At 42.6% G+C, this 57671-nt stretch carries 52 protein-coding genes and 1 tRNA gene (1 of these 53 cut by a window edge); 24 read left to right on the top strand and 29 right to left on the bottom strand.

Features of this window, described 5'->3' with window-relative positions:
- The first annotated feature begins 58 nt into the window (after window positions 1-58).
- Entirely contained in the window at window positions 59-379 is a 321-nt protein-coding gene (locus tag ACSBL2_RS14035) for a hypothetical protein (protein ID WP_442587158.1), read from the top strand.
- A gap of 84 nt (window positions 380-463) precedes the next feature.
- Here the strand turns inward: ACSBL2_RS14035 and ACSBL2_RS14040 are convergent, their stop codons facing one another.
- Entirely contained in the window at window positions 464-1321 is an 858-nt protein-coding gene (locus tag ACSBL2_RS14040; RefSeq protein ID WP_442587159.1) for a sigma-70 family RNA polymerase sigma factor, read from the bottom strand.
- Between the two features lie 291 nt (window positions 1322-1612).
- Here ACSBL2_RS14040 and ACSBL2_RS14045 point away from each other — a divergent pair, with 291 nt between their 5' ends.
- Complete coding sequence (locus ACSBL2_RS14045; protein WP_442587160.1) at window positions 1613-2074, top strand: Lrp/AsnC family transcriptional regulator; 462 nt, start codon at window positions 1613-1615, stop codon at window positions 2072-2074.
- A gap of 65 nt (window positions 2075-2139) precedes the next feature.
- On the opposite strand, the gene ACSBL2_RS14050 is transcribed toward ACSBL2_RS14045, so the two are convergent.
- Genes ACSBL2_RS14050 through ACSBL2_RS14070 form a run of 5 tightly spaced genes read right to left on the bottom strand, consistent with a single transcriptional unit; the run spans window position 2140 to window position 8332 of the window.
- Window positions 2140-3408 carry a glutamate-5-semialdehyde dehydrogenase gene (locus tag ACSBL2_RS14050; protein WP_442587161.1) on the bottom strand — a complete coding sequence of 423 codons (1269 nt, stop codon included), beginning with the start codon at window positions 3406-3408 and terminating at the stop codon, window positions 2140-2142.
- Window positions 3395-4474, bottom strand: a complete 1080-nt coding sequence (proB, locus tag ACSBL2_RS14055; protein ID WP_442587162.1) for a glutamate 5-kinase — start codon at window positions 4472-4474, stop codon at window positions 3395-3397. The genes ACSBL2_RS14050 and proB overlap by 14 nt, the downstream gene beginning before the upstream one ends.
- A gap of 36 nt (window positions 4475-4510) precedes the next feature.
- Window positions 4511-7135: an MGH1-like glycoside hydrolase domain-containing protein gene (locus ACSBL2_RS14060; protein WP_442587163.1), complete on the bottom strand. Its 2625-nt coding sequence runs from the start codon at window positions 7133-7135 to the stop codon at window positions 4511-4513.
- Window positions 7136-7162: 27 nt separating this feature from the next.
- Window positions 7163-7516, bottom strand: a complete 354-nt coding sequence (locus ACSBL2_RS14065) for a hypothetical protein (RefSeq protein ID WP_442587164.1) — start codon at window positions 7514-7516, stop codon at window positions 7163-7165.
- 33 nt (window positions 7517-7549) lie between these two features.
- The gene (locus ACSBL2_RS14070; protein ID WP_442587165.1) at window positions 7550-8332 is read right to left on the bottom strand and encodes a phosphatase PAP2 family protein; all 783 of its coding nucleotides are present in this window, start codon (window positions 8330-8332) and stop codon (window positions 7550-7552) included.
- Between the two features lie 568 nt (window positions 8333-8900).
- Between ACSBL2_RS14070 and ACSBL2_RS14075 the strand changes: the two genes are divergently transcribed.
- The 4 genes from ACSBL2_RS14075 to ACSBL2_RS14090 are packed head-to-tail and all read left to right on the top strand — an operon-like array spanning window position 8901 to window position 13052.
- On the top strand, window positions 8901-10079 hold the full coding sequence (locus ACSBL2_RS14075; protein ID WP_442587166.1) for a hypothetical protein: 1179 nt from the start codon (window positions 8901-8903) through the stop codon (window positions 10077-10079).
- 20 nt (window positions 10080-10099) lie between these two features.
- The gene (locus tag ACSBL2_RS14080; RefSeq protein ID WP_442587167.1) at window positions 10100-11338 is read left to right on the top strand and encodes a quaternary amine ABC transporter ATP-binding protein; all 1239 of its coding nucleotides are present in this window, start codon (window positions 10100-10102) and stop codon (window positions 11336-11338) included.
- Window positions 11338-12168: an ABC transporter permease gene (locus ACSBL2_RS14085; RefSeq protein ID WP_442587168.1), complete on the top strand. Its 831-nt coding sequence runs from the start codon at window positions 11338-11340 to the stop codon at window positions 12166-12168. Before ACSBL2_RS14080 ends, ACSBL2_RS14085 begins: the two co-directional genes overlap by 1 nt.
- 20 nt (window positions 12169-12188) lie before the next feature.
- On the top strand, window positions 12189-13052 hold the full coding sequence (locus ACSBL2_RS14090; protein ID WP_442587169.1) for a glycine betaine ABC transporter substrate-binding protein: 864 nt from the start codon (window positions 12189-12191) through the stop codon (window positions 13050-13052).
- Between the two features lie 195 nt (window positions 13053-13247).
- Here the strand turns inward: ACSBL2_RS14090 and ACSBL2_RS14095 are convergent, their stop codons facing one another.
- On the bottom strand, window positions 13248-15530 hold the full coding sequence (locus ACSBL2_RS14095; protein ID WP_442587170.1) for a GH92 family glycosyl hydrolase: 2283 nt from the start codon (window positions 15528-15530) through the stop codon (window positions 13248-13250).
- Window positions 15531-15714: 184 nt separating this feature from the next.
- Here ACSBL2_RS14095 and mnmA point away from each other — a divergent pair, with 184 nt between their 5' ends.
- Window positions 15715-16806: a tRNA 2-thiouridine(34) synthase MnmA gene (gene mnmA / locus ACSBL2_RS14100; protein ID WP_442587171.1), complete on the top strand. Its 1092-nt coding sequence runs from the start codon at window positions 15715-15717 to the stop codon at window positions 16804-16806.
- A gap of 333 nt (window positions 16807-17139) precedes the next feature.
- Here the strand turns inward: mnmA and ACSBL2_RS14105 are convergent, their stop codons facing one another.
- The 3 genes from ACSBL2_RS14105 to ACSBL2_RS14115 form a co-directional block, all read right to left on the bottom strand.
- Window positions 17140-18072, bottom strand: a complete 933-nt coding sequence (locus ACSBL2_RS14105) for a metallophosphoesterase (protein ID WP_442587172.1) — start codon at window positions 18070-18072, stop codon at window positions 17140-17142.
- Entirely contained in the window at window positions 18065-18823 is a 759-nt protein-coding gene (locus ACSBL2_RS14110) for a 5'-nucleotidase C-terminal domain-containing protein (RefSeq protein WP_442587173.1), read from the bottom strand. Before ACSBL2_RS14110 ends, ACSBL2_RS14105 begins: the two co-directional genes overlap by 8 nt.
- A gap of 128 nt (window positions 18824-18951) precedes the next feature.
- Window positions 18952-19461: a glutathione peroxidase gene (locus tag ACSBL2_RS14115; RefSeq protein WP_442587174.1), complete on the bottom strand. Its 510-nt coding sequence runs from the start codon at window positions 19459-19461 to the stop codon at window positions 18952-18954.
- A gap of 226 nt (window positions 19462-19687) precedes the next feature.
- Here ACSBL2_RS14115 and topA point away from each other — a divergent pair, with 226 nt between their 5' ends.
- The 4 genes from topA to pbpC all read left to right on the top strand — a co-directional run bounded on the left by topA (window position 19688) and on the right by pbpC (window position 30813).
- Window positions 19688-22273 (top strand): type I DNA topoisomerase, encoded by a 2586-nt coding sequence (topA, locus tag ACSBL2_RS14120; protein ID WP_442587175.1) that lies wholly within the window; start codon window positions 19688-19690, stop codon window positions 22271-22273.
- A gap of 94 nt (window positions 22274-22367) precedes the next feature.
- Window positions 22368-22772 (top strand): hypothetical protein, encoded by a 405-nt coding sequence (locus ACSBL2_RS14125; protein WP_442587176.1) that lies wholly within the window; start codon window positions 22368-22370, stop codon window positions 22770-22772.
- A 72-nt stretch (window positions 22773-22844) separates the two neighbouring features.
- The gene (locus tag ACSBL2_RS14130; protein WP_442587177.1) at window positions 22845-28421 is read left to right on the top strand and encodes an alpha-2-macroglobulin family protein; all 5577 of its coding nucleotides are present in this window, start codon (window positions 22845-22847) and stop codon (window positions 28419-28421) included.
- Window positions 28422-28446: 25 nt separating this feature from the next.
- Window positions 28447-30813, top strand: coding sequence for a penicillin-binding protein 1C (gene pbpC, locus ACSBL2_RS14135; protein WP_442587178.1), 2367 nt, complete (start codon window positions 28447-28449; stop codon window positions 30811-30813).
- 82 nt (window positions 30814-30895) lie between these two features.
- Here pbpC and ACSBL2_RS14140 read toward each other — a convergent pair whose 3' ends face one another.
- The 4 genes from ACSBL2_RS14140 to ACSBL2_RS14155 all read right to left on the bottom strand — a co-directional run bounded on the left by ACSBL2_RS14140 (window position 30896) and on the right by ACSBL2_RS14155 (window position 33176).
- Window positions 30896-31594 (bottom strand): lysoplasmalogenase, encoded by a 699-nt coding sequence (locus tag ACSBL2_RS14140; protein WP_442587179.1) that lies wholly within the window; start codon window positions 31592-31594, stop codon window positions 30896-30898.
- A 90-nt stretch (window positions 31595-31684) separates the two neighbouring features.
- Window positions 31685-31993 carry an RNA recognition motif domain-containing protein gene (locus ACSBL2_RS14145; protein ID WP_037439924.1) on the bottom strand — a complete coding sequence of 103 codons (309 nt, stop codon included), beginning with the start codon at window positions 31991-31993 and terminating at the stop codon, window positions 31685-31687.
- A 141-nt stretch (window positions 31994-32134) separates the two neighbouring features.
- Window positions 32135-32842 carry a DUF421 domain-containing protein gene (locus tag ACSBL2_RS14150; RefSeq protein WP_442587180.1) on the bottom strand — a complete coding sequence of 236 codons (708 nt, stop codon included), beginning with the start codon at window positions 32840-32842 and terminating at the stop codon, window positions 32135-32137.
- Between the two features lie 79 nt (window positions 32843-32921).
- Complete coding sequence (locus ACSBL2_RS14155) at window positions 32922-33176, bottom strand: hypothetical protein (protein ID WP_442587181.1); 255 nt, start codon at window positions 33174-33176, stop codon at window positions 32922-32924.
- A 292-nt stretch (window positions 33177-33468) separates the two neighbouring features.
- On the opposite strand from ACSBL2_RS14155, the gene ACSBL2_RS14160 reads away from it, so the two are divergent.
- Window positions 33469-33541, top strand: a tRNA-Lys gene (locus ACSBL2_RS14160).
- A gap of 484 nt (window positions 33542-34025) precedes the next feature.
- On the opposite strand, the gene ACSBL2_RS14165 is transcribed toward ACSBL2_RS14160, so the two are convergent.
- Window positions 34026-34364, bottom strand: a complete 339-nt coding sequence (locus ACSBL2_RS14165) for a hypothetical protein (RefSeq protein WP_442587182.1) — start codon at window positions 34362-34364, stop codon at window positions 34026-34028.
- A gap of 29 nt (window positions 34365-34393) precedes the next feature.
- On the bottom strand, window positions 34394-34639 hold the full coding sequence (locus ACSBL2_RS14170; RefSeq protein ID WP_442587183.1) for a hypothetical protein: 246 nt from the start codon (window positions 34637-34639) through the stop codon (window positions 34394-34396).
- 809 nt (window positions 34640-35448) lie between these two features.
- Between ACSBL2_RS14170 and ACSBL2_RS14175 the strand changes: the two genes are divergently transcribed.
- Window positions 35449-37041, top strand: a complete 1593-nt coding sequence (locus ACSBL2_RS14175; protein WP_442587184.1) for a DUF6119 family protein — start codon at window positions 35449-35451, stop codon at window positions 37039-37041.
- A gap of 393 nt (window positions 37042-37434) precedes the next feature.
- Here ACSBL2_RS14175 and ACSBL2_RS14180 read toward each other — a convergent pair whose 3' ends face one another.
- The 3 genes from ACSBL2_RS14180 to ACSBL2_RS14190 form a co-directional block, all read right to left on the bottom strand.
- Window positions 37435-38022, bottom strand: a complete 588-nt coding sequence (locus tag ACSBL2_RS14180; protein ID WP_442587185.1) for a hypothetical protein — start codon at window positions 38020-38022, stop codon at window positions 37435-37437.
- A gap of 197 nt (window positions 38023-38219) precedes the next feature.
- Entirely contained in the window at window positions 38220-38663 is a 444-nt protein-coding gene (locus ACSBL2_RS14185; RefSeq protein ID WP_442587186.1) for a hypothetical protein, read from the bottom strand.
- Window positions 38664-38793: 130 nt separating this feature from the next.
- A complete protein-coding gene (locus tag ACSBL2_RS14190; RefSeq protein ID WP_442587187.1) occupies window positions 38794-39090 on the bottom strand; it encodes a hypothetical protein in 297 nt (98 codons plus the stop codon).
- Between the two features lie 264 nt (window positions 39091-39354).
- On the opposite strand from ACSBL2_RS14190, the gene ACSBL2_RS14195 reads away from it, so the two are divergent.
- From ACSBL2_RS14195 to ACSBL2_RS14210, 4 genes are read left to right on the top strand one after another with little or no spacing between them, the layout of a single operon-like run.
- A complete protein-coding gene (locus ACSBL2_RS14195; protein ID WP_442587188.1) occupies window positions 39355-40029 on the top strand; it encodes a response regulator transcription factor in 675 nt (224 codons plus the stop codon).
- Window positions 40026-41306 (top strand): sensor histidine kinase, encoded by a 1281-nt coding sequence (locus ACSBL2_RS14200; RefSeq protein WP_442587189.1) that lies wholly within the window; start codon window positions 40026-40028, stop codon window positions 41304-41306. Before ACSBL2_RS14195 ends, ACSBL2_RS14200 begins: the two co-directional genes overlap by 4 nt.
- 54 nt (window positions 41307-41360) lie before the next feature.
- Window positions 41361-42734, top strand: a complete 1374-nt coding sequence (locus tag ACSBL2_RS14205; protein WP_442587190.1) for a TonB-dependent receptor — start codon at window positions 41361-41363, stop codon at window positions 42732-42734.
- Window positions 42735-42785: 51 nt separating this feature from the next.
- The gene (locus ACSBL2_RS14210; RefSeq protein WP_442587191.1) at window positions 42786-43787 is read left to right on the top strand and encodes an outer membrane beta-barrel family protein; all 1002 of its coding nucleotides are present in this window, start codon (window positions 42786-42788) and stop codon (window positions 43785-43787) included.
- A 603-nt stretch (window positions 43788-44390) separates the two neighbouring features.
- Here ACSBL2_RS14210 and ACSBL2_RS14215 read toward each other — a convergent pair.
- Window positions 44391-44999 (bottom strand): HD domain-containing protein, encoded by a 609-nt coding sequence (locus tag ACSBL2_RS14215; RefSeq protein WP_442587192.1) that lies wholly within the window; start codon window positions 44997-44999, stop codon window positions 44391-44393.
- Between the two features lie 283 nt (window positions 45000-45282).
- On the opposite strand from ACSBL2_RS14215, the gene ACSBL2_RS14220 reads away from it, so the two are divergent.
- A complete protein-coding gene (locus tag ACSBL2_RS14220) occupies window positions 45283-45861 on the top strand; it encodes a Crp/Fnr family transcriptional regulator (protein WP_442587193.1) in 579 nt (192 codons plus the stop codon).
- Here the strand turns inward: ACSBL2_RS14220 and ACSBL2_RS14225 are convergent.
- Entirely contained in the window at window positions 45848-46960 is a 1113-nt protein-coding gene (locus tag ACSBL2_RS14225) for a hypothetical protein (RefSeq protein ID WP_442587194.1), read from the bottom strand. The two genes, ACSBL2_RS14220 and ACSBL2_RS14225, sit on opposite strands and share 14 nt — an antisense overlap.
- 380 nt (window positions 46961-47340) lie before the next feature.
- Entirely contained in the window at window positions 47341-48000 is a 660-nt protein-coding gene (locus ACSBL2_RS14230; RefSeq protein WP_442587195.1) for a hypothetical protein, read from the bottom strand.
- Between the two features lie 426 nt (window positions 48001-48426).
- Here ACSBL2_RS14230 and ACSBL2_RS14235 point away from each other — a divergent pair, with 426 nt between their 5' ends.
- On the top strand, window positions 48427-49125 hold the full coding sequence (locus tag ACSBL2_RS14235; RefSeq protein WP_442587196.1) for a DUF1826 domain-containing protein: 699 nt from the start codon (window positions 48427-48429) through the stop codon (window positions 49123-49125).
- Here the strand turns inward: ACSBL2_RS14235 and ACSBL2_RS14240 are convergent.
- On the bottom strand, window positions 49122-50393 hold the full coding sequence (locus ACSBL2_RS14240) for an ATP-binding protein (protein ID WP_442587197.1): 1272 nt from the start codon (window positions 50391-50393) through the stop codon (window positions 49122-49124). The genes ACSBL2_RS14235 and ACSBL2_RS14240 overlap by 4 nt on opposite strands.
- A gap of 375 nt (window positions 50394-50768) precedes the next feature.
- Here ACSBL2_RS14240 and ACSBL2_RS14245 point away from each other — a divergent pair, with 375 nt between their 5' ends.
- On the top strand, window positions 50769-51323 hold the full coding sequence (locus ACSBL2_RS14245; RefSeq protein WP_442587198.1) for a DUF7010 family protein: 555 nt from the start codon (window positions 50769-50771) through the stop codon (window positions 51321-51323).
- On the opposite strand, the gene ACSBL2_RS14250 is transcribed toward ACSBL2_RS14245, so the two are convergent.
- The 3 genes from ACSBL2_RS14250 to ACSBL2_RS14260 form a co-directional block, all read right to left on the bottom strand.
- On the bottom strand, window positions 51320-51826 hold the full coding sequence (locus ACSBL2_RS14250) for a GNAT family N-acetyltransferase (protein WP_442587199.1): 507 nt from the start codon (window positions 51824-51826) through the stop codon (window positions 51320-51322). The two genes, ACSBL2_RS14245 and ACSBL2_RS14250, sit on opposite strands and share 4 nt — an antisense overlap.
- Window positions 51827-51900: 74 nt before the next feature.
- Entirely contained in the window at window positions 51901-52545 is a 645-nt protein-coding gene (locus tag ACSBL2_RS14255) for an SDR family NAD(P)-dependent oxidoreductase (protein WP_442587200.1), read from the bottom strand.
- A 23-nt stretch (window positions 52546-52568) separates the two neighbouring features.
- Window positions 52569-52964 carry a VOC family protein gene (locus ACSBL2_RS14260; protein WP_442587201.1) on the bottom strand — a complete coding sequence of 132 codons (396 nt, stop codon included), beginning with the start codon at window positions 52962-52964 and terminating at the stop codon, window positions 52569-52571.
- A gap of 189 nt (window positions 52965-53153) precedes the next feature.
- On the opposite strand from ACSBL2_RS14260, the gene ACSBL2_RS14265 reads away from it, so the two are divergent.
- The 4 genes from ACSBL2_RS14265 (at window position 53154) to ACSBL2_RS14280 (ending at window position 55747) form a co-directional block, all read left to right on the top strand.
- On the top strand, window positions 53154-53744 hold the full coding sequence (locus ACSBL2_RS14265) for a Crp/Fnr family transcriptional regulator (RefSeq protein ID WP_442587202.1): 591 nt from the start codon (window positions 53154-53156) through the stop codon (window positions 53742-53744).
- A 52-nt stretch (window positions 53745-53796) separates the two neighbouring features.
- Window positions 53797-54153 carry a DUF4406 domain-containing protein gene (locus ACSBL2_RS14270; protein WP_442587203.1) on the top strand — a complete coding sequence of 119 codons (357 nt, stop codon included), beginning with the start codon at window positions 53797-53799 and terminating at the stop codon, window positions 54151-54153.
- Window positions 54143-54727: a GDP-mannose pyrophosphatase NudK gene (nudK, locus tag ACSBL2_RS14275; protein WP_442587204.1), complete on the top strand. Its 585-nt coding sequence runs from the start codon at window positions 54143-54145 to the stop codon at window positions 54725-54727. The genes ACSBL2_RS14270 and nudK overlap by 11 nt, the downstream gene beginning before the upstream one ends.
- Window positions 54728-54886: 159 nt before the next feature.
- Window positions 54887-55747: an alpha/beta hydrolase family protein gene (locus ACSBL2_RS14280; protein WP_442587205.1), complete on the top strand. Its 861-nt coding sequence runs from the start codon at window positions 54887-54889 to the stop codon at window positions 55745-55747.
- A 25-nt stretch (window positions 55748-55772) separates the two neighbouring features.
- Here ACSBL2_RS14280 and ACSBL2_RS14285 read toward each other — a convergent pair whose 3' ends face one another.
- From ACSBL2_RS14285 to ACSBL2_RS14295, 3 genes are all read right to left on the bottom strand, one after another.
- The gene (locus ACSBL2_RS14285; RefSeq protein WP_442587206.1) at window positions 55773-56324 is read right to left on the bottom strand and encodes a TerD family protein; all 552 of its coding nucleotides are present in this window, start codon (window positions 56322-56324) and stop codon (window positions 55773-55775) included.
- A 179-nt stretch (window positions 56325-56503) separates the two neighbouring features.
- Window positions 56504-56974: a hypothetical protein gene (locus ACSBL2_RS14290; protein WP_442587207.1), complete on the bottom strand. Its 471-nt coding sequence runs from the start codon at window positions 56972-56974 to the stop codon at window positions 56504-56506.
- 116 nt (window positions 56975-57090) lie between these two features.
- Window positions 57091-57671: the final stretch of an MFS transporter gene (locus ACSBL2_RS14295; RefSeq protein ID WP_442587208.1), read on the bottom strand. The gene runs 727 nt beyond the window's last position; the window shows 581 of its 1308 coding nt (coding positions 728-1308); its start codon lies off the right edge, out of view — the gene reads right to left on this strand; it ends in the stop codon at window positions 57091-57093.

A 57671-nucleotide genomic window follows, 5' to 3' on the forward strand; every position in this document is an offset into this window, starting at 1 on the left:
TCCCTGAAAACAAATTTTGAGGGCAAACGTTGAAGTAATAGATCTAAAAGAATAATCTATGTTTGGAAAAATCACACGAAATATAACAATTCTGGCTGCTAAGAAATTGCTGAGCGATAATAGTGAGGGTATACAGAGTACAGGAAAAAGATTATTAACTGTAGTCGCCGGAGCTTACCTGTTTCAAAGTGGTCTGAAAAATTTAACTAAACATCCGTTCATTGCAGTCCAGGAAGCTACCCTTGGCGCCTACCTGCTGTATGATGCTGCAAAAAGCATCTCAGATGGATATGATAGAAAACCCAAAGAAATTTACCAGATGCGTAAAAACCAGATTCAGGGGAATGATCCTGACAGTCCGGTTCCTGCATTTGTATAAATGCTGGTTAAATACAGAAAGGAACCAGGTTTCTTTCTGTATTTAAATTCCGGATCACGCTGGATCGGCATTTTGTGTTATCACCTATCCCGGTAACCTGTCCCTTCCAATTTTCAATTGTATCCTAATTTTATTGATCCCCTTGTCTTTCATCTGCCTAATCCTTTCCCTGCTTAAATTAAACAGGATTCCAATCTCTTCCAGGCTGAGACAGGGCTTGTTATTCAGTCCGTAATGTAAGATCAGTACCCGGCATTCCTTTTTAGACAGGGTCTTAAAGAGTTTGCGGTAATCTTCAATGCTCCTGCCATCCGTTACCAGATGGTCGGTTGCCGGATCCGTACTGCGCAGCAGGTCATGCAGGCTCAGCTGGATATCTGCGGAATATATGGCATCCATAGAATAAGTTCGCTGCCGTTTCTCCGTAAAAAACCTGATCCCTTCTTCCGCAATACCAATTTCTTCTGCAAGTTCCCGCATGGTAGGCAGGCGCTCATGCTGCTGTTCAAACTTCATTTCCGCTTTCTGCATCTTATTCATCGCAGATACGGCATTCAACGGGATTTTAATGTTTCGTGTCTGTTCAGCAATGGCGAGCATAATCGTTTGCCTGATCCACCATACGGCAAAGGATATAAACTTAAATCCTTTCGTTTCATCAAATCGATTGGCCGCCTTGATCAGTCCCCGGTTTCCTTCGCAGACCAGGTCCATCAATGTCAACCCCTTGTTCTGGTAAGTCTTCGCGATGGTCACCACAAACCTCAGGTTGGCTTTGATGAGGATCTCCATCGCCTGGGTATCATTTTCTCTCGCCAGCCTGGCATACCTTGTCTCTTCTTCTATGCTCAATAATGGAATCCGGTGAATTTCCCTCAAATACCTTTCCAATGAACTCTTCTCTGCACTTATGACCAACTGATCATCACTAAGTTTCCTCATGCACTGCATATGTAATTAATAATCAATTACAAATTCCTATTATTATAATTCCGGCGGTAAATATGAATCAGATTTATACTATAAGCAACAGTGAAAATAAAATCTAAGAATTTCTTAGTTTTTTAGCCAAAAAACTAAATATTATTCAGCGAATTAATTATTACAAGAGATCCGCATGAAGAATTAGTTTTATTATCTTTTAAAAAATTTAAATATACATTATGTAAATTAATAATACATTTGAAGAACTTTATAAGAGAATAAAGTGCCATAGAAATAACTTACTTAATTATGATAGAAGAATTAGATGCTATTGATCTTGAAATTTTAAGACTGTTGCAGATCGACGAATCCATGACCAACCAGCAGATTGGAGATGTGGTATTCCGCTCCGCTGCGACAGTGTATGCAAGAATTGTGCGAATGACAAAGATGGGGGTAATTGTGGGGAGGGTTATCGTACTGGATGCGGAGAAGCTGAACCTGACTTTTAAGGCCCACATTTTTATTTGCATCTACGGATATTCCTTTGAAAAGAGAGCCCAGTTTAAGCTGGACGCTCTCCGGATTAAAGGGATCTCAGAAGTAGTCTATTATGGCGGGGTTCCCCAGATTGGTTTAAATGTCATCACCAAGAACATGAAAACCTTCGTCGCCATAGAAAAGAAAATTTCCATGATGCCAGAGATCCGTAGCATTCACAGTTGCCTGATACTGGACCATGTGAAAAATCAAAATGGGTTCAGTTTCTAAGCCTTGCATTAAATGACATACAGGTGTATTGGTACCAATATATCTGTATGTCTGTATGAATTTTGCTACCTGGTCTGTCCCTTACCTTTTACTATCCATTTGTAGCTGGTCAGTGCCGTTAATCCCATAGGACCCCTCGCATGGAGCTTTTGTGTACTGATGCCTATCTCAGCGCCAAGACCAAATTGCCCCCCATCTGTAAAGGCAGTGGAGGCATTGGCATAAACTGCTGCTGCATCTACGGCATTCAGGAACTGGAGTATTTTTACCTCATCTTCCGCAATGATGGCTTCACTGTGCTTAGAGCTGTAGGCTGCGATATGTTCCAGGGCCTCCGGTAAGCCTCCCACCGTTTTAACCGACATTTTATAATCCAGGAATTCAGTGCCAAAATCTGCCGAAGTAGCGTGATGAAGCAGTGCAGCCGGATAATTCCCGTCAAGGGAGGCATAGCTTTCCTCATCGGCATAAATAACGACCGATTCAGCTGAGAGTGCTAAGGTGATTTCTTTCAGGTCACGGAGCCTTTCACGATGGACAATCAGGCAATCCAGCGCATTGCAAACACTCACCCTCCTGGTTTTCGCATTGAATACAATGGGCTTGGCCTTTTCCAGGTCAGCACTCACATCCACATAGGTATGTACAATACCGGCACCCGTTTCAATTACCGGAACTTTACTGTGTTCCCTCACATAGTCGATCAGTGACTGGCTGCCCCGTGGAATCAGCACATCTACAAATCCACGGGCCTGAAGCAGCGCGGCTGTTGCTTCTCTTTCTGCAGGAAGCAATACGGCTACATTCATATCAATTCCATGCGCATGGAGTACCGTATGGATAATGCCTGCTATCGCCTTATTGGAATGCTCGGCATCACTTCCACCTTTCAGCACGGCCACATTCCCCGTTTTAAAACATAGGGAAAATACATCCAGCGTGACATTTGGACGCGCTTCGTAGATCACACCGATTACCCCGAGCGGTACCCTCACCCTGGAGAGTTCCAGTCCGTTCGGCAACACACTGGAGGAGATGACTTCCTGTAGAGGATTATCTAGGGCCACCACATTCCGTACTTCCTGTGCCATGGCCTCCAAACGTTCTTCCGTCAGCCTCAGGCGGTCGTATTTCGGATCGTCCGCCGGCATTTTCTCCAGGTCCAGCTTATTGGAAGCAAGGATGCCTGCAGTGGATTCCAGAAGTCGTCCTGCAATTTCCGTCAATACCTCATTCACCTTTTCCTTCGTCAGTTCATGCAAAGAGCGGCTTGCCTTCAGGGCATAGTCAAAATATTTCTGGTATTCCATTTTCGGTGAATTAATCGACTGCATAAAAATAATTATAATGGACTAAGGCCTTATGTCCCTTCTGTCCTATTCGCTCTTTCGCTTTTTCGGATCCGTATTCAGCAATACCCAACCCTATAAGCTTGTCATTTTCATCTATTAACCTAATGATATCTCCTTTGTCAAATGAAGAGATCAGCCGGGTGATCCCTACAGGTAAAAGGCTGCGTGCCTCTCCTGAGACCAGCGCCAGTGTCGCCCCTGCATTCAACTGTACCGTACCTGTTGCCGATTGCTCGGAATGGGCTATCCATTTTTTCTTTCCTGAGGTCACCTTCTCCGGACTGAAAAAAGTATGGACTACTTTTTTATCCAGTAAATCGATCAGGATCCGGTCCCGCGTTCCATTGGCAATATGCACGGGAATCCCCAGTTTCGCAACCTTTTTCGCCATGCCCAGTTTAGTGACCATCCCACCTCTGCCGGAGCCGGATTTTGCGGTACTGATGAAACGCTCTACATCCTCCCCATCTCTCCTGATCTCCTCAATGACCCTGGTTCCAGGTAATTTCGGATCACCGTCATAAACGCCGTCGACATTGGAAAGAATAATCAGCGCATCGGCTTCCAGCATGGAGGCAATCAGTCCCGCCAATTCATCATTGTCGGTAAACATCAGTTCTGTTACGGAGACCACATCATTTTCATTCACGATCGGAATGACCTTATTTTTGAGTAAGATGCTGAGGCAGTTTTTAATATTTAAATAATGTTTCCTGTCCCTGAAATCCTCTTTTGTGACCAATACCTGTGAGCACAGCAGTTCATGCTGCTGGAATAGGGACATATAGGTATTGATCAGTTTAATCTGACCAATGGAAGCAAGCAGCTGCCGCGCTGCTACAGCATCATGTTTTTCGGAAATGCTGAAAATGCTCCTTCCGGCGGCCACTGCACCTGAGGAAATCACAATGACGGTGATCCCTTGTTTTTTCAATGTTACAATCTGCTCCACAAGGTGTGCAATCCGGTATTCATCAGGTAATCCATTCGCTTGTGTAAGCACATTTGACCCGATTTTCACAACTATCTTTTTATAAGTACCCGACATTTTTATGGGATATTAGCGAATTAAAATTTTCTTGTTTTAAAGGAGGGCAATCAATGCGGTCCATCCTGTCTGGTGGCTTGCACCCAGTCCCTGTCCTGTATCCCCGTTAAAATATTCATGGAAAAGCAGGTAATCTTTAAAATGAGGATCATGGTTAAACTTCGGATGACCCCCGAAAACGGGTCGTTCGCCATGCTCATCGCGCAGAAATATGGATTTCAATCGTTTACTTAATAAACCGGCAATCTCGGCCAGGGAGAAATATTCACCAGATCCTGTGGGATACTCCACCCTGAAATCATCGGTATAATACTCCTGGAAGTTTTTGAGCGATTCTATGATCAGGTAATTTACCGGCATCCATATCGGCCCGCGCCAGTTGCTGTTTCCTCCGAAGGTATGGGAATCACTTTCAGCAGGGATATAGCTGACCTCATAATTGTACCCGTCAAGCTTATAGGTATAAGGCTGACTTTCATACACTTTAGAGAGCGAGCGTATGCCATAATCGGATAAAAATTCATTGGGGTCCAGCATCCTGCGCAGCAACAGCTTCATCCTGTGCCCGCGCAACAGTGATAACAGGTGCAGGTCATGTCCCTTGGTATCTTTCCAATGGCTGACCAGGCGAACCAGGTCCGGCCGCTGGGCCATGAACCAATCCAGCCTGGCTTTCAGTCCCGGTAACTTCTTCCATTTGGACTCGTCAAACACAATCATGGCAAACATGGGAATCAGTCCGACCATACTCCGCAGTCGTAACCTATCTGAGCTGCCATCCGGATTACGTAACATGTCATAGTAAAAACCATCTTCTTCATCCCATAATCCATAGGCATCATCTCCCATAGCAGAAATTGAGCCTGCGATATAGAGGAAGTGCTCAGAAAACTTAATGGCCATACTTTCAAATACATCATCCTGCAGGGCAAGTTCCATGCTGATCTGCATCATATTCAGTGCATACATGGCCATCCAGCTGGTTCCATCTGCCTGTTCCAGGAAACCACCGCCGGGAACAGGCTGGCTCCGGTTGAACACACCGATATTGTCGAGCCCGAGAAATCCACCTTCAAAAATATTATTCCCTTCACTATCTTTCTGGTTGACCCACCAGGTAAAGTTGAGCAACAGCTTGTTGAACATCTCTACCAGGAATTTGATGTCACCCTTGCCTTTATTTTTCTTGTCTTCTTTATACACAAACCAGGAAGCCATGGCATGTACCGGTGGATTCACATCGCTGAAATCCCATTCATAGGCAGGCAGCTGTCCACTTGGGTGAATATAATTGGCGCTCACCAGCAACATCAGCTGCTGTTTCGCAAAATCGGCATCCAGTGCCGCAAAACTCATACAATGGAAGGCGAGATCCCAGGTGGCAAACCAGGGAAATTCCCATTTATCTGGCATAGAGAGAATATCATTGGCCACGAAATGTTTCCAATGGATATTCCTGCCTTTTTTTCTTTGCTTTGGCGGGGCCGGCTGTCCCCTGTCGCCATTCAGCCAGCGATTCACATCATAACTGTAAAACTGTTTGTTCCAAAGCAATCCCGCCCAGGCCTGCCGCTGTATCATTTTTTCTTCCTCCGTTGCAGCATTGTGCTGCAACGCGGCATAAAAGGAATCGCATTCTGCTATCCTCTGTTCAAAAATATTATCGAAATCTTTAAATGGCTTGTCTATTTTAGCATTTGAAAGCCTGATCCTGACCTCCATACTTTCTCCCGCAGGAATAGTCAGCCGATACCAGATGCCTGCTTTCGTACCGCTTTGTTTCGCATCTACGGCATCCAGTTTCCCCTTTACTATGCATTCATTGAACCCATCTTTTACATAGGGACAGGGATTGTGCGACTGGTACAACAGTTGGTTATTGCTTTCATTATTGGTAAATAGAAACTCCATCTCACCATCTGCATAGAGATGATAATCAGATAGTTCTTCTGAACGTATCAATAAAGTGCCATTACCTTGGTTAAGGATTTCAGGCATAAATGTTTTCTCTTCAAAGCTCCAGGTATTCCGGAACCATAACTGTGGAATCACCTGCACTTCTGCCGTTTCCGCACTGCGGTTCCATACTGTATACTTCAGCAGCAGATCTTCTTCGCTGTTTTTGGCATATTCAATAAAGACATCAGCATATTCATCCTGGTCAAATATGCCGGTATCGATGAGTTCAAACTCGGGCTGTGACTTATCCCGTTTTCTGTTTTCTTCCAGCAGGCGCTGGTAAGGAAAGCAGTTCAAGGGGTACTTGTACAGCATTTTCATATAACTGTGGGTAGGACTGCTATCGAGATGATAATACAATTCCTTCACATCTTCACCATGGTTCCCCTCATTGTTCGTCAGGCCAAACAAACGTTCCTTTAGGATAGGATCCTTTCCATTCCACAGGGCAAGGGATAAACAAAGGTGTTGCTGGTCGTCACTGAATCCACCAAGGCCTTCTTCTCCCCAGCGGTAAGCTTTGCTTCGTGCCTGGTCATGGGTCACCTCATCCCAGGCATCGCCATTTGCACTATAATCCTCCCTAACGGTTCCCCACTGTCGGTCAGACAGATATGGCCCCCATTTAAACCATTTTCCTTTTTTTGCGTATTGTTCTTTTAATCGGAGCTGCTCAGGATTTGACTTGACTTTGGCATTCATCCCCAATAATAAGAATTTATGTGGGAATTACTCCTGTTTTAGGATAGGAGTTTCCAGCATATCCACCACCATTGACGAAATTTCGACACTGAACCATTCCTTAAATACTTTGAAAGTCCTGGTCTGCGGCCAATCCTCCGGATCGGTATGGTAGCCATTCAGCTCATTCCTGAAGATTTCGTCGAAATGTTTTTTCAGCCAGTTTTCCAGCTTCTTTTGTGTATCCAATTCTTTGATCAGGTATACTGTTCCTTCATCGTTATCTACCACAGGAAATTCAGGGTCGATATAGTTGATCCAGTCGTAAAAAGGTTTTTTAGCTTTTACGAACAGCGCATTGCGGTTAATCGGATCATAATCATAGATCATTGGTTCAATCATACAGCAAATATAAAAGAATAGCAGCCAACAGCATTATAATTTTGTGGAAAAGGCCATTCCGAAGGCACGGTCCTGATAAACCGGAAGCAAGGTCAGGTTTGTTTTTTTCTTACCCAGTACCAGTCTTTTCAGGGATGGGTAAACCAGGTAGGTAAACTTGGTCGACAAAACGCCCATTCCAGCTCCGGCAACGACATCACTGAACCAGTGATAATTTCTGTAGAGGCGAAAAACTCCTGTGGCTGAGGCGACGGTATATCCGGCTACACTATACCAGAGGGATTGTTCACCATACTCCTGATGGAGGTATTCTGCGACAGCAAAAGCTGTCGCGGTGTGTCCCGATGGAAAAGAATAGTCATTGTAGCGGTTTGGACGCATCCTGTTGCTGCTCCTTTTCAGGATAGCGACACTCCCATTGGTCACCAGGGAGGAAATCAGGAACAGGGCAGTTTTATCACCCAGGTTGTTTTTCCCCTTTACCCCCGCCAATTCCAGGCCAAATACTGCTGCTGCCGGTGCATAGCGCAGGTAATCGTCTACAGGCGTATGGAAATCGGGGTGCTTTTTATTGGTATTCTCATAGATATGGGTATCAAGTTTCCTGAACCAGTCGCTGTTCAGGGCAACAAATCCATAAGCCACAGCAGCTGCCGCCGGGATGAATGAGGTTAGCTTCGGTTGCTTAAAAGATACCGGGGAGGCAGACTTGTGAAGGGTATCCTTCGCCGTTAAGGTATCTGTGACTTGTGCGGGTGCTTTCAAAGCAAATATAAACACAAGGAAACATACGATTGGAGTGTTTTTTTTATTCATGTAAGGGGCAGATGTGGATAGTTAAGGTAATTCTCCAACGCTTTTTTTACCTAAAATATGTAATTTCTGTAAAAAAAAATGTGTTTGACATAAATATCTTAGGGATAAGGCCCAGGCTCCAAACAGGCAAAACAGGTTAAAAGCTCCACTGCAATAGCTATAAAATCCCAAAGCGCATCATTGCCGTCCATAGGAATATGCCTAAAAATGCTGTTGTTTTTACCTCCTTCTTCAGGCAATGCCTCCCCTCGCTTTATTCAGCTGGGACAGGGTGAATTGGAGCGAAAACACATGTTTTTTTTCTGTGTTAAAAACTACTGTTTACGTTAATAAATACCCCTTTTTGGAATGAAATTTCATTATTTAGCAAAATTTTGGTACATTTGCAGTGTTTTTAATTTAAACCTCGCTATTTATACGACATCTGATCGTTCATTCTTTGATAGAAAATAGCCACATATCTGTTTAAAAACCTTAGGGATCTGCTCCCTGAATTCCAATTACTAATGTTTTATTATAAAGCATTTTATCTCATGCGACAATGGAGTCAGCATGTGAAAACTTTATTATGGTTAAACAACTACAGTATTTATACTGTTTAACGCTCTTCACTATCTCTCCATTCGTAGTGAAAGCACAGGAAAAAGACTCAACAACAACAAAGAGGGACACCATACCCATCCGCCTGAGTCCGGAAAAACCCACACTAAAAATAGGTGGTGCGCTCAGGTTCAACTACAACCTCTCTACCTGGAAGAAAGAACAAGTGACACGGGGAGGTGATTTCGGTCTCGACATGTTCAGGGTCAATGCTGATGCAGCCTATAAAAAACTTGATTTCCATGCAGAATACAGGTTTTATTCCAAAACTTCCGGCGGAAGTTTCCTGAAAGACGGATATGTCACCTACCACTTTAATGACAGTACCCATCTCCAGGCCGGACTGGTACAAAATCCATTCGGTAATACCACTTACAATTCCCATAACTGGTTCTTCAATCTCCCTTATTATGTGGGTTTTGAAGATAAATTCTCCATGGGATTCAAATTTCATCAACAACGGAAACGCTGGGTCTATGACATCGCCTTCTTCAAAAATGCGATGGAACTCGATTTTGGGGACAAAACCGAAATCGATCCTTCCAGGTACTCTTATGACGTCGCAGGCAGGAACAAAGAAGTCAACCAGGGGAATATCAAGACGGAATACCTGCTGTCGCCCAACAAGAAAATCGGTATTTCGGGTATGCTGGGAGGTGTCTACAACCTTCCTACCGGCAGAATGGGTGCCAGATGGGCAGCCGCTGCACATACAGACCTGAATTTCGGGAAGCTGAATGTGAAACTGCAGTCCATGTATTACCAGTACAACCTGGCAGATTCCTCACAGTATAAAGGAGCAGTAGAATTGGGGGCCTATGGTGCAACCTATGAGGTGGCACAACGTGCTCTTCTACACACAGCATCCTTTGCTTATACGCAACCAGTAAAATTAGGGCCAGTCAGCGCCCTCACCTTTTATGAGAATTTCTCCTATATGGACAAACCTCAGCAAGGATTTACCGATACCCAAATGAATGTTGCCGGATGTATGGTAAGTGCCGGTAACCTGGTTACTTATATTGACTGGGCAGCAGGAAACAACCAGCCCTGGCTGGGGCCGGAATGGCAGAAAGGATTGTCTTCAGGTAATCCGGATTCCGGCTGGCATAGCCGCTTTAACATCAATTTCGGCTATTATTTTTAAACAACACACACCAAAATATTATGTCTAAACTTAAAATAGAAGACCTCACGCTCATCTTTGGTAAAGATAAGGCGGAGGCCCTGTCCCTCTTAAAAAAGGGAAAGAGTAAATCAGACATCCTGAAAGAGACAGGTTGTACAGTGGCCGTTAAAAATGCTACTTTTAATATAGAAAAAGGTGAATTCTTTGTCATCATGGGCTTATCAGGAAGTGGTAAATCCAGCTTGCTGAGGTGCCTAAACAGATTAATCGAACCGACTTCGGGAAATGTAATCCTGAATGATGTCAATATCACCAGCCTGGATGATGCCGAGCTGCAGGCTGTACGCCGTAAAGAGATGGCCATGGTCTTCCAGAATTTCGGACTGCTCCCGCACCGCACGGTACTGGAAAACGTAGCTTTCGGACTGGAGCTCCAAAATGTCCCGGTGGCAGAGCGGGAAAAGAAGGCAGAAGAAGTGATCAGGCTGGTCAGTCTCCAGGGATACGAAAATCAACATACCTCCTCCCTTTCCGGAGGAATGCAGCAAAGGGTTGGCCTGGCCAGAGCCCTGGCGAATGAACCGGAAATCCTGCTGATGGATGAAGCCTTCTCGGCACTCGACCCGCTGATCCGTACACAAATGCAGGATGAGCTGATCGACCTGCAGAAGACCATGCAGAAAACTATTGTATTCATTACGCATGACCTGGATGAGGCCATTCGTTTGGGCGACCGTATTGCCATTATGAAAGATGGAGAAGTGATACAGATCGGTACACCTGAAGATATTTTAACGAATCCTGCAACCGACTATGTGTCCTCTTTTGTTGAGAAAGTCGACCGTAAAGCCATTATTACTGCAGCCAGCCTGATGTTTGAAAAACCTACTGTAGCCATTTTCAGGAAAGATGGCGTAGAAGGAAGTCTGCGTAAAATGCGTGCTTCAGGGCTGATTTCCCTCCCGGCAGTATCGGTGGACAAACACTTTCTCGGTTTTGTTTACCTGAAAGATATCCTGGAGCTTAAGGCGAAGGGTGAGCACACCATTGAAAAGGCCATCATCCCTGATGTGCCCGTGGCCTATCTGGAGACTACAGTAGAGCAAATGCTCCCCTTCATTGCAGAAAATGGAAGGGCTGTACCGGTTGTCGACCGGGAGACCAATAAATTACTGGGTATTGTGGCACAGACTTCCCTGCTGATTGAAACGACCGGCACTTCATGGGAAAACGTGACTGGAAATACAATTGATAACCTTCAAAAAGAAATTATATAATGATACATATAGGACCCTATATAGAACAATTTATCAACTGGCTGACGCTGAATTTCGGAACCCTGTTTAGTGCAATCAAATACATCGTAGAAAGTGTGGTGAACAGTGTGGAATATGTATTTCTGTTCCCACCCTTTTATGTGATCATTGCCCTGATTGCCTTTCTTGCCTGGAAAAGAACAGGCTGGGGAGTAACGCTGCTCACGCTGTTCGGCATGACACTGATCTGGGGAATGGGCTACTGGGAGCAAACCATGGCCACCCTTGCCCTCATTCTTTCCGCTGCATTGATTGCCTTATTAATGGGTATCCCATTGGGCATCTGGGCAGCAAAGAAACCTTTGGCGGGACGGATCATGCGTCCCATACTGGATCTCATGCAGACCATGCCGGCTTTCGTTTACCTGATCCCTGCAGTGTTGTTCTTCGGACTGGGTAAAGTTCCAGGTGCATTTGCAACCGTTATTTTTGCGATGCCCCCGGCAGTACGTTTAACCAGCCTGGGAATAAGTCAGGTGCCGAAATCCATTGTCGAAGCTACCCGTTCATTTGGGGCTACACCGCGGCAACTGTTATTTAAGGTAGAACTCCCTATCGCTTTGCCCACTATTCTGGCGGGTGTCAACCAGACCATCATGATGGCGCTGTCGATGGTGGTGATCTCCGCCATGATTGCAGCCGGCGGACTTGGAGAGGTAGTTCTGAAAGGAATCACCCAGTTAAAAATCGGTGTTGGATTTGAAGGGGGGATTGCCGTGGTTATCCTGGCCATTATCCTCGACCGTATCACCCAATCCTTTGGTACGAAAAAAAAGATCAATATATCATAAACCATTAAAAAAATAATCATATGAAAAAGTTAATCAGCGCTTTAGGTACTGCCCTTATAGTATTCCTGGTTGCTTCCTGCGGAAATGCGCCGGGCGCTAAAAAAGTAACCATCGCCTATGTCAACTGGGCGGAAGGTGTAGCCATGACGCAACTGTCGAAAGTACTGCTGGAAAAAGAAGGATATACCGTAGAATTGAAAAATGCGGATGTAGCACCTGTATTTGCTGCCGTTGCCGGTGGCGATGCCGATATTTTCCTTGACACCTGGATGCCGGTGACGCATAAAGAATATATGGAGACTTTTGGTCCGCGACTGGAAGTCCTCGGTACCAATTTCAACAATGCGCGTATCGGATTTGTTGTTCCGGAATATGTGAAGGTCAGCAGCCTGGATGAACTCAATGCCAATGCTGCCCAGTTTAAGGGGAAGATCGTTGGCATTGATGCCGGTGCAGGAATAATGGGTAAGGCAGAAACCGCCATTAAAGATTACGGATTGAAACTGGAACTGCAATCGTCAAGTGAGGCGGCTATGCTGGCTATCTTAAAGAAAAGTATAGATGCCAAAGAATCTATTGTGGTAACAGGCTGGGCCCCGCATTACATGTTCAGCAATTTTAAGCTGAAGTTCCTCCATGATCCTAAAAAAGTATTTGGTGATGTGGAGACGATCCAGACGGTAGCCAATAAACAATTTGTGGTTTCCCATCCTGCTGTCGCTGAATTTTTCAGAAATTTCCAGCTCGATGATGCAGAGTTGGGATCATTAATGGCTGCTCTGGCAGCTACGGACAATGAAAAAGCGGCTGTTGAAAAATGGATTGGGCAACATGCAGAACTGACCACAAGATTGAGCTCCTTCATCAAAACGGAAACAAAGTAAAAGAATCTTAGTTACACGTTAAACGCATCAAACCAAACGAGGGTGTATCATAAATCATGACCACCCTCTTTCTTGTTGTTTTTACCCGTACCCTCCTACGGAAGCATTTTCAAATATTCAATGCTCAGAGGCTTGGTTTCGTTAATGATACAGCTTCGTTTGGTTAAATATGGAGCTGTAAAAAACTACGAATCGCTATCTGTTTGGTTTACTGCTCATATAAAACAGGAGTTTCCCCCCATTCGTCACCTCAGTATGTTTAAGGGTATGGTTTTTCAGCTCCCTGCCGTTCAGCAACACTTTTTTCACATACACATTTTTATCGCCCTGATTCAAGGCCTCTACCGTAAACACCTTGCCATTTTCCAGATGGATAGTGGCCGATTTTACTGCAGGGCTGCCCAGTGCATATTCATCAGATCCCGGTGCTACCGGGTAAAAACCCAGGGAGGAAAACATATACCAGGCACTCATTTGCCCGCAATCGTCATTCCCACCCAGTCCGTCAGGTGCATTTTTGTACTGCATCTTCAGGATCATGCGGATACGTGATTGTGTTTTCCAGGGCTGGCCTGCCCAGTTATACAGGTAGGCCACATGGTGTGCCGGTTCGTTGCCATGTACATAACCGCCAATAATCCCTTCACGGGTAATATCTTCTGTCTCTGCGAAAAATTCATCCGGCAGGTGCATCGTGAACAGAGTATCCAGGCGTTTCGCAAACCTTTCCTTCCCCCCCATCTTTTCCACCAGCTGTGCCGGGGCCTGCGGCACAAAAAAGCTATAGTTCCATGAATTTCCCTCAATGAAACCCTGCCCATGGGTACTTCTGACATCAAATTCCTTTTTGAAACTGCCATCCGCCATCTTTGCTCGCATAAATCCCGTCGAGGGATCAAAATTATTCTGCCAGTTGGCGGAGCGCTTCATGTACTCCGTATAGATATCCTGCTTGTTCAGTTTTTTCGCCAGCTGTGCAATACACCAGTCGTCATAAGCATACTCCAGTGTATTGGAAATAGAGGTCCCGCTTTGCTCTGCAGGGATATAACCCTTGTCGATATACGCGCCAATTCCTTCATATTCCCTGTGGTTGGACGTCACGATACAGGCCTGCAATGCCGCTTCGGCATCACCGGTGTACACTCCTTTAATGATTGCATCAGCCACAACAGATACACTGTGGTATCCGCTCATGCACCAGTTGTCATTTGCATAATGTGACCATACCGGCAGCATTTTTACTGCACTCTGCTCATAATGCGCCATCATGGATCTCAGCATATCATTGCTGCGTGCGGGCTGGATGATATTGAAGAAGGGATGTAATGCCCTGTACGTATCCCATAAAGAGAAGGTGGTATAATTGGTAAAATCTTTCGCCTGATGTACATCCTGGTCCAGCCCCCTGTATTCCCCATTGACATCCTGGTAAGTGGTGGGATTAATAAAAGCATGGTACATAGAGGTATAAAAATTCACTTTATCATCTTCCGATGTATTCACTACAATCTTATTCAGCTCTCTGTTCCAGTCCGACTGGGCCTGTTTTTTCACCGCATTGAAATCCCATCCCGGTATTTCCACACGCATATTTTCCAGGGCATTTTTCTGGCTTACCGGAGAAATGGCAAATTTGATCTTTACCTTTTCCTGTTCTGCAGTGCTGAAATCGAAATACATGCGCAGGTTTTTACCGGCAATTTCGGGAAAGTTTTTGCGCTGGTCGAACTTGCCCCAGAAACCACGGTAAGCTTGCTTTTTATCATAATTCTGCTGCCCGTATGCTTTAAAGGGTTTAGAGAAAGACATGGCGAAATAAACCGTTCTTGTTCTTGCCCAGCCATTGGTCTGGCGGTAACCCGTCACCAGGGTATCATTGACCACCCTGACATAAGTCCATACATTTTTATCCGGATAATTGTATATCCCGGCCATCAGGTCGAGGATGATATGCGATTCGTCTGATTTCGGAAAAGTATACTGGTGCATGCCTGTTCTTTTGGTCGCGGTCATTTCCGCCAGGATCTGGTCGTCTTCCAACATCACTTTATAATATCCGGCTTCTGCAACCTCCTTGTCGTGGGAAAATGCGGATCGGAATCCGCTTTTCGGATCAGCCGCTGTACCAGGGTTCATCTGCAGCTCACCCTGCGTAGGCATGATCAGGAAATCACCCAGATCGGAATGCCCTGTACCGCTGAAGTGGGTATGGCTAAAACCAACAATAGTTTTATCCTCATATTTATATCCGGCACAATACTGATACACCTCACCGTTATATTTTCCATTCCGTTCATAGGAAATGGTATCCGTTTCCGGGCTGAGCTGTACGGCGCCAAAAGGGACGGTTGCCCCGGGAAAGGTATGCCCCATTTTCTGTGTACCGATAATTGGTTTTACATAGTTCAGCAGGTTTTGCTGTGCCCTGCAGAGGAATGGAACAAACAACAAAAGATAAAAGACAGTTTTCTTCATGGGTGTAGTCAAGTTTAGTTTTCTTCTGGAGGCTAATATATAATATATCTGTTAAAAGAGCGGTAAAGGAATCGCTACATCGGTTTACCCGGACGTAAACATTGCCTTTTTACAAGCATCTGACCACAGGAAAGGAGAATATTTGTAAAAATGAGTTATTTTTGCAGGACGATAATAAAATACAATGAGTAAAAGGGGTAGAATTTTGGTAGCCATGAGTGGCGGTGTAGATAGTTCAGTTGCAGCAGTGATGCTCCATGAACAGGGATATGAAGTTATCGGTTTAACGATGAAGACCTGGGACTATGCCACATCGGGCAGCAGCAGTAAGGAAACGGGTTGCTGCAGCCTCGACAGCATCAATGATGCACGAACGCTGGCTGTAAATTATGGCTTCCCACACTATATATTAGATATCAGGGATGAGTTCGGGGATTTTGTCATTGACAACTTCGTTGATGAATACCTGGCAGGACGTACACCCAATCCATGTGTCCTTTGCAATACCCATATCAAATGGGAAGCATTGCTGAAACGTGCGAATAAACTGGATTGCGAATTTATTGCGACCGGTCATTATGCGAACATCAGGCAGCAGGAGAACGGAAGACATGTCATTTCCAAAGGTCTGGATGAAAACAAAGACCAGTCTTATGTGCTGTGGGGTGTATCACAGGAAAACCTTTCGCGTACGAAATTCCCATTGGGTTCTTTTGCCAAATCGGAAATCAGGCAGATGGCACTGGACATGGGCCAGGAAGAACTGGCCAAGAAAAGTGAAAGTTATGAGATCTGCTTTGTACCGGACAATGACTACCGCTCTTTCTTAAGACATAAAGTGGGTGACCTCGAAGCCCGTGTTGACGGTGGTAATTTCATTAACAAGGACGGAATGATCATTGGTAAACACAAAGGATATCCATTTTACACCATCGGACAACGTAAAGGTCTGGGTGTAGCCTTTGGCGAACCTATGTTTGTGACGCAGATCCTGCCGGAGAGCAACAGTGTGGTTTTAGGCCGTGCGGATGAGCTGGAAAGAAGTGAAGCGATGGTGCGTAACCTGAACCTGGTGAAATATGAAAGTATTTTAGAACCTATGGATAATGTGATCACTAAAATACGCTATAAAGATGCAGGGATGTTAAGTACCATTGTTCAGGAGAAAGACAGGATGCGTGTGGTATTTGACCACAATGTATCGGCTATTGCTCCGGGACAGTCAGCTGTATTTTATGAAGGAAATGATTTGCTGGGCGGCGGATTCCTCTGCTAAGTCCTGCATTACATTTCTGATGGGTATCGCTGAAACCATCATAAGCCTACCGCTGACAAACAGCAAATGAGAATGCTTATGATCGCTTCATCACCTTTAAAAAACAATTATATTCTGATGAAAGAGGCTGTATCATTAATCCAAATCATAGTTCGTAAACAGAATTTAATTTTAAACAGCCACTAACAAGAAGACCATAAAAAACGGCAATTTTCTATATGAAAATTGCCGTTTTTTATTGAAATGAAGAAGCAATAAAATATTATTTGGCAGCTTTGAGGCTAATTTAAATTATGATACAGCCTATTTTGCTGAAACAGCTCGATCTATAGCTTAAGTATCCAGCGTATTGCTGATGGTATACGGTGAGGAGCTCAGTAATTTCTTTCCCCGGTAAGTTTCGAAATAATAATCCACCCTGCCCAGATTAATTCCGGCGAAGCCCACCTGATTAATGGTCGTTATATTTCCGGCCCTGTTTTTTACATCCTGCGGCTCCTGCAGGAAAGTATGGGTATGTCCCCCGATAATCAAATCAATATGATCGTTCTCTTTGGCCAGCACCTGATCAGATACCGTATTGTCATTGTATTTATAGCCCAGATGCGATAAACAGATCACCAGGTCACATTTCAATTCATTTTTCAACAAAGAAGCTACTTCATTGGCTTTCTGAACCGGATCCTGGTACACTGTTGAGCCGTAGTTGTTCTCTCCTACCAAACCTTTCAGTTCAATGCCGATACCAAACACCCCTATCTTCAGCCCTTGCTTATTAAAGATCTGGTAGGGTTTGGTCGACTGGTGCATAATGGTATCAGAAAAATCATAATTGCTCACCAGGATCGGGAAACTGGCATGTGGCAATTGCTTATAGAAGCCTTCCAGTCCATTATCGAAATCATGGTTCCCCATGGTTGCCGCATCATACCCCATGTCGCTCATGAGCTTAATTTCAAGCTCACCGCCATATAAATTAAAGTATGGGGTACCCTGGAAAATATCTCCTGCATCCAGCAGCAATACATTGGATTCTTCCTGCCTTATTTTTTTGATCAGTGCCGACCTTCTCGCTACGCCGCCCAGTCCCTGGTTCCTGGAACCATCCATTGGAAAAGGTTCAATCCTGCTGTGCACATCATTGGTGTGCAGAATGGTCAATTTTTTGGCTTCGCCACTGGCCAGTGCATCCAAAGCATCTAAGCTGAGGGCTGTTGCTGCTGTCGCAATAAGTCCGCCCTTGATGAATTTTCTACGGTTAATCATTTGTAATCCTTCTATCTAATTTTGCACTTACTTTTTGTCCTGCCTGCTGGCGCTCTTTTACAGATTTAATCAGGGCATCCCTCACTTTTAGTCCCAGTACCTTCCGGCCTACTGCCTTTTTGAATATTTCCACCCCATCGCCACCTCCTGCAATATAATCTGAGGTCAGCACCCGGTAATTGCGGCTGCTGTCGAAGGCCTGGTTGTTGATCTTAATATTTTCTGCTGCTTTACCTTTAATATCAAAAGTAATCCCGGCCACGGGCTGACCACCGCTGGCGGCAATCAGATCTGCCAGTGTTTTTACTTCCGCTCCCTTCAGCTCCATCACTAAAAGTTCATTTTCAAAGGGCATCAGTTCAAATAGGTTCGACAAAGTCAAAGACCCCAAAGGAAGGTCATTTCTCAGTCCCCCGTTGGTACTTGGAAGGGCGAAATCAATTTTCGGATCAATCAGGACTGCCTGCTGCATGGCTGCATCTGCAAAGAAATTCCCCAGTAATGATTCTCCCCCTACATATTTCTTCGTCAGGGCAATATCCGTAACACCGATCACCTGGTTCATCTGCGAATCCATTTTCAGTTTATAAGGAAGATATTTTTTGATAACAGAGCTGTCCACTGGTGTGGTGGCATTAATTGGGTACTCTGCACGTTTCGACTGTACCAGCTGATAATGGCTGGAGCAGGAAATAAAGAAACAGGAGGACAGCAGAAACGCTGCCAGTCCTGAATGAACAGAAATGCGCATATGATATAAATGTCCTGCAAATCTAGTGGAAAGCCCAGAAATAAGGATTAAAAAAAAGAGAAATCTCTGTTAAGGATTTCTCTTTTGCTGTAATTCAACCGTTTCAAAGCGGTTTGTACCTGAAAATGTTACAAATTCTTAGTCAGTTCGGTACTCATTGGCGTTACTTTAGAACGGAAACGGTGTACCAGCTGTCCTTTTTCATTGATCAGGAATTTTTCAAAATTCCAGTTGATGTCACCCGTAAAGTCAGGATTGGTTGCTGAAGTCAGGTATTTGAATATAGGATTAATGTCATTTCCTTTCACACTTACTTTTTCGCTCAATAAAAAAGTAACCCCAAAATTCTTTTTACAGAAATCCTGGATCTCGCTATTGGTCGCCAATTCCTGTCCCCCGAAATTACCTGCAGGGAATCCAATTAATACGACATCCTTGCCATAGGTTTTATGCAATTTTTCCAGGTCTTCATATTGCGGGGTATAACCGCATTTAGATGCTGTATTCACAATTAATATTTTTTTGCCCTTAAATTTTGACAATTTAACTTCTTTACCGTCAATTGTTTTAAAGCTGAAGTCATAGATACTCTGCGGTGGAGTAAATAACAGACTGAATAAAATAAGTAGAGTGTTCATGTGATTTATTTTTATGTGATGACTAATATAGTTACAATATTTCGTGGACTTTATAATCCTATCGTCAACTTAAATATTACGTGTCCATTTACGGTCTTTAAGGAGTGGCGGATTTCCATAAACCGGACCAAAACGAATGTCCCGGAATTTTCTTTTTTATATAAATTATGCGTAGAATTTTGATTTTAGGCTTATTTATAGTTTTATTTGCAGAAAAACGTCCTGAATGGCTAAGAATTTATTAATAGTTGAATCACCTGCAAAAGCGAAAACAATAGAAGGATATTTGGGGAAAGATTTCCTTGTCAAATCCAGTTACGGTCACATCCGTGACCTGGTAAAAGGCGATATGGGGATTGATATCACCAATAACTTCGCTCAAACCTACGAAGTACCCGCTGATAAAAAGCAGATGGTTGCAGAACTAAAGAAATTAGCTAAAGGCGCCGAGATGGTATGGCTAGCGTCCGATGAGGACCGTGAAGGAGAAGCTATTTCATGGCACCTTTACGAAACGCTGGGATTAAAGGAAGCAACAACCAAGCGTATTGTTTTCCATGAGATCACCAAACCTGCAATCTTAAAAGCGATAGAATCTCCACGTCATATAGATTATAACCTGGTCAATGCACAGCAGGCACGCCGTGTGCTCGACAGGCTGGTCGGTTTTGAACTTTCCCCGGTATTGTGGAAAAAGATTAAACCTTCCCTCTCTGCCGGTCGTGTGCAGTCGGTTGCCGTGCGCCTGATTGTAGACCGTGAACGTGAAGTGAACCAGTTCAATGCCGCTGCAGCCTACAAGATCACCGCTAAATTCGGTACCGGCAAAGGCCGTGAGCAGGTCAAGGCAGAATTGCCACAGCGCTTTGAAAGCGAAGCAGATGCAGAAAAGTTCTTACAGGACTGCATCAATGCCTCTTTTAAGGTAACCAGCCTGGAAACAAAACCAGCGAAACGTAATCCTGCGGCACCTTTCACTACTTCCACCCTGCAACAGGAAGCATCGAGAAAACTGGGCTTCCCGGTATCGCGGACCATGCAGGTGGCACAGCGCCTGTACGAAAGTGGAAAGATCACCTATATGCGTACCGACTCGGTGAATTTATCTGAAACTGCTTTAACGGCTGCGGCCAATGAAATCCGTTCGGCTTATGGGGATAAATACCATCAGCCAAGAACCTATAAAACGAAATCTGCCGGCGCACAGGAAGCACACGAAGCTATCCGCCCTACCTATTTCGATCAGCATTCCGTAACAGGCGACAGCTCGGAGCAGCGCTTGTATGAGCTGATCTGGAAACGGTCGATTGCTTCACAGATGAGTGAAGCATTATTTGAAAAAACTACTGCCCACATTACCGCCAGCACCCGTAAGGAAGACCTCATTGCGGAAGGTGAAGTAATGAAGTTTGATGGCTTCCTGAAAGTATATCTGGAATCCAGCGATGATGAAGAGCAGGAAGACTCAGAAAATGAGAACATTCTCCCTCCTCTCGCAACAGGACAGGAACTATCCCTGCTGGTCATGAATGCCACAGAACGTTTCTCCCGTCCACCGGCAAGATATACAGAGGCCAGTCTGGTTAAAAAACTGGAAGAACTCGGTATTGGTCGTCCTTCTACCTATGCACCAACCATTTCTACGATTCAGAACCGCGGGTATGTGGTGAAAGAAGACCGTGACGGACGCCAGCGTTCCTTCGGTTCCATTGTGCTGGAAAACGGCACAGTGAGTAAAACAGTAAAAACGGAGACTACGGGCGCAGAGAAATCGAAACTGTTCCCTACAGATATTGGCCAGGTAGTCAACGACTTCCTTGTGGAACACTTTAAAGGTATTGTCGATTTCAACTTTACCGCCAAAGTAGAGAAGGAATTTGATGAGATTGCCCAGGGCTTACAAAACTGGACGCAGATGCTGCATGATTTCTATACCCCTTTCCATAAGGAAGTAGAAGTAACTACAGAAACTGCCGACAGGGCCAATGGGGAACGCCTCTTGGGGGTAGATCCGGAAAGCGGCAAAAATGTATATGCAAAAGTAGGCAAGTTTGGCCCGCTGGTACAGATCGGTCAGAACGATGACGAGGAAAAACCACGTTATGCAAGCCTGATGAAAACCCAGTCGGTAACCACTGTTACCCTTGAAGAGGCACTGGAGCAATTCCGGTTACCTTTCCAGCTGGAAGATTACCAGGGTAAGGAAGTTTCCGTAGGTGTCGGACGTTTTGGTCCTTATGTGAAATGGGGCGATGCCTATATTTCCATTCCAAAAAATGAAGACCCTTTGTCGGTAGACCAGGCCCGTGCTATAGAGATTATTGGCGAAAAAATTACCGCTGATGCACCGGTAGCCCATTATGACAACCTTCCGGTAACGAAAGGTACAGGACGGTTTGGTCCTTTCATCAAATGGAATGACTTGTTCATCAACGTGCCAAAGGCATACGATTTTGACAACCTGTCTGACAATGATATCAGGGAACTCATCATTAAAAAAGTAGAGAAAGAAGCCAACAGGTTTATCCAAACCTGGCCGGAACATAAAATAGCCCTCGAGAACGGAAGATGGGGACCGTTTATCCGTTTCGGTAAAGACATGCTGAAACTGGGTAAAAACCCGGCTACCAATGAAAAATATACAGCTGAGGAATTAGCGGTACTTTCACTGGATGAAGTTAAAAAACTGATTGTGGAACAGGTGCCGAATGCATTTGAACCCAAAGCAACCAAGAAAAAAGCGGCAGCGAAAACCACGGGTAAAACTGCGGCTAAAGCGCCTGCGAAGAAAAAGGCTGTTGCAAAAAAATAAGATACGAAGAACGGAATGTTCGCTGTTCAATTCCCTCCGCCTGAAAGGAAAGGCTATTGAACAGCGGTCATCTGACTGATAAAACATAATATTGATGAAGAAAGACCTGCCGGAAAATATAGTCGAAGATTTGGGCATGGCTGTCGTACTGATGGATTCCACCCCTGAAGTAAAAAACTGGACAGTTTACCTCCTTAACCTGAAAAATGTAGAGATTAACAATGTGCTGATCAGCTCCAAGGGCTATGGGGAGAAAGATGGCAAAATGGTCAAAACATCAGTACTCAGACATTTTCTGGGAGATGTGCCTGCCAATACCTATAAAGGCGTTGAAGCTATAGATACGGCGGTTTTCGGACTCACCAATGAATATTGGCTCAGCTATTATATTGACGGAACCATTTACGACAAAAAGTTCATTTTTCTTCCGGAAAGTATTGTGGATGAAAACCTGATCAGAATACCCTTAATTAATAAACCAGGCGTGCTGATCAAATAGTTTTACACAACCTTCGCTTTCTACAGGATTTTTTCGGTACTTTTCGCTAGTATTGTTTAAATCAAACACTGTATGGCGTTAACGAGAGCAACATTTCATAAAAATATAAAACCCATTATTATTGGGACAATAGCAGTGATCCTTGTTGGATTGGCTGCTTTTTTTATTTTACGCAAAAGTAAACCGGATGATGACCATCAGGCCTATGTGAAGTATGTAGATGCCTATACCTCAGGTACCATCTCCAAGAAAAGTTTCATCAGGGTACAACTGGCGGGACAAGTGAAAACTATTGGCGACATGGGCAAGGCTGATGAACGCGACCTGTTCAGCTTATCTCCTTCCGTCAAAGGAAAAACCTATTGGGTAGATGCACAAACCGTAGAATTCCGTCCTGAAGAAGACCTGGAAGCCGGTGAAGATTATACGGCCAGCTTTGATCTTGCCGCAGTAACGGAAACGGAAAAAGGGCTGGAAGAATTTGAGTTTGAATTCAAGGTGATCAATCCGGGTTTATCACTCCGCCAGAACGGACTGGTTTCACAGAACAACACTTCGCTGAATTACATGAAATTAAGCGGGGAAATCAGTACGGCCGATCAGGAAGATCCGAAGCAGATCGAGAAATGCCTGGATCTGGATTTTGACCAGAAACTGAAGATCAAATGGCAACACAACCCACAAACCAATACCTCAACTTTCCTTATTGACAGCATCAGGAAAACCAACACAGAACAAAAGCTGGTACTGGATTGGTCGGGCAGTGCCATTGATGCAAAAAACAAAGGCAAAGAAACCCTGGCTGTCCCTGCCAATGGGGTATTCAAGGTTCTGCAGGTCAAAGCCGTGCAGGAGCAGGAAGATTATGCGCTGATCCAGTTTTCAGAGCCTGTTGGCATTGGCCAGGACTTAACGGGACTGATCACCTTCGGGAACCAGTCAGATTTAAGGTACACCATTGACGGGAGTCAGGTGAAGGTCTATACCTCTGCTGAGCTGCTCGGCAATTATGCTGTCAGCGTCAACAGCGGTGTAGAAAACAGTAACCAGCGTACCTTAAGCTCCGGCACCACTGCCAATATCGTTTTTGAGAATAAACTGCCTTCGGTGACGATTGCCGGAACGGGAACTATTCTGCCAAACTCGGGCAAGCTGGTACTTCCTTTTGAAGCCATCAACCTCAAAGCGGTAGATGTGACAATCATAAAAATCTACGAAAATAATATCCCGCAGTTCTTCCAGACCAACAATTACAAAGATGGGACAGATTTACGCAGGGTCGGAAAACCGTTGCTACAGAAAACCATCCGCCTGGACGAGGATAAATCAATGGACCTGCACAAGAAAAACCGTTTTGTGCTCGACCTCGATAAGATCATTAAAACAGAGCCCGGTGCCATGTACCGGATCACTGTAGGTTTCCGGCAAGCCTATAATGTATTCCAGTGCAATGAAAACGATGAATCTGCTGAGGAAGAGAATGAGGATGATTACAGCTATGGGGAAAAGATCGATGAGGACGATGATTTTTGGGAAAACTACAACAGCAACTATCCAAGAAACTACAACTGGAATGACCGCGACAACCCTTGCAAGCCTTCCTATTATACCAGCGAAAGATGGGCGAGCCGTAATTTACTCGTATCCAATATCGGGCTGGTGGCAAAAAGAGGAAACGACAACAGCATGCTTATTGTGGCGACCGACCTCTTAACCACAAAAGCTTTAAGTGGTGTAAGCCTGGAGCTGCTCGATTACCAGCAGCAGGTGATCCATGCGGTGAAAACCGATGGTGATGGTATGGCCTCCTTCGACATGAAGAGGAAACCCTTCCTGCTGATTGCCAGGAACGGCAATGAGCGGGGCTACCTGAAACTGGATGATGGAAATTCATTGCCCCTGAGCAGATTTGATGTCGGTGGTGATGTGGTACAGAACGGGTTAAAAGGATTCATCTATGGGGAACGCGGCGTATGGCGTCCCGGAGATTCCCTGTTTCTAAGCTTCATCCTTGAAGATAAACTAAAAAAATTACCAGCCTCTTACCCTGTCACCATGGAACTCTATAATCCACAGGGACAACTGGTTAAAAAGGTGATCAATGGCAGCTCTTTAAATGGTTTTTATGCCTTCCGACTGGCCACGGAAAACACAGCGCCGACAGGAAACTGGATGGCCAAAGTTAAAGCGGGAGGATCTTCCTTCCAGAAGGCGATCAAGATCGAAACGGTCATGCCCAACCGTTTAAAAATTGGGTTCGATCTGGGTAACCGTAAAGAACTGGGGACAGGCATATCGGCTCCTGCCACCCTATCGGCCAACTGGCTGTTCGGTGCAGTCGGCAAAAACCTGAAAGCGAAAGTAGACCTCAACCTGAATGCCATGGAAACCACCTTCAAAGGTTTTGAAGGATATTCTTTTGATAATCCCACGGTAACTTTCAGCGGGCAGCTGAAAACAGTCTTTGAAGGCCGGCTGAATGAAAGCGGTAAGGCAGCTGTCAACACCAGTTACAACGAAAGCCTGGTTGCGCCGGGAATGCTCAAAGCGAACTTTACGACTAAAGTATTCGAAGCTGGTGGTAATTTCAGTCTGGATTACTTTTCGGTTCCTTACCATGTGTACACTAATTATTATGGGATCAGGGCACCACAGGGCGATAAGTTAAGCGGGATGCTGGTGACCGGTACAGACCATAAATTTGACATCGTCAACGTAAACCGCAATGGTAAACTGCTGGGCGGTACAAAAACGGTAGCTGTTGAACTCTATAAGATCCAATGGAGATGGTGGTGGGAAAAGGACAATGAAGATTCATTTGCCAACTTCTCCCAGAACTCCTACAATAAACTCATCAGCCGTGAAGAGGTCACCCTGCAGAACGGTAAGGCCAGCTGGAAATTACGGATTGACGAACCGGAATGGGGACGTTACCTGGTATTGGTGCGTGACCAGAATGGCGGTCATGTAACCGGTAAAGCAGTCTATGTAGATTGGCCGGGATGGGCACAACGTGAACAGTCGAACAATCCTACTGAAGCGTCTATGTTATCTTTCACGGCCAATAAATCTAAATTCAAGGTAGGTGAAGATATCGTATTGACTATCCCTACGGCCAAAAATGGCAGGGCCATGATTTCTATAGAAAACGGAAGCCGGGTATTGAAAACGTTCTGGACCGACACCAAAAGCGGTCAGACCACATTCAGCTTCAAGGCAGAGAAAAATATGGCACCCAATGTATTTGCCAACATCACCTTGTTACAGCCCCATGCGCAAACGGTCAATGATTTACCGATCCGTATGTATGGTGCCATCCCCTTAAGCATTGAAGATCCGGAGACCATCCTTAAACCTGTCATCCAAATGGCAGCCAAGATCAAACCGGAGACAGAAAATACAATCACCGTAACTGAGCAAACCGGAAAAGCAATGACCTATACCATAGCCATTGTAGATGAAGGATTACTTGACCTCACCCGATTCAAAACTCCTGATCCTCATGCCGTATTCTATGCACGTGAAGGGCTTGGCGTGAAGACCTGGGACTTGTTCGACTATGTATTGGGTGCCTGGGGTGGTAACCTGGAAAGGCTGCTGAGTATTGGTGGTGACGGATCTGCGAACAGAAACCTGAAGCCAGCTAAAGCCAACAGGTTCAGTCCGGTGGTTAAATATTACGGTCCTTTCACACTGGCTAAAGGCAGTACCAAAGTACACAAATTCAAACTGCCGCAATACATTGGTGCCGTTCGTGCCATGGTAGTAGCGGGACAGGATGGCGCTTATGGTTTCGCAGAGAAATCTGTCCAGGTGAAAAAACCACTAATGGTATTGGCAACCTTGCCGAGGGTCATTGGTCCGGGTGAAAGCTTCACCTTACCGGTAAATATTTTTGCGACCGAACCTCAGCTAAAAAATGTAACGGTACAGTTGCAAACGCAGAATCTCCAGGTTGCAGGAAGTAAAAGCAGGCAGCTCAGCTTCAGTCAGCCGGGTGAGCAGATGGCCTATTTCGAAGTCAGCGCAGCGCAGGTCACCGGGATAGCCAAAGTAAAAGTAATTGCCCAAAGCGGTGCAGAGAAAGCCGTGTACGACCTGGAACTGGACATCAGAAATCCGAATCCATATGTAACCAATGTGGTATCAGCCATTATTGAACCTGGTCACAGCTGGACACCGGCATATCAACCGATAGGTATGGCAGGTACACGTTCAGGAAGTATTGAACTGTCATCTATCCCTCCAATCAATCTTAAAAAACGACTCAGCTACCTTATTCAATATCCGCATGGATGTGTAGAGCAGACCACCTCATCCGTATTCCCACAACTGTTCCTGCATCAGCTAACGACACTGACTGATCAGCAGAAGGCCGTAACAGAGAAAAATATAAAATCGGGCATCAACAGGTTGCGTGGCTTCCAGACGGTAGATGGCGGACTGGCTTACTGGCCGGGTGGTACCACGGCAGACGAATGGGGCACCAACTATGCTGCCCATTTCCTTGTAGAAGCACAAAATGCGGGTTATACCATTCCGGTTGGGATGTTAGACAACGTATTGCGTTATTTAAAGACAAAATCTGGTTCATGGGTACCAAACAGTAGTAACTTCTACGGAGGCGACCTGTCGCAGTCGTACATGTTATATGTGCTGGCCCTGGCAAGAAAACCAGAAATGGCGGCCATGAACAGGTTAAGGGCATTTGAATATTTATCTGTCGGTGCCAAATGGAGACTGGCTGCTGCCTATCAGCTGGCAGGGCAAGCTTCTACAGCCAATGCACTGATTAAAGGACTGGACATCTCCGTTAAACCTTACACTCAGCTTGGCGGCACCTACGGATCTGATACCCGTGATGAGGCGATGATCCTGGAAACCTTAACCCTCATGGGTCAACGTGCACTAGGAACACCTACCCTGCAAAACCTGGCATCGAAAATGGGTAAAGACGACTGGTACAGCACACAAACCACAGCCTATAGTTTAATGGCCATTGCCAAATTCTGTGGGGTCAATGCCGCTGCCAATCAGTTGACCTATGCTTATGCGATTGATGGTAAAAAAGGAGCTGTAAACACCAAACAATTCTTAAGCAGCCATTCCTTAAACTTCAAAAGCAACCGTGCGGTGATCAATAACACAGGCAAAGGAGTACTGTTCGCAAGACTTATCCTTGAAGGTCAGCCTGCTGCCGGGCAGAATACTTTCCAGCCTAACAATCCTGACGTACTGGATCTGCAGGTAAGCTATAAATTATTAAATGGCAAACCATTAGACCCAACTACCTTAAAACAGGGATTAGATTTCTATGCAGAAGTCACGCTGAAGAATCCGGGTAAAATGGGCTTCTATGAGCAGATGGCGCTGACGCAGATTTTCCCTTCAGGATGGGAGATCATCAACACCCGTTTGAACGACAATGAAAGTGTGCTGGCTTCCTCCCCATTTGTATACAGGGATATCCGGGATGACCGTGTATTCACTTATTTCAACCTGAGGGAGAATGAAACGGTGGTGTATAAAGTATTGCTCAACGCTTCTTATATCGGTAAATATTACTTATCGGCCGTACAATGTGAAGCGATGTACAACAATACCATCAGTGCAACGGAAAAAGGGAAATGGGTGCAGGTGATCAAATAATATGCGGTTAAAAATCCCTGCGGTTATGGTCCCTTTCCTCGGGGATGGTGTGGTCATTTTATTGTTGTGCTGGTTTTTGCTGGCCCTGCCGGAACGGCTTTTTGAGAGCCCTACTTCCTTCGTGGTAGAGGCCTCAAACGGCGAACTGCTCAGTGCTGCCATTGCGCGCGACGGGCAATGGCGTTTTCCTGTGGCGGACAGTATACCGGAAAAGTTTGTGCATTGTATCACTGCTTTTGAAGACAAACGTTTTGCACAGCATCCCGGTGTAGACATTTTAGCCATGGCGAGGGCAATGCGCCAGAATTTCCGGGCAACAGCCGTAGTCAGTGGTGGCAGTACCTTAACCATGCAGCTCATCCGGCTCTCCCGAAGGGAACACCGCACCATAGGCCAGAAAATCCTTGAAATGATCCTTGCCCTGCGGCTGGAGCTACGCAGTTCCAAGAAAGAAATCATGGCCCTGTATGCGGCCAACGCACCCTTTGGGAGTAATGTGGTGGGACTCGAGGCCGCTTCCTGGAGATATTTCGGGCGCAAACCGGAATCGCTCTCCTGGGGTGAGATGGCCACACTGGCCGTCCTGCCGAACAGTCCGTCCCTGGTCCATCCCGGGCGCAATACTCCACGACTCATCAAAAAAAGAAACTACTTACTCGATAAACTCGCCAGGCTGCAGGTCATAGACCAGGAAACAGCAAACCTCTCCAAACTCGAGCCCGTACCGGGGAAGCCATTGCCACTTCCACAGAATGCTCCTCACCTGCTCAACAGGTTCAAAGCGGAAAGGGCCTCCCTCCGAATTCCGGACACACGGATCACCTCCACACTGGATGGCGCCTTACAGCTCAAGATCAATGCGGTATTAAGGCGCTATAACAACCGTTACCGGGCGAATGACATCAACAACATTGCAGCACTGGTCCTCGATGTAAAAAAGGGAACAGTACTGAGTTATGCCGGGAACATTTATCAGCCTGAAAACAAAGAGCTCGAAAGCCATGTGGATATGATCAAAGCACCGCGCAGTCCGGGCAGCACATTGAAACCCCTTTTGTATGCAAGCATGCTAAACGACGGGCTCATCCTGCCAAAAACCCTGATCGCAGACATCCCTACGCAGATCGGCAATTATTCCCCGCAAAATTATGACCTGGGATATGACGGGGCAATTCCGGCAGATCAGGCATTGAGCCGCTCGCTGAACATCCCTGCGGTAAAACTCTTGCAGGCCTACAAATATCCCCGTTTTTATGACCAGTTGAAAAAACTGGGATTCTCAACACTCAACCAGCCTGCAGACCATTATGGCTTATCGCTCATCCTTGGGGGAAGCGAGGTCACCATGTGGGATCTGGCAAAAACCTATATGGGAATGGCAAGGACCTTAAATCATTTCAATACCTATGGGGGAAATTACGATCCTGCAGATTATGCCACACCAGTATATGTAAAAGAACGTGCTGAGGTCAAAAAAGAAGATCCCGACCTGCAGCGGAATTCGATCCTGGACCATGGGGCCATCTGGAATACCTTTAATGCGATGGAGGAACTGATGCGTCCGGGTGATGAAGGTTTATGGGAACAGTTTTCATCTGCCCAGCGCCTGGCCTGGAAAACAGGAACAAGTTTTGGATTCAGGGATGGCTGGGCCATCGGTCTGACGCCAGACTATGTCGTATGTATCTGGGTAGGCAATGCAGATGGTGAAGGCCGTCCGGGATTAACAGGAATCGACGTAGCCGCGCCAGTATTATTTGATATCATGAGACAACTGCCAGCAGGAAAATGGTTTGAAACACCGCTGAAAAAGCTCAAAAAGATATGGATCTGCAAACAAAGCGGATACAAGGCCGGAGAATTTTGCACGGACCGGGAACTACAATTAAACTCCCCTGCTGGGGAAAAAACAGGGGTCTGTCCATATCACAAACGGATTCACCTAGATCCCAGCGGTAAATTCAGGGTCACGGATGCCTGCATGCGGATCAATGACATGGTTCATCAGTCCTGGTTCATTCTTCCTCCATCGATGGAATACTATTACAAGAGTAAACACAGTGACTACAGGATACTACCATCCTATTTGCCGGGTTGCGGGGATGCAGGGAATAACAGTGTGATGGAGATGCTGTATCCAAGGAACAATGCTTCGATCTATATTCCTTTGGAAATTGATGGTACCCGGGGGAAAGTCGTATTCAATGCCACACACCGGAATGACGCTGCAAAAATTTACTGGCATGTAGATAATGAGTATGTGGCCACAACCGCCCATGACCATCAGCTCGCCTTGAGTCCGGCGCCGGGAAAACATACCCTTACCCTGGTAGACGATCAGGGAGAAAGGCTGGTGTTCCAATTTACAATCCTGGATAAAGAAAAACGGTAGTGATCTTATGGCAAGCTCAGTATGTAACATTTGACCCATGACATCTCTTCAGCTGTCAACATTCTTTGCCAGAATTGCCGGTTTAGCTGTCAGATGCTGTGCGCAGGAGTTGTCTTTCCACTCCTCCCAGGATCAGGAGATATTGCGCAGCCATATAGGTCACCATCACCACAGTATCATTTAACTGAAATGGTTGTATAAAATGGCTGTAGGCCAGTGCAGCAGTAGAAAACACCAGTAAAATTGCTCCGCTGAGAATCAGATTAAAGCTAATTGCATTCACGCGCTGGTTACGGAAGGAAGCCATCATCACCAGTAGAGCCATGATAAAAGCATGGGCAATCACGGGCAATTTATAAATGCCTAAATGCGGTCTGAGTATAAAGTAAAATGTGGTGCAAGAGATAAGGCTGCTGAGGATAGCGATCCTCGCTCCTTTTTTATCCAGCTCCTGTGCGGAGCGAAAATCGAGATAAAAGGCGCTGATATAAAAGATGTAACCGATTACGTGTGCAACCAGTCCGTATAAAAAATACGATGGATTGTGATTTTTCATGAGGATAAGGGCATCTCCTGTAAGGGAGAAAACCAAACCTGTAAATAATCTTTGATGAAAACGCCCTTTTAGCCTCGTAGCGATACTGAGGAATAATAAAAGCACAACAGTGATACATGGTGTACTGATCTCATTGAGTAGTGACCAGTTGTTGATGCGGGCCAGTACTACAAGAACAAATACTATCGCATACGCGATACTAAACTGTAGATGTTTTTTATTCATGCAGTTGAAATAAGAGCCAGGCAATAATGCAATTAAAACCTGGTTCTCTATGTGATGATAGAAAAATAATCAATCAACGGGAAGGACTAATTAATAGCTGCGTTCTCTGTTGTTATTGTTACGTTTAAAACCACCGCCAGCATTTCCACCAGTATTAGGTTTTTCCTGCGCTTCAGCAACTTTGATGCGGTTACCATTGTAATCACCACCATTCATTCTCTTGATCGCTTCTTTCGCCTCTTCTTCAACAGGCATTTCAACAAAACCAAAGCCACGGCTCTGACCAGTTTCACGATCTTTGATAATTCTAAGTGATTTTACTTGACCGAAATCACCAAATACGGCTGTTAATTCATCTTCCCCAACTTCTAAAGGAAGGCCTGTAATAAATATCTTCATTAATGTCTAAAAATTTTCTTCAAAGGTACAATAATCATACCGTTATATTGCAACCTAAGTGTAAGTTATCTATAATTTATTTGTTAAAAATTAAACGCTTTTAGCGTTTTTGTTATCCAATGGCTAAAAATAGGCATTTATTTAGGTAATTCGCCTATTTATGATCGATTTGACCCATTTTTTCCTGGAACAATGTTCGCACTGATGTTCTTCTGCAGGCGCAAGTAATTGGGTGTTCCCACAAAACGTACAGGAGTAAAAATCTTTATGCTTGATCATACTGTGCTGATTTTGGTACAGGGATGGTAATATCGGCAGTCCGTACCTGACTTCTTCATCGGGATAAAAGAAAAGACTGATGCTGCCAGAGGTTTCAATGATGGCCAGTTCTACCTGTCCGAGGTGGGAAACGCTCTTTAACCTGAGCTCAGAGAAAAATTCATCCTGTGCCATAGATTCTTTTTTGAAATTATGGATAGAGAACCTGCCGTTTTCAATCAGGCAGGTGCAGCTTCCTTCCAGGAGTTGTTCTGCCTTTTTACTTTTCCCTACCAGATAGGCAGTGAGTTTATAGGCAATGACCACAACGATGAACACGAGTAAGGCGGAGGCAATACCTACTTCCTTGTAAAACATGGGATCGCCTGCAGCTGAACCCAGACTGATGATCACTACCATCTCGAATACGGAAAGTTGCTTCACTCCTCTTTTGCCCAGGGTTCTTAGACTGAGCAGGACGATAAGGTACATGATGAATGTACGGATGATGATTTCCGGAGCAAAGGCCAGGCCCTCCTCCCCTAAAAGAAGTTTTTCCAGTTTGTCGAGACTCAGTATCTGTAGCAGCATTGATTGGCTTATTTATTTGATGTAACACCTAAATAAGCATTGTGTTTTGAAGGATGTCCTGAGTTTTGATTTTTTCCGCCTATGATTTGATGGCCTGTGCTTTTTCAGGTTTGATCTTAAACTTTCTTTCCATGCAGAAATCCCGGCCGTCGTAGCTCCATTCCACAAGTGCATTCCATAATCCGGATGCCATACCTTTTAATGGAATGGTAAGTTCTCCGTTCTGGTCACTTCTATAACTTTTGATCTGGGTTTCCATTGCCGGTTCCGACTCGCAGGTAAAAAAGATTTTGACTGCAACAGGATGATCGAAACTAAAATTCATAGTTTTCATCTTTTTTGAGATTAAGCCGTTTAAAAATATACAGTTTATAATTGGTTGCGAATGAATCAATTGGAAAACAACGGAGATAAGGGAATTGTTTTGGGTTTGGATGGAAAAGCTTTGAAAAGATGATTATAATCAGAGGTTTACGGATATTTTTGGTGATGATTTCGTGGTTTTTGAGGGTGTGGAGGTGTTTTCCTGGTATTTGTAGCTGAGAAAAATAATTCAAATAATTTCACAGATTTAATTGCAAGTGAATATTAAATTTCTATCTTTGCACTCCCAACAAAAAGGGAATGATTCCGTAGCTCAGCTGGTAGAGCATTACACTTTTAATGTAGTGGTCCTGGGTTCGAATCCCAGCGGGATCACAGAGAATAGTATAAAAACTACGTAAAAGCTTGCAAATCAAATGATTGCAAGCTTTTTTGTTTTCCTGGAAAACCCAAAATATTCAGAAAATCACATAAAAATAGAGTTATTCGGGGAGTAAATTTTGGGAATGGCATACTCACCGAAAACAAAGTAAGTTATCGACTTTATTCGTTGGAAGCTTACTTTTCTTGAAATAAAAGGTATTATAGTCTTTTCTCTTTCCACAAAGCTGACACGGTACACTATTTTTTAGATACCCGATAAGCACCTTTTGAACATGTCTTGGTGCAAATCCCTCGTAGATGCTTTCCTTGCAGTATTTTAATATCTCAGGAAACCTGACACTTCATCAAAAAAGTCCGTTCTGGTCATAAAGTTAAAGCATTCATCTATCTCAGAAATTGTCTGTTTCACTTTCGGATACTGTTTTGTTTCCTCCCGCAGTCTATAGAGCAATTGATGTGATTTTCCAAGCGAAAATTAGGCTTCAAAGTGCCTTACGTCAGCTTCTTCATACCAATCAAATACACCGGCCTTAATTTTCTTCGCTCTTTTTGGATGGTTCTTAAAGAATTGATTCACATTAAAATTGAAAATCTCCGCCAGATCATAAAGGTTGGTAAATGTGTACTCCTTGGTCGCATCAAACTTATCTATTGCAGCCACATTCTGAACAGGCAAACTGAGCAGAATGGCCAGATCTTCCTGAGTGTAACCATATTCAATTCTTTTGCTTTGTATTTTCTCTACGGCATCAATATAAACGTTGTACCTATCAGACCAAACCTCTATACTTTTAATTTTTTTATCCGTTTCCATAACCGTAAATCTTGAAGTGATCGGTCTAATTATTCGCTCAGCAAAGTTGAATTATTGGGCGTAAGCACCTTTAGATTAACAGCAGCCTCATGTTTTAGAACTTCTATCTTGCGCCTGCACATCCTTTTAGCTAGCCCCATAAATTGATTAATGCGCTGATAGAGTGACTGTACATCCTGCTCAACCACCACAAACCCACTTCCATACCGCGATTCGGAATAGCTTTTTGTCAGCAGATTGAACAGACGATGGTCTTCTGCACTGCCTGTTAGCATTGTTTTAGAAGGTAGATCAGAAAAGGAATTGCATAATCACAACATGCGCGATAAATTATGGGTTTCAGTGCAGTAGCCTATGTTTACCCTAATCATGATCATACAACATTGCTCAACGACCTGATGTAATAAAAATGCGGTTACCAGATAATCCTGCTTGTGCAGACATTCCAGAGCACTTCGCAGAAAGCCTTCTGCTATGGGAATCCGCTGATTAAAAAAATGTTGGGTAGCTTCTATAGACTTATCCAGATTGAGATTTCCCCTGAAATTTCAGCTCTACAATGAAAGATCAATCACTATTTAACCGAAGTTCAATAGCAACTCCGAAGGGAGCTTTCTGGCCCGCTCGTAAGTGCGGCAAGGGCTTTTTCGGGGAACTCCCAAATTAAGATTTGATTTGTTTGCTCTCGCACTTTAGTATCAAAACCATGCTTGAAGTCGATCAAATATTTTTTTGATTTTAAGCGGTCTGCCGATGATTAATTGAAGAAGATCAGCAGGCTTGTCTAACAAAAGACCGAAGCAAAACTTTATTGTTTGGACTTATCAAAACTGGTTCTCCTCATCAACTATTTTGCATTACGGTTTTCCGTAAAGGCGGCCTAATAAATAATAATATCTTTGATAATTAGGTAATCATCCTGATTGTTAGTAACTTACTTTAAATACAAACGCTCTAAATGAAAATTATAACCGTAGATCTTCCAAAAACTGTTCGGGCAACCTTAATTAATTGCATCAGCATTTTCGGTTCCGAAAATAAATATAATAGAAACAATCATTTTTACCAACTTTTTTGATCTGTTTTGGCAGCCATAAAACCTACTATTTACCTTATCAAGGATAGCGTAAAGGAACCAAAACATATCTTCAAAAAAAACTACAGATTAACATCGGTTGAAAAGGATGATATCATCCTTTTCTATAAAGCGAGCAATAGTAAAACTCCTGATTGGGCCGATTATTTGGCAGAAAACTTTGAAGTTAGCACCAAACCATTTAAAAATTCCTCTTCCTATGCGGTTATCGTCGTAAAGATCGATGGGAAGATGTTGGCTATTCCTTTGGGTATGGGGCTGCATATGCTCGACCTCACAAAGACAGACTATAATTTTGGATTAAAAACGGCCATCAACTGCATTCCAAAATCCGAGATAAGACAGATCGACACCACTACACCTGAAACCAATTCGCAAAAAACGAAAAAGCAGGCTGTTACCGGATCAACGCCAGAAGATTTCGGCATCAATAAACAGAAGGACATATTGAGGGGAATTGTTGGCAAGCTCCCTAAAGACCACGAGCTGGGCGAGGCTCTAGAAGGCAAGGACAGCCTGAGAGTGGTCAAAAGCATAGAAGGTTTCGTCAAACTAAAATCCCTGTGCAAAAATGTGCTAAACCATTTTGCATCGACGCATTACAAAGTTGATTACCCATGGATAGACAATATTGCGATGGTGAGGGACAAATCATTGATCGAACAGCTGACAAAGCAATTGGCTAAGACACTCAAAGCAGTCAAGTTCGATGACATGTTCTTCTCTCCTCCAGTATATTATGAACTTATATTTGACTTCAACGGCTTTGTTTTCTCGACAGGTGACGGCACTCGCCTGAACAAAAAGGACGCTTTTGAGATGCCTGATATGTCTGACTGGAAAAAAAGTGTAGGGAAATCCATTAAGGAGATGTCCTTTGAAAACATTGACAAATTCAAAGTTAACCTTGTAAGCGAAACCCATGAACGAGAAATAGACTGGCCTCTACAACGTTGCATTTCATGGGAGACCGATTTTAATGGCATAAAATACATACTTTCCGAAGGCAGTTGGTATGCTGTTGCCGCTCCATTTTTTAAATTGGTAGATGATTTTTACAAGACCAGGATCTTAGATCCTCATAACCTTCCAACACCGACAAAAAGCAAGATCAAGGAAAGCGTGTACAATGAAGAGATCAGTAAGGCGTTAAAAGGCCGTTTTCTATTTGACCTAGGAAATGCAAAATCCAAAGCATATAGCCTGGGTAAGGATAAAAATGAAGCTTGCGATGTTTTTGATACAAATGACAAGACTTTTATCCATGTTAAAATGGGCAAAACCTCACCTTCACTGAGCCATCTTTTCAGGCAGGGTTCATTCAGCGGCCAATTACTGAAACAAGACCTAAGCAGTCGAAATGAATTTAGAAAGCATTTGGCTACCCATGGATGTACCGCAAACATCGTAACAGAACCTTATGTACCTTCACAATACAAGGTTGTCTTTGCATTGGTTTTGGGAAAGACACAAAAGAAAAACATTCCTTTCTTTAGTAAAGTGTCTTTTAGGGATGCTGCAGAAAATATACTAGAATTAATGGGCTATGATTGCAAATTAACATTCGTGATGCTACCTTAACTGCACGAGTCTCTACCATTAGGGGGCAAGATCCAGTTGTGTAAAGTTTGACATCTAACTGCCAGCATTGGTTGATCTTAAGAGCTTCCCGTCCGGTAGCCCTTAAGGCGCGGTAAGTTATCAGCACAAAGAGAAATTCCATCGGTAAAAAAACACAGGTTGGTCATTTGGGGGTACTAATCAAGAAAAAAAATCCACGGCATCAAAAAATGACAACAATTAATTTAAAATCATTTAACTGCAGAAGCAAACCACAGTGCGATGAAAGTAATAATCAGATACTAATACCTTTTTTGTTGATTTTAACATGAGATCGCCAGCCTTTGCGATCCTGCTGGCAAGTGCGAAAAACATTGATTCTTAGTAGGATCAAATCTATTATATAAATATTTACTACAATGAAGTACCTCTATATGGTTTTAATATAAAGAAATCTGAATTGCTTTCATTTATAACCCCTTTCAACAATTCTCTATTCGTGCTTAATAAATCGATATTCAAATGATCCAATATTTTTATAACAAAAGGTAATTCACAATGTGAGATATCAATATTTGTATAAAATAAATCATTTTCATTAAACACCCCATATGGATATGAGATAAGGTCTTTTGAGAATTCCATCAAATCATCTTCACTGAAAATCAAGGCGCCTTTAAATTTATTTGAAATATTGTTTTGCTTGAATAAGTTTCGCAATGAGGATAAATTATCCTCATTATTCGGAAACCACTCGAAATCTTTCTTATCATGATTCACTATCCAAGAACAACCGTGATCAAATATTGATATAATTTTCTTAAACAATGGCCCATATATTTCAATGAATTCAGACAAGTTAATTTTCTCTACTTTCTTATCTAATTGAACTGAAACACCATACCATTTGACTAATGAATTAGATTCCTCAAAAAGGAATTTAATATATTGATGTTTATCATAAGGGAGTTTTTTCGTATAAGATTTCTTAAATTCTATCATACTATTATTTTATAAATTAAGGAAGTGTCAATAATTCAAGTGATCCTCCTTCGGTTTCTGCCCCCCAATGTAGCAATACCTCATTTAACAGTTTCCCATATAGCAGCACCAATTGCTACTCCAACACAGACTTTAACGGAAATTTCAACAGTTGGATATACCGTTCGGTAACCAGATCCTTTCTCCGGCTTCACATCTCAATGCGAAACATGCGTACCACCGTGATCGTCGGGAACCCAAATATACCCACTCTTATCAACCCATCCAGTTCCACGTGAACTACGTGCTTTCCGGGCACCAGATTTCGAAGGTTTATAAGCCACACTTTCGAGCGGAGGATTTTTTATATCCTCTAACGACAGTTTCTTATTGTCGTCACTCTCATTTTGATTCTTTTTTCCTCCTTCGGTGTTCACAGAGGCAATGTTTTGATTTGTTGGTACTAAAAGTTGTCCAGCATCGTAATTTCTGCTAGACCCAATACTTCGACCAAAAACATCTAGACTGAATATATTAAAAGACATTGGAACTTCAGGAGGTCTCTGCGCCCTAATTATCACTTCAGACAGTTCTTGAGCGTCATCGGCATATATTATATATTCAATCAACATCGATGAAACGCACTGGATTGTTAAGCGCATAATTGTAAGGACAATTTCTGCGACTTATTTCAGAAAGTGGGTCTATAGTGTTAAAAAGCCCTACAACCAGACCATAAAACCGCCCCCGTAAACTGGTGAGTATCGGCATTGAAACCGGCAATCACTAGATCTATAAAGTAATCATTTTTATAATAAAATATAGAATAATGCCTCCAGTTATTAAAGCTATGAAGCCATTGACATGCCAAAACTTCTTTACCCACTCTCTAAAAAGGAACATATTCAAAATACTTATGATGAAAATTCCTAATATTAGAGCCACAATAACGTAAATACCTATAACAAATGGAGCTTGAGCACTTGAATCAGTGCCAGCACTTAAAACGGGAATAAATAGCCACAAACTCAAACAGATTACAATCCATAATAAATACAAATTAACAGGACCAATTTTTATATTTTTCATATATACCTACTGCTTTACAAATTTTCCATTTATAAACTTATAATTTCCTTCTGACAAACCTGACATCACTTGAATAAAGTTCACAATTGAATGCCCACAATATGAAGATACATTATCATTACTACTCTTTTCTTCTCTGCCTAGTTGTTTGGCATGTTGAGCATTGGAACCACAATGATCTGACCATTGGGTGATCCAAAAACGTGTTAGAAGGTATTAACGCCAATTCAAAATTTCTACAGATTTGAATTCTAAATTTACTCAATGAAGGTACTGAACATTGAAGACGAGATGGAGCTGGCCAATAGCATTATAGCCTATCTTTCAACAGAAAACTATAGCTGTGAACTTGCTGCGACCTTTGCTCAGGCGATGCAGAAAGTAAATACTTACAACTATGATTGCATCCTGTTGGATATCTCGCTGCCTGACGGCAACGGACTGAAGGTATTGGAGGAACTAATGCTTAAGGATAAGCAGGATGGCGTCATTATCATCTCTGCCAAAGATTCGATTGATGATCGGATCAAGGGACTTCAAATCGGTGCAGATGATTATCTGGTTAAACCATTCCACCTCTCCGAACTTGCGGCGAGAGTATTCTCCCTGATCAGGAGAAAAAAATTCGGCAATGCCAATATCATCAGACAAGGAGAACTGGAAATAAATCTGCCTGCAAAGACAGTTTCAATTGATAGCCGACAGGTGATCCTCACCAAAAAGGAATTCGACCTATTGCTCTATTTTATCGGAAACAGGAACCGGGTACTCTCAAAAAGCACTTTGGCAGAACATCTTTCCGGTGATCTGGCAGACATGCTGGACAACCATGACTTTGTATATGCACACGTCAAAAACCTGAAGAGGAAACTGACTGAGGCGGGAAATGGACAATACATCAAAACAGTTTATGGTACAGGCTACAAATGGGAAGGATGAAGAATTTATTAGAAAAGTCGCTCAGACAGCTGACCATTTTTGCCTTTGCGGTATTTGCATTGAGTATTCCCTCCTATCTTTTTTTGGTCGACTGGATCTGGTTAAAGGAACTCGACGAAAACAATGAACTTATTGCCCAGCGGATAGAAAATGAATTCAACGAGCAAAAAATAGGTGATCAAAAATTGGATGAAAGCATCAGGTTTTGGAACGAGATACAGCCGGTCAGTAAGATAGAAAATGCCAGGCCCCTGTTGACGGACAGTATGTACACCATAAGACGGAAAAATTCCTATGCCAAAAGACATGTAGTAGACCGCTTTAGGGGGCTTAGAACTAACATCAGGATCAACGGACGCAATTTTGTATTGACGATAGAGACCAATGTGGAGGAAACCGAGGAGACCGTGGCGTATATTGCTGTGGTTACACTCCTATTCTTTATGATACTTGTGGTAGGTTTCTGGATCTTAAACAAACGGCTTTCAAAAAAAATATGGCAACCCTTTAAGAACACCCTACAGCAACTGAAATCATTCCAGTTGAACGGTCAACAACAGATCGCTTTTCAGGATACGGATATCGTCGAGTTTGCCGAACTGAATGCAACATTGGACAGATTGATCCAGCATAATGTAACCGTTTATAAGAACCAAAAGGAATTTACCGAGAATGCCTCTCATGAATTGCAGACTCCCCTGGCGATACTTAAGAATAAGCTGGATATCCTTTTACAGAGTGATGAGCTGACCCAGGAGCAGTACTATATTGCCGAAGAAATGAACAAGGCCCTCATCAGGAGTTCAAGAACCAATAAAAACCTGCTATTGCTTGCCAGGATAGAGAATAGCCAATTTGATCGTTCGCATGTAATTGTTGTGGACACTTTGCTAGTTCAGAACATTGAAGCACTGCAGGAGCATTTTGAGGAAAAAAATATCAGCTTCAAGACCATTATTCTTCCACCAGTCCAGGTAAAGGGAAACCAGAGTCTTATGGAAGTGATGTTCAATAATCTATTGGTAAATGCCCTTCGCCATACGCCACAAGGCGGCGCGATCAGCCTGGAGCTCTCAGCGTCCTTACTTGAAGTTAGGAATTCAGGTGTACACGCGCTCCAGCCACAATTGCTTTTTAAAAGATTTTCAAGAATTTCTTCCGATAACAGCGGCAGTGGACTTGGGCTGTCTATTATCCAGGAAATATGTCATCTCCATGGTTGGCGGGTAACGTATCATTTTGAAGATAATGAACATATTTTTTCACTAAGCTTCTAAAATTCAAAATTTCTTCAAAATCGTTGTTCAGGTTTGCTGGATAAAACATCCGGTATGAAAAAGATAGTAGCCCTTTTGATAGCAGCAATGAGTTTTACTGCTGCCCATGCACAGCAACCCACAGCGACGGGAAGCACCACAGAAAACAAATCCATCTCCATTTCTGGTTTGGTAAGGAACAAGGCCGATAAAACTACCATTCCATATGCCAATGTTTTAGTAAAAAACGAAAAGGATTCCAGCTTTATTGCAGGTACAGTAACCAATGACCAGGGCCGCTTCTCTATTTCAGGCATCAGGCCTGGAAATTATTTACTGGAAGTTTCCTATATCGGTTTCAATGTAGTGAAGCAGCCGTTGTTCATAGGCAGCCTTTCCCCTTTTCTGGATATTCCGGCTATTGAACTGGAAGAAAAATCGACCTCGCTATCTGGAGTAACCATCGTTTCTAAAACCAGCGAAATAGATCATCACATGGATAAGAAAAGCTATTCATTGGCAGAAAACGTAAGCCAGAGTGGAGGTTCCGTGTTGCAGAGTATGCAGAACCTTCCAGGCGTTACCGTACAAGACGGCAAGGTGCAATTGCGTGGCAATGAAAAAGTAATCGTCCTCATAGATGGTAAACAGACCGCTTTAACGGGTTTCGGCAGTCAGACCGGATTGGACAATATTCCATCTTCGGCGATAGAAATCATCAACAACCCTTCTTCAAAATATGATGCCAATGGTAATGCAGGCATCATCAATATCATGATGAAGAAGGAAAAGCAACAGGGTTGGAATGGCAAAGTCGGCCTCAGTTCGGGACTAGGTTCACTCTGGGTAAGAAAAGACAACCTGCCGGGTATCAGACCACAGTACACGCTTACCCCAAAAATCAATCCTTCCCTATCCCTAAACTACCGCAAGAACAAGGTCAATGTATTTTTACAGGCCGATAACCTGTATACAGAAACCCTGAACAAGAATGAGTTTGTCACCCGTCATTACGATGACGGTACAGTCATCAACTCGCAGTTAAAACGTAACCGAAATACCAATTTCCTGACAACCAAAGCAGGGATAGATTGGAACATGGACGAGCAGAATACGCTGACCGTTTCGGGAATGTATGGCAGCGAAAAAATCATTGACAAAGGCGACCAACCTTTTTTTAACAGCAATATATCCCAGCGTTTGCGTTTATGGCAGTTTTTGGAAGACGAACTGAAGACCACTGCAATGGCTACAGCAAGCTACCAACACAGGTTTAGCGAGCCTGGACATCTATTGAACGCAGGCTTCAATTACACCTTCCACCGGGAAGATGAACAGTATTTTTATGACAATTATTTACCGGCATCAAACGGGACAGACGCTTTTAAACTCCTCTCGGATGAGCAGGTGTATGATTTCAACCTCGACTATAGTAAGCCTTTAAAGTAAGGACGTATAGAAACCGGGATTAAACTGCGCAACCGGATTATCCCTACCAATATGGAATTTAGACCTGGCATCAACTCTGTCCTGGATACCGATGCAGGCGGATGGGCAGATTACAAGGAACTGATTCCTGCCGTGTATGGCAATTACATTTTTGAGAATACAAAGTGGGAAGCTGAACTGGGCCTGCGCATGGAATATGTGAGGATCCGTTATGAGGTAAACCCTGGCCATAGCACCTATAAAACCGATGGATACAGCTATACCAAGCCCTTCCCAAATGTAAGGCTGGCCTACAAAATAGACGAAAAACAGAAGATTTCTGCATTTTATAACCGTAGGGTAGATCGACCCAATGAAGTAGATATCCGTATCTTCCCCAAGTATGACGATGCAGAAATTATCAAAGTGGGTAATCCAGGCTTGCGGCCACAATTTACCAACTCCCTTGAACTGGGCTACAAATACACCTGGAACAACGGTTTCTTTTATGCCGCTATTTACGATAGAGTGTCTACAGGTACCATTACCCGTATTTCGAGTACGATACCGGGCAGTACCTTGATTTATGCGATCTTCCAGAATGTGGGTAAAAGTTATAACTCGGGAATTGAAGCGATATGGAACCAGAAAGTTTCCCCGGTATATACCTTTAACCTTAACGGAAATATCTACGCCAACCTGATTGATGGTTTTGCTGTGAACAACCTTTATCCGGTACCCAATACCAGCATTTCACCAAGTCAGTCTGTTATTTCCGGAAACCTGAAACTGAACAATACTTTCCGTTTTGCCACAGGATGGGACGGGCAGCTAACAGGAGTTTATTTGGCTCCCGACATTATTCCACAGGGTAAAATAGCCGCCAGATTTTCTATGGATGCAGGTTTAAAGAAATCGGTGCAAAAAGGTAAAGGCGAGCTATTTTTTAATGCCTCAGATCTGCTGGGTACCATGTTGATTAAAAGACAGGTACAGGGCATAGGTTTTAGTTATACCAGCGACGATTATTATGAAACGCAGGTCATTAGGCTGGGATACAGTTATAAATTTTAAAACCGCAATGTCCTACACCAAAAGAATACCACTACCCGGATAAAGCCGGGGCTATTTTTGGCTACACGCCCAAATATGTATTTGATTTTCTCTTGAAGAATGGAGTAAATAATCAACTAATGCAACTGAGAACTGAATGAAATATTATTTTAATTATGCGAACAAATCTTGCAACTAAAATTTGATATTGAGATAGTTCATGACTAATTTTACTGAGCCCATGGTAAATAGTATAGACAATATTCCCGCCAGACTCCCCATTACCAGGGAAAGGATAGTGGCATTAAAATATAGAGATGATAAATAGCTCCTCAAATCTGTATTTCAAGTCAAAAAAGATTTCATTAATCATTTTAGCCCTCTCTTCCATGGTGTGTTCCAGAATGCTATTTTTCTTTTTTGATGATCGTGAAGGCCCAAATCTTCTGATTGTTGCAATTTTAGCGTTGGTTATGTTTCTTTTTTCTTGTGCGGTTTATCTATTCAGCCCTTTTAAAATTAATGGACTGAGCCGGCTTCTGGCAGTAATTGGTATCCAGATAGTAGTGGTCGTTGGTATCTACTGTTAAATTTTTAGCATTAAGCATGACTACTGTGCTGGAATCAGCCCAGAGAAACGTCAATCTTATCTCGTTCTGTTTTTCTGAATTCTTCAATCAGCTCATCCACATGATCCCAGAGAAATGTTGATCCATCTTTAATCTTATCAATTTTCTGATAAACGGTATCGAAAGGGACATTATATTCAGTCCAGGTTCCACCCCCATTAGAAATATTCTGAAGAATAGGCTCCAGCCTGTCAATTGCTTTCGCAAATTTGGCATCACAGGTCTCCCCACTTTCAAATTCTATCCAGATTTGCATAAATTCTTCGCCGATATCAGCCGGCAAAAGGCCAAAGATCCGATGGGCAGCTATCAATTCTTCATCGGTATTGCTGTGGTTTTTCGTTGTGTCATAGAGAAAAGTATCTCCTGCATCGATTTCAACTATGTCATGTAACAGTACCATTTTTAAAACTTTAAGTACATCAATAGGCGCATTGGAATACTCTGCCAAAACCATCACCATCATAGCCAGGTGCCAGCTGTGTTCAGCGTCATTTTCATGTCGCTCACTATTGAATAATTTTGTCTTGCGCTGGATATATTTAAGTTTATCAATTTCCCTTATAAACTCCATTTGCATCAACAGTCTGCTTATTTTTTTCATCGTTATATATTTGTTTTTTATCGGTTATGAAGCAATCATAAGCTTATTCATTACGGTTTGTAAGCAGTAAGCTGATGATGGTTTCATTAGTAAATAGTTGTTTTTTCAGTAGTTATTATTCTTTTTTAGCCATCATATGCATTCTTTGTCATTTTGTAAGCAGTATGCTTGTGGTGGTTTCATTTTATACTTATTTTGTAATACAATTGCAAAGAAAGCATAGTTGTATTACACACGGAAGGACATTTGTCCAGACACCCAAAAGAATAACACGCAAGTACAAATGATAAGAACGAATAAAGAACTGTTCAACTATATTAACAGGTTATTCCTGTCAGGATCTGCCAATCCATTTACCGAACACCAGTATGCACCATCAGAGAAAATCCTGGTAGAAGGCAAGAATGTATTCTCGGTTTATATTATGAAAAGTGGGATTGTCAAATGTTACCTCACTACTGACACTGGCAATAATTTCATCCAGGAATTTTTCGGGCAAGGTGAGCTCTTCGGAGAAATTGAATTAATGGATGATAGTTATTGCTATTGTACTATTGCAGCGCTGAACGACGTCACCATTTATAAAATTCAAAAAGCTGAGTTTCTTAAACTGCTTGATGAGGATAAGAAATTCAACCGGCTTTTTATTGAAGCGTTGATCTCAAAACTGAAATACAAGGCAACCAGACATTCCTATAATCAATCCCACATTATTGAAGATAAACTGACCAGACTAAAATCAAAATTCCCTGATCTGGAAAAGGTGCTTTCAAAGCAGGATATTGCAGATTATCTGGGAATTACGTTACGAGCGCTCAATAGAGCAATTAAGGGCATGGCAAATGAACCTAAGTCGTGGTAATTCTTTTAAATCTTTTTATAAAAATAAGAGAAAAAAATAAACCCAATATAGACAACGACCATAATAAAATAGTCAATAAGAATCTATAGTAAGAAACATGATTACTAAGAATATAGGCAGTCAGTGGTTTAAGTCTTTTTAATGTATCTACCGGATGCATTCCACTATCCGTGAAAAATTCGTATTGATCATCGATTTTTGCATACCATGTTTTTCCGATTGACGATTTGTTCAATCTATCTGACCAGCTGATTTTTTTCTGGTCTCTCATTTTCCTTTTATCCAATGGAATAACTCTTCCTTCCATACTTATAGTATGACAAGCGATAGGTTGATAACGGCTACCCGTCCAATACATACATTTCTCTGTTGGCAGGGCTGCTCTTTCTGAACTATATAGAAATTCTGGCTTCGGTAGCATACAAATCACTAACAATAGCATTGCAACAATGCTGAGAATTGTATATTTTATGGAAATGATACGTTTGAAAAAATTTCTTATAGAGGTTTGAATATCTTTTTCGTCATCATCTTCTGGTGTTTTATGATTCGTACCTCCATTCAAAATGGTTGAATGATCATTACCACTCCCTTTATCAGGTTTGGAAATTACCACCTCACAATCTGTATTTCCCGAATCTGGGATTTCCAATTTCTCAGCAGAAGGTTCTGGAAGCGCTATGGTATTTCCCTTACCGAAAGTATCAGGCAAATACCCATTGCCATCTGTCCCATTTCCTGTATTTTTCTTCTTTTGCCAATCTGGATAGTAGTCGAAATCTATTAGCCAGGCAAGTAGCTTCACTGCTGCGTCATTGCGAATAATAGTAGTATCTCCTCTTAAATATGTTACTAAAGGCCTAAACTTATCCAGGTCAAATTTTTCGATACCTTTTGTAGGATCTTCGAATTTCCTCGTAGGGTCAAAAAAAACCTGAATTATTTCAATATCAATCTTAGTATTTTTTATTGCCAAAATTCTGAGACATTCTTGTTTAAGCTTCAAACGATTAGGATTTTCCATCGATACTGAAAGTTTACCGGAGAGCTTTTTTTGACGATAGAATGCTAATACTTCTGTTTTATAAATCTCAAACATCCACTAAAAATTTATGTGCAAAATTAGATAGGAATTGTACGATTCCTTAAGGATTCCCGGAATTACAACTGAAAATCTGACTATATCATTCAGAAAGTGTTCATCATTTTATTAGAGAATAGATAGTCGATGCAGTCGTCCCTATCTTTTATAAGCTATCTCAGCTATTGGTTCTTGCTTCAACGAAGAGAACCAGCCAATTATCGGTCAGCAATTGTTTTTATTAACACGACGACTTTACTGTTTCCCATAAAAATGAGGCAGGGAGGAGAATAATGGATAGAGAAAATTATGGATTTGTTCAGGTTAAAGCAGATCTCAGCAATTTAGAGGTATTTGTACTATTTACTTGAACTAGTTTTATAATTTTTCAGTACAGACTACAACTCTTTGTCAATCGCTACACCCGCAACATTCTGAAAATTCTCTATAACCTGATCGTAGAACGGCTCATCTGCGGAACCACCCTTAAAAATCGCATATGTTTTTTTTCCGTCATTTCCAGTATGACTCCTGGTAGATTCCAGCAAAGGTCGCGAAATTCCAGTTAATACCTTATTGAGGTCAAAGTTAAAAGTTGCTTTATACTTGTCTGAAGCATCAATAACGATCTCCGTTACCGCAAGATTTGCTTCGAAGGGTAAGGAACTTCCTACCAGTACACTATCTGTTCCTCCATTACTATTTATAAAAGTCCCTTTAAAATAAAAGGCCAGCTCGGACTGCATTGATTTTCTACAGAACATTTTAACCGCCACATCTTTGTAGGAAGCTGCAGGTAATTTGATTACACCGGCTAAAGCATCTGCATTAAAAATATTCAGGTTCTTTTCTATGGTAATTGTGGTATCAAGTGGATTGTTACCTTTACCGGTAAATGAAATTTTTTCGACATAAACAGATGCCGAAGACCAGGTTACATTTACTGTAGAAACAGTGTCGGTCGGCAGCCGTAAATTAAGTGTATTGATAACAGAGCCTGTAGCTTTTGCATAATAAGAGATATCCCCAAAACCCTCAGCGCTTTTTTCCGGTTCCACATCTTTTTTACAGGACAATACTGCTGAGCATATCAGGAGAAATCCAAAGCAGCACATTGTGAATGGAGAGACCGTTTTCATAGTTAGTGGCATGAGCGTTAAAATTTATGTCATAAATATAGTAATAGTTTTAAACTATAGAAATTAATATCCAGACACTTATTAATTAAATTCTCCTTCACAGTACCGCATTTTTCAGTATACTCAAAGACACTTAAAATCTTGTACAAATAAAACCGTAATATTGCTCATCAAATTATAGATCGTATACAAGGATAGTCATGTTACCGGATTTTATAGCTTTTCAATACTGATCAGGGAGTATATTTATCGCACTGATTGATCAAAACAAATTCAATCTTAGCATTATCTTTTAATCTTCTTATTTTTGAGAAAATTAAGCGACTAAACTATTCATTCTAAAGCATGGACAATAAATTTTCTGACGACAGTCAAATTGGAGTGGTTTCTACTTTTTCTGAACTTGTAAATACCAATTTTAAGGAAGCGATGAACGCAATTTGCTGGTCCAGAGATTTAGCCGGAGATTTTAGAGAAATCGTTTCCAAACTCCAATTAAAAGAGAATATTACAGAAGTTTCTATTGAAGACCTTCTCCTGCTGGAGCTATCAGAAAAAGGTAACACGGCGAGGGAAATTATCCTGAATGATTTACAGTTATTGGCAGATTTCGGAGCATTGCCTACACTCAATTTGCTGAAGTGTTATCAACGGGACGAAGAGTTAGATTTTTTATCAACAGATGTATATTCGTATCATGTCGATCGTTCGCCCATTGGAACAGATACTTTTTTGTGTACCTACGCTGGTGCAGCAAGTGATATCCTACCCAATCATCAGGCTGAACAGAAAATCCTGATTCCAGAAATCCGGGAAAAGCTTAAAAAATTATATGATGGTCCGGAGGCGGAATTTGAATCCTTCTTAAAAGATTATTTCTTCGATCTGCATTATCAACCTAAACCGAATGCAAATCCTATCAATTTAGGATCAGGAAATCTTTGGCGCCTGGCGGTAGAACATCCATCACAACAGGTTTTACCCTGTATCCATAGAGCTCCTGTTGAAAACGATGGTGAATATCGACTGCTCCTGATCTGTTAGTTTATGGGGTAACTGATATGGAAAGTTGTACCCTTTCCTTCCTCGCTTTCGAGCCAGATTGATCCTCCATTTGCTTTTTGAAATTCTTTAATGAGCATCAGCCCGATACCTGTGCCTTTTTCCCCATGCGTACCAAAAGTAATGTCCATTTGCCGGGCCAAAAATATTTCCTGCTGGACAGCACTAATGCCCAAGCCATAGTCCTTTACAGAAAATACGATATGGTTGGGTTTAATAATTGTACTCGCTGCAATTTCAATTTCCCCGTGGTTATGACTGAACTTTATGGCATTGGAAAGAAGGTTACGCAGGATGAAGTCGAAGTGGTCTTTATCTGTTGTCACCCAAATATCGGAACCAACATGATTTTTTATTTTCAGGCTTTTCTCAAAAGCTTTCCCTTGTACTGCAGCGATGTTATTTTCAATGACCGTTGCGGCCTGGAAGACCACTGGTTTTACGGTAATCCCATTCAATTGCGCCTGTCCCCAGCTGAGCAGGGAATTTAAAATTTCAAGGGAAATATCTCCCTGTTTACGCATCAAGCTGATCATTTCACGCTGTTCATCCGCTGTAAGCTCATCCTGTTCCATCAGGCCAAGTACGTTTGTGATGCTGCCAATTGGGTTCCGCAGGTCATGCCCTATTATGGTAAATAATTTATCTTTGATCTGATTGGATGCCTGCAAGCGGATATTGAGTTTTTGTATCTTTTTAAAATCGTAGAGGAGTATTAATAATATGAGTAGAATAGCGACTGCAATGATTAGGATGCCATCCCTCTGGTAAGTTTTTTGGAGCAGTGCTATTTTATGGTTTTTATCTTCCTGCATGAGTTTATCCGCAAGACGGTGGTGTTCCTCCAGTGCCTGAAGTGCTTGTTTATAGTTTTCCTGCTGACGGTAGATCTCAGAAAGACTATGGTAAATTTCTGAAGAGAGTTGTTTGTGCCCTATAGAATCGGCCAGATGAAGTGCTTTTTTAAGATGGTAGACACTTTGATCAGCATCATCTGCTTTGAGTACCCTGGCAATTCCAATCAGGGAGCGGATCTGATCCTCATGGCGACCATGTTTTTTAGCCATCTGCAATGCCAGGTTATGATAATACAGTGCCTTTTGTTTGTTGCTACGTTTATGCTGTGCTTCGCCACTGCGGTTCAGCACCAGAATCCTGGCATGAATCACGTCCCCGGGAACATCAGAAGTGTCCTGTTGCCCGCAGGCAGATGTTAAAACAAACAGTAAAGGTATCAACAGATATATCATAAGGAATAGATATTAATCGGGTGAATTGATCAGCAGTTTTTGTGAGGCTATATAAATATACGTGCTTATTCTTCAATAACGTTAATTCAACGCTTGCAGATTAAAGCTTTACGATCCGGCTGTAAAAGATATCCGGAGTTCTGATCTATGTACTCCATTTACATTGCCAAATTTGCCATGCAGATGCAAAACCACATGGGTTCCGGAAAAGCAATAAGCAAAAATCAGGAGAATAATATTTGCAGAAAAAACTGGTATTACGTATTTTAACGCAAAAAAATAGCCAAGAACGTGAAGTCTTTTAGTGCAGCGATGGAAAGAACTGCACGGAATTGAAAATAGGCTATTCATGTTAGCTTACGTATTACCGGAAATATGGAAAATAAAATAAGGACACTTGAAGAACAAAAAAATGAATTCAAACAAAGTACACTTCTGGCTACGCCAATAGCTGGTCTAATAGCTTGGTTAATCGTGTTGATTTCGGGCCTATTTTTTTCTGACGAAATTACGGTTTACGTACTATTTATCGCAACAGGCTCAATTGTTTATTTAGGGATGGGCATCTCAAAACTAACTGGCGAAGATTTCCTTAATAAAAATAAGCCAGCAAACACCTTCGACAAGCTGTTTTTTTATATCGTTGCACAAGCAATTCTGGTATACTCAATCGCAATTCCATTTTTTGTGGTAAGCTATTCTTCGCTTCCGTTAACTGTTGGAATACTAACGGGGTTAATGTGGCTTCCGCTGAGTTGGATTATAGACCATTGGGTGGGTATATTTCATTCGTTCGTTCGTACAATTTCTGTATTGGCACTTTGGTATTTGTTTCCGGAACACCGGTTTGTATTTATTCCCCTGGCTATTGTGGTTATCTATATAATCACAATTATCATTTTAAATAATAGGACAAAGCAGGAAAGTTAAAGGGTAATCTCAAAAAGGCTAAACGATCCTTCTTTATAATGCTCAGGAAGATCATCTGTCCATTCAATATGACTAATACCTTTGTATTCAAAGCCACAGCTTTTATAGTAGGTATTTATCTTTTCATTTCCGCTATGGGTATCCAGCCGGATGAATTCCAGCCCATTTTCTGCAGCATAAGTTTTAGCCCATGCAACAATTTTTTGCACATAGGACTTCCCTCTGTACACCGGATTGGTAGCAATCCGGTGTAAATAAATAGCCTTGTCATTTTCTTTTCCCTTCCAAATGATCTCATCATCAAGGGTAATCAAAAAAGTACAGGCCACGTTTTCACCTTCCCAAATGATAAAGTGTCTTCCCTCATTGATCTCATTTAATACCTGCGCGAACTTAAAACCTCTCCAACTTTTCTTAGTTACTGTTTTTTGGTAGGCGGTTGCCTGATCATAAAGTTTAAAGATACTTTCAATATCTTCCGGTGTACTGTGTTTGATTTCCATTTCTGATGTTCTCCATAACATTCTCTATTATACCCAGGCTGGCTTGTATTAGCCAGCCTAATGCCGGTAAAAGTTTAACGCTGAATTTCAACAATTTCCCTTTCGCTGGCAAGTGTCCAGAAATCTTCAGCCAGACGTTCCGGTGCATACGTCTCGCTGGAAGGATCGATCATTCCATTAATCGTTACCGTACCCACAAATACACCTTCTGGTTTAAGCCTTTCATGCAATTGAAAAGCCAGGTTACGGAGGCCTGCCTTGACCAGTGACAAAGAACCATAGGCTGAACTTGGATCTTTCGCCAATCCCCCTCCGGTTAATAAAACGGCTCCTTTGTTTACTTTTAATTCTTCTAATAGTACTTTTACACTATGCTGTGCATGGGCAACGCCCAATGTGAAATCGGCAGACAGGGATGCAGCCGATTCTTCCAGAATATCTTTACGTTTTAATACTGCTGCATTGTACACCAGCAGATCTACCCAACCGAGGATAGCCCGAAGTTCCATCAACGCATTTTCCAATTCAGCTTCAATACCTGCATCAGCAACTGCATAAGAGGCGGAAATCCCTCTTTTCTTTAAATCCCCGACAAGGGCTTCGAGATTGGAAGCATTCCTGCTGATTAATCCAACCTGAAAACCTTCAGCTCCAAATTTTTCTGCTATCGCCTTACTCAGCCCCTTCCCCGCTCCAACTATTATAATTGTTTTTTCCATTATACTTTATCTATTGATATCAATTAACCCTCCTGATCTAACTCCTCCTTTGGCTCCCACAGTTCGATGATATTTCCCTCAGGATCAAGAATGTGCAGGAATTTGCCATAATCATCATCCGTAATCTCATCTACAATAGTTACATTTTCTTTTTTCAGCTCCTCCGCCAGCAGAACGATATTTTCTACCCGGTAATTGATCATAAATGGCTTTGATGAAGGATTAAAATATTTGGTATCCTTTGGAAAGGTGCACCAGGCAGTAGATCCTTTCTTAGCAGGATGGTCATGTTCCCGCCATTCAAATGTTGCTCCATAGGCGGTAGTAGGCAGGCCAAGATTTTTGGTATACCATTCATTCATCTCTTTCGGGTGATCGCATTTAAAAAATACCCCACCAATACCAGTTACTTTTTTCATAGTTTAAACTTTTTATGGACTAATCATTTGATTCTATATGGGTAAAAATCATATCACCGTACTGATATTCAGAACGTAACCATAGTTCAGGTTTTTATAGAACCCGATGGGTAAGTTCCAGCTATTTATTGACATCACCAAATTATAAAACATCAACAAAATATCACAAGTTAAATTTAATTTTAACAAATGATAAATAGTGGTCTCCTCAAAAATATAGCAAAGCACATTAGCCTGAATGAAGAAGAAACATCCTTCTTTACTTCATTGATCATTTGTAAGCATCTTCCAAAAAAAACCTTGCTCCTGGAGGCGAACCAGGATTGCAGGTATCTGAGCTATGTACACTCAGGAACGCTGAGATCTTACTATATCGCAAAAGACGGTAAGGAATCCACCATCATGTTTGCCATTGCAGATTGGTGGATCACCGATATGTATTGTTTCCTGAATAAAAAACCTGCGATGATGCACATTGAAACCATTGAACCCAGTATTATTTTTCAAATCAGCAGGACGAACTTTGATCGTTTACTGGAGACGATCCCGAAATTCGATAAATTCTTCAGGATACTGATGCAAAATGCCTATACGCGTGAACAGTTAAGGGTCATGGAGAACCTGTCTTTAACGGCGGAAGAAAGATACCATAACTTCCTGGACAAATATCCGCAGATTGCCAGACAGGTCACAAAAAAACAGATCGCTTCTTATCTCGGCATCACACCCGAGTTCCTGAGTACCTTTAAAAGCCCCAAAGGAAAAAACAGTATTTCTTAAGGTACCTTAATTTTTTACACCAAAGATTTCGTTCTATTTGTAAAAAAAAGATATGCTGATACTAATCGCCGGCCCTTACAGAAGTGGCACCAATGATGATCCTATATTAATGAAACAGAATTTGAGCAATCTTGAAGCTGTTGCGGTACCTTTATTCAGAAAGGGCCACGTACCCATGATTGGTGAATGGGTGGCACTTCCGCTCATCCATCTCGCAGGTTCAACAAAGACTGGCGATGAGATCTGGAATGAGATCCAGTATCCCTGCGCACACCGCCTGCTCGAAAAATGTGATGCCATATTGCGTATTGAAGGCGTATCCAAAGGTGCTGATGAAGATGTCAGGATTGCCAAGGAAAGAGGATTACCAGTTTATTTTCATATAGATGACGTGCCTGATGCAGAATAGTAAAGTAAGTATTATTAAAACAGAAATCCTGTCAGATCACTGGTATACCCTGAGAAAAATAACCTATACCTGCCTGAACAGAGCGGGCGTGCTGGAAACGGTAAGCAGGGAAGCTTATGACAGGGGAAATGGAGCTACCATACTATTGTATAACCTTGAACTGAATACCGTAATACTGACCAGGCAGTTTCGCCTGCCTACTTTTATCAATGGCAATGAAAATGGAATGCTGATAGAAGCCTGTGCAGGTTTGCTGGACAATGAACATCCGGAAGATTGCATCAGAAGGGAAACCGAGGAGGAAACCGGATATAAAATTACGGCCTTAAAAAAGATATTCGAAGCCTACATGTCCCCGGGTTCCGTCACTGAAATCCTGCATTTTTATATCGCGGAGTACACAAAAACCATGCAGATAAGTGATGGTGGAGGTTTAGAAGAGGAGAATGAAAACATAGAAGTGCTGGAAATTGATATGGACCGGGCATTTGATATGATGGGTACAGGAGAAATTAAAGATGCAAAGACTATCATGCTCCTGCAGCACATGAGGATCAACAGAAAGAGCCTATAGCATCCATCACATTTTTCCATAGTTTCATCCCATTTTTCATCACGCCAATCTCCGTCAGCGTATATTGCCCATAAAAAAAGAACAATCATCACACGGCAATATCAACCTTAAATGAAAACAATGAAATGCTATTTATTTTTTATATGCTGCTGCTTCAGCATGAGCGTATTTGCGCAACAGACACCCGATTCCAGCATGACGGATTTTACGGTGGAACAGGTCAGGTTTAGGAGTGCCGGGGTGATTTTGGAAGGTACGCTCTTTAAGCCAAATCACATAGATGTGGCCTTAGTGCTGGTACACGGATCTGGTCAGGAAACCAGGATGAATGATTTTGCTTCGCTTTTGGCGAAAAATGGCGTTGCCGTGTTGACCTATGACAAACGCGGGGTAGGAAAATCTGGTGGAGTATATGCGGGGCCGGAAGTGGGCACCAATAATATCGATGCTGCTAACCTGGACCTATTGGCATTAGATGCAAGTGCTGCCACTAATGAGTTATTCCTGCATTTAAAGAATAAACAGGTGCAATTTGGCTTAATGGGTTGTAGTCAGGCCGCATGGATCATCCCATTGGCCGCAGGAAAAAATCCGAAGGTAAAATTTATCACCTTGTTTAGCGGACCGGTTGTCACCACACTTGAACAACTTCGGTTTCAATTTTACACGCAGGGTAATACCAAATTTTGGGAAACACATACGGAGGCCGAGGTACGGGAACACATTAAAAATGATCCCGACAAATATCAGTTTTCGCCTACTGATCCGATGGAAGTGCTTGGCAAGCTCATGATCCCTGGCCTCTGGATTTTTGGAGGCAGAGATATTCAGGCACCTGTAGGTTTGTCCATAGAACGGATAAACGTACTTAAAGCAAAAGGCAAGCCTTACCAATATGAATTATTTCCTGAATTGGGTCACAATACGGCATTTTCCACATCCAGGGAACCAGTTGACCTGGCTATTCATTGGATTAAATCAGTTGGCAGCAGTATAAAAACAAAATCAGCCGCCAATTAATTTGCTGGCAGCTGATTTTCCCTGATTATTGATATTTATTGACATAATCCTGAAGTCCACCCCTCCTTCCAACACCGACAGCTTCAAATTTCCATTCTCCGTTACGACGGTAGATCCTGCCGAATTCAACGGCGGTTTCAATTGAAAAATCCTCCTCAAGTTCATATTTCATGATTTCCTGACCATTCGTATCCACGATACGAACGAAGGAATTCTTCACTTGTCCGAAGTTTTGTCTGCGTACATCAGCCTCATGGATGGTCACAACAATACACAATTCATTGACGGCCGGATTAACAATAGAAAGATCCACGCTAATAGATTCATCATCTCCATCCCCTTCTCCTGTTAAATTATCTCCGGTATGGGTAAGTGCACCATCCGGTGAAGTCAGGTTATTATAAAAGACAAAATATTCATCTGATACTAACCTCTTGTTTTCGCCCAGCATGAATACCGAAGCATCCAAATCGAAATCCTGACCGCTCGCCGAGCTATTGGTATCCCATCCCAATCCTACGGTGAATTTTGGTGCTTTTAAACTTTCGCGCTGTCCCTTTTGTAAATTGATCGCCATGTGCTAAATATTTATTGTTCGCTATTTCCATACCAGCCTGTATAGTTTGAATTCGCTCAGTAGCCTACTGATTTCTCTGAGTTAACTCCTATAGTTTCATCTGGTGGATATGGCCAAATATTATTAAAATAATCTGAAAACCGATAACCAGAGCTGAAAATCAGCTAAAATTTTACAGTTTAACTGAAAAGCTGCATCACATAATACACGATAATAAAATGGAGCAGGAATGCACCCAAAACAACTCCGCTAACCTTTAGATACTTATTCAGCTCGGTATCATCCTGCCTGAAAATACTTAGGTTAAACATGGTTGAAATGATTCCGATTACCCCTCCTATAGCACCACCAATCAACACCAGTAGCATGGGAATAGCAGCGATCAGGTATTGGTACCAGTTCAATTTTTCAGTCACATAATTTACTGTTCCATTGATTTCCAGTACCGGCACTGTATCAGGGAAAGAAGCCTTTGGAAAGGCTTTTACAAATTGACCCTTATCAGCCGGGATAAGAAATGGTTTTCCTTTCTCATTTGCCTGTTCCAATAAATTACCATTCATGAATAATTTAGACCTGCCTGTCCACATCGAGGTTTCAAGTTCAAAACGGGCTCCTGGAAAGTCAGACAACTGAAAACTGTTTCTCATATTACTTATAGCTTATATTTCGTGCAATCTTAACCATAACAAATACATTCTGCAAATTATTTACCAGATAGTTTTTAAAGCAGGAACATCCTCTTTCTGACCATCTGCGGCATACCTTAATCTTTCATCCTGGAATGGTGTTTAGTGTCTTTCATGGTGGTATACAAAACCAGGGAAATGAAAATACATAAAGTGACATACCAGTAGAAATAACTTTCATGGCCAATGTTCTTGAACCATAACGCAATATATTCGGCAGTCCCACCAAAAATAGCTACCGTTAATGCATATGGAAGTCCTACGCCCAGTGCCCTGATATGTGCGGGGAATAATTCTGCCTTCACAATCGCATTGATACTGGTATATCCACTCACAATAATCAAGGCCATCACCATCAGGGAAAAAATAAGTAAGGTACTTGTCGCAGCTGATAATGTCGTTAAAATTGGATAAGTACATAAGGTACCCAAGATGCCGAAAGCAATCAGCAAAGGCTTCCTTCCAATCCTGTCTGACAGCAGACCAAACAAGGGCTGCAAAAGGGCAAATATAAACAGCGAGGCGAAAGACAGTAAGGTTGACTTTTCCTTGCTCAAATGAACCGTATTCACCAGAAACTTTTGCATATACGTACTGAACGTATAAAAAGCAATGGTTCCCCCTAGAGTTAATCCAACCACGGTGAGCAGTTCTCTGG

Origin of the sequence: Pedobacter sp. AW31-3R (assembly GCF_052180285.1) — a bacterium.
Taxonomy (GTDB): domain Bacteria; phylum Bacteroidota; class Bacteroidia; order Sphingobacteriales; family Sphingobacteriaceae; genus Pedobacter.

What these genes read in the sequence shown, in the direction of transcription:
- ACSBL2_RS14035 (WP_442587158.1), top strand. Translation starts at nt 59, where the DNA reads ATGTTTGGAAAAATCACACGAAATATAACAATTCTGGCTGCTAAGAAA.
- ACSBL2_RS14040 (WP_442587159.1), bottom strand. Translation starts at nt 1,321, where the DNA reads ATGAGGAAACTTAGTGATGATCAGTTGGTCATAAGTGCAGAGAAGAGT.
- ACSBL2_RS14045 (WP_442587160.1), top strand. Translation starts at nt 1,613, where the DNA reads ATGATAGAAGAATTAGATGCTATTGATCTTGAAATTTTAAGACTGTTG.
- ACSBL2_RS14050 (WP_442587161.1), bottom strand. Translation starts at nt 3,408, where the DNA reads ATGCAGTCGATTAATTCACCGAAAATGGAATACCAGAAATATTTTGAC.
- proB (WP_442587162.1), bottom strand. Translation starts at nt 4,474, where the DNA reads ATGTCGGGTACTTATAAAAAGATAGTTGTGAAAATCGGGTCAAATGTG.
- ACSBL2_RS14060 (WP_442587163.1), bottom strand. Translation starts at nt 7,135, where the DNA reads ATGAATGCCAAAGTCAAGTCAAATCCTGAGCAGCTCCGATTAAAAGAA.
- ACSBL2_RS14065 (WP_442587164.1), bottom strand. Translation starts at nt 7,516, where the DNA reads ATGATTGAACCAATGATCTATGATTATGATCCGATTAACCGCAATGCG.
- ACSBL2_RS14070 (WP_442587165.1), bottom strand. Translation starts at nt 8,332, where the DNA reads ATGAATAAAAAAAACACTCCAATCGTATGTTTCCTTGTGTTTATATTT.
- ACSBL2_RS14075 (WP_442587166.1), top strand. Translation starts at nt 8,901, where the DNA reads ATGGTTAAACAACTACAGTATTTATACTGTTTAACGCTCTTCACTATC.
- ACSBL2_RS14080 (WP_442587167.1), top strand. Translation starts at nt 10,100, where the DNA reads ATGTCTAAACTTAAAATAGAAGACCTCACGCTCATCTTTGGTAAAGAT.
- ACSBL2_RS14085 (WP_442587168.1), top strand. Translation starts at nt 11,338, where the DNA reads ATGATACATATAGGACCCTATATAGAACAATTTATCAACTGGCTGACG.
- ACSBL2_RS14090 (WP_442587169.1), top strand. Translation starts at nt 12,189, where the DNA reads ATGAAAAAGTTAATCAGCGCTTTAGGTACTGCCCTTATAGTATTCCTG.
- ACSBL2_RS14095 (WP_442587170.1), bottom strand. Translation starts at nt 15,530, where the DNA reads ATGAAGAAAACTGTCTTTTATCTTTTGTTGTTTGTTCCATTCCTCTGC.
- mnmA (WP_442587171.1), top strand. Translation starts at nt 15,715, where the DNA reads ATGAGTAAAAGGGGTAGAATTTTGGTAGCCATGAGTGGCGGTGTAGAT.
- ACSBL2_RS14105 (WP_442587172.1), bottom strand. Translation starts at nt 18,072, where the DNA reads ATGATTAACCGTAGAAAATTCATCAAGGGCGGACTTATTGCGACAGCA.
- ACSBL2_RS14110 (WP_442587173.1), bottom strand. Translation starts at nt 18,823, where the DNA reads ATGCGCATTTCTGTTCATTCAGGACTGGCAGCGTTTCTGCTGTCCTCC.
- ACSBL2_RS14115 (WP_442587174.1), bottom strand. Translation starts at nt 19,461, where the DNA reads ATGAACACTCTACTTATTTTATTCAGTCTGTTATTTACTCCACCGCAG.
- topA (WP_442587175.1), top strand. Translation starts at nt 19,688, where the DNA reads ATGGCTAAGAATTTATTAATAGTTGAATCACCTGCAAAAGCGAAAACA.
- ACSBL2_RS14125 (WP_442587176.1), top strand. Translation starts at nt 22,368, where the DNA reads ATGAAGAAAGACCTGCCGGAAAATATAGTCGAAGATTTGGGCATGGCT.
- ACSBL2_RS14130 (WP_442587177.1), top strand. Translation starts at nt 22,845, where the DNA reads ATGGCGTTAACGAGAGCAACATTTCATAAAAATATAAAACCCATTATT.
- pbpC (WP_442587178.1), top strand. Translation starts at nt 28,447, where the DNA reads ATGGTCCCTTTCCTCGGGGATGGTGTGGTCATTTTATTGTTGTGCTGG.
- ACSBL2_RS14140 (WP_442587179.1), bottom strand. Translation starts at nt 31,594, where the DNA reads ATGAATAAAAAACATCTACAGTTTAGTATCGCGTATGCGATAGTATTT.
- ACSBL2_RS14145 (WP_037439924.1), bottom strand. Translation starts at nt 31,993, where the DNA reads ATGAAGATATTTATTACAGGCCTTCCTTTAGAAGTTGGGGAAGATGAA.
- ACSBL2_RS14150 (WP_442587180.1), bottom strand. Translation starts at nt 32,842, where the DNA reads ATGCTGCTACAGATACTGAGTCTCGACAAACTGGAAAAACTTCTTTTA.
- ACSBL2_RS14155 (WP_442587181.1), bottom strand. Translation starts at nt 33,176, where the DNA reads ATGAAAACTATGAATTTTAGTTTCGATCATCCTGTTGCAGTCAAAATC.
- ACSBL2_RS14165 (WP_442587182.1), bottom strand. Translation starts at nt 34,364, where the DNA reads ATGGAAACGGATAAAAAAATTAAAAGTATAGAGGTTTGGTCTGATAGG.
- ACSBL2_RS14170 (WP_442587183.1), bottom strand. Translation starts at nt 34,639, where the DNA reads ATGCTAACAGGCAGTGCAGAAGACCATCGTCTGTTCAATCTGCTGACA.
- ACSBL2_RS14180 (WP_442587185.1), bottom strand. Translation starts at nt 38,022, where the DNA reads ATGATAGAATTTAAGAAATCTTATACGAAAAAACTCCCTTATGATAAA.
- ACSBL2_RS14185 (WP_442587186.1), bottom strand. Translation starts at nt 38,663, where the DNA reads ATGCGCTTAACAATCCAGTGCGTTTCATCGATGTTGATTGAATATATA.
- ACSBL2_RS14190 (WP_442587187.1), bottom strand. Translation starts at nt 39,090, where the DNA reads ATGAAAAATATAAAAATTGGTCCTGTTAATTTGTATTTATTATGGATT.
- ACSBL2_RS14195 (WP_442587188.1), top strand. Translation starts at nt 39,355, where the DNA reads ATGAAGGTACTGAACATTGAAGACGAGATGGAGCTGGCCAATAGCATT.
- ACSBL2_RS14200 (WP_442587189.1), top strand. Translation starts at nt 40,026, where the DNA reads ATGAAGAATTTATTAGAAAAGTCGCTCAGACAGCTGACCATTTTTGCC.
- ACSBL2_RS14205 (WP_442587190.1), top strand. Translation starts at nt 41,361, where the DNA reads ATGAAAAAGATAGTAGCCCTTTTGATAGCAGCAATGAGTTTTACTGCT.
- ACSBL2_RS14210 (WP_442587191.1), top strand. Translation starts at nt 42,786, where the DNA reads ATGGAATTTAGACCTGGCATCAACTCTGTCCTGGATACCGATGCAGGC.
- ACSBL2_RS14215 (WP_442587192.1), bottom strand. Translation starts at nt 44,999, where the DNA reads ATGAAAAAAATAAGCAGACTGTTGATGCAAATGGAGTTTATAAGGGAA.
- ACSBL2_RS14220 (WP_442587193.1), top strand. Translation starts at nt 45,283, where the DNA reads ATGATAAGAACGAATAAAGAACTGTTCAACTATATTAACAGGTTATTC.
- ACSBL2_RS14225 (WP_442587194.1), bottom strand. Translation starts at nt 46,960, where the DNA reads ATGTTTGAGATTTATAAAACAGAAGTATTAGCATTCTATCGTCAAAAA.
- ACSBL2_RS14235 (WP_442587196.1), top strand. Translation starts at nt 48,427, where the DNA reads ATGGACAATAAATTTTCTGACGACAGTCAAATTGGAGTGGTTTCTACT.
- ACSBL2_RS14240 (WP_442587197.1), bottom strand. Translation starts at nt 50,393, where the DNA reads ATGATATATCTGTTGATACCTTTACTGTTTGTTTTAACATCTGCCTGC.
- ACSBL2_RS14245 (WP_442587198.1), top strand. Translation starts at nt 50,769, where the DNA reads ATGGAAAATAAAATAAGGACACTTGAAGAACAAAAAAATGAATTCAAA.
- ACSBL2_RS14250 (WP_442587199.1), bottom strand. Translation starts at nt 51,826, where the DNA reads ATGGAAATCAAACACAGTACACCGGAAGATATTGAAAGTATCTTTAAA.
- ACSBL2_RS14255 (WP_442587200.1), bottom strand. Translation starts at nt 52,545, where the DNA reads ATGGAAAAAACAATTATAATAGTTGGAGCGGGGAAGGGGCTGAGTAAG.
- ACSBL2_RS14260 (WP_442587201.1), bottom strand. Translation starts at nt 52,964, where the DNA reads ATGAAAAAAGTAACTGGTATTGGTGGGGTATTTTTTAAATGCGATCAC.
- ACSBL2_RS14265 (WP_442587202.1), top strand. Translation starts at nt 53,154, where the DNA reads ATGATAAATAGTGGTCTCCTCAAAAATATAGCAAAGCACATTAGCCTG.
- ACSBL2_RS14270 (WP_442587203.1), top strand. Translation starts at nt 53,797, where the DNA reads ATGCTGATACTAATCGCCGGCCCTTACAGAAGTGGCACCAATGATGAT.
- nudK (WP_442587204.1), top strand. Translation starts at nt 54,143, where the DNA reads ATGCAGAATAGTAAAGTAAGTATTATTAAAACAGAAATCCTGTCAGAT.
- ACSBL2_RS14280 (WP_442587205.1), top strand. Translation starts at nt 54,887, where the DNA reads ATGAGCGTATTTGCGCAACAGACACCCGATTCCAGCATGACGGATTTT.
- ACSBL2_RS14285 (WP_442587206.1), bottom strand. Translation starts at nt 56,324, where the DNA reads ATGGCGATCAATTTACAAAAGGGACAGCGCGAAAGTTTAAAAGCACCA.
- ACSBL2_RS14290 (WP_442587207.1), bottom strand. Translation starts at nt 56,974, where the DNA reads ATGAGAAACAGTTTTCAGTTGTCTGACTTTCCAGGAGCCCGTTTTGAA.